This window comes from Arthrobacter sp. TmT3-37, from assembly GCF_054510835.1.
Map to the genome: position 1 here is coordinate 1 of NZ_JBTNDU010000020.1, position 55,521 is coordinate 55,521.

The 55,521-nt window shown below is 62.8% G+C and carries 60 protein-coding genes (1 of these 60 only partly in view); 29 read left to right on the forward strand and 31 right to left on the reverse strand.

Translation table 11 applies throughout. The features are described 5' to 3' along the window. On the reverse strand, positions 1-288 hold a 288-nt coding region (locus ACX80U_RS17395), incomplete at its 3' end, for a DUF808 family protein (RefSeq protein ID WP_459269350.1). Between the two features lie 203 nt (positions 289-491). On the opposite strand from ACX80U_RS17395, the gene ACX80U_RS17400 reads away from it, so the two are divergent. Further along, positions 492-1,145: a DUF3105 domain-containing protein gene (locus tag ACX80U_RS17400; RefSeq protein WP_104118372.1), complete on the forward strand. Its 654-nt coding sequence runs from the start codon at positions 492-494 to the stop codon at positions 1,143-1,145. A gap of 149 nt (positions 1,146-1,294) precedes the next feature. Here ACX80U_RS17400 and ACX80U_RS17405 read toward each other — a convergent pair whose 3' ends face one another. Genes ACX80U_RS17405 through ACX80U_RS17415 form a run of 3 tightly spaced genes read right to left on the reverse strand, consistent with a single transcriptional unit; the run spans position 1,295 to position 4,066 of the window. Next, positions 1,295-2,065 (reverse strand): hypothetical protein, encoded by a 771-nt coding sequence (locus tag ACX80U_RS17405; RefSeq protein WP_104118373.1) that lies wholly within the window; start codon positions 2,063-2,065, stop codon positions 1,295-1,297. A gap of 4 nt (positions 2,066-2,069) precedes the next feature. Further along, positions 2,070-3,635, reverse strand: a complete 1,566-nt coding sequence (locus tag ACX80U_RS17410) for a relaxase/mobilization nuclease domain-containing protein (protein WP_104118374.1) — start codon at positions 3,633-3,635, stop codon at positions 2,070-2,072. Beyond that, positions 3,632-4,066, reverse strand: a complete 435-nt coding sequence (locus tag ACX80U_RS17415; protein ID WP_258059107.1) for a MobC family plasmid mobilization relaxosome protein — start codon at positions 4,064-4,066, stop codon at positions 3,632-3,634. The genes ACX80U_RS17410 and ACX80U_RS17415 overlap by 4 nt, the downstream gene beginning before the upstream one ends. Before the next feature lie 416 nt (positions 4,067-4,482). On the opposite strand from ACX80U_RS17415, the gene ACX80U_RS17420 reads away from it, so the two are divergent. Together ACX80U_RS17420 and ACX80U_RS17425 are read left to right on the forward strand one after the other, a co-directional pair. Then, entirely contained in the window at positions 4,483-4,704 is a 222-nt protein-coding gene (locus tag ACX80U_RS17420; protein WP_133083240.1) for a helix-turn-helix domain-containing protein, read from the forward strand. 75 nt (positions 4,705-4,779) lie between these two features. Next, the gene (locus ACX80U_RS17425; protein WP_133083239.1) at positions 4,780-5,085 is read left to right on the forward strand and encodes a hypothetical protein; all 306 of its coding nucleotides are present in this window, start codon (positions 4,780-4,782) and stop codon (positions 5,083-5,085) included. A 69-nt stretch (positions 5,086-5,154) separates the two neighbouring features. Here the strand turns inward: ACX80U_RS17425 and ACX80U_RS17430 are convergent, their stop codons facing one another. The 5 genes from ACX80U_RS17430 to ACX80U_RS17450 all read right to left on the reverse strand — a co-directional run bounded on the left by ACX80U_RS17430 (position 5,155) and on the right by ACX80U_RS17450 (position 12,328). Continuing rightward, positions 5,155-7,266 (reverse strand): helicase-related protein, encoded by a 2,112-nt coding sequence (locus ACX80U_RS17430; RefSeq protein WP_459269351.1) that lies wholly within the window; start codon positions 7,264-7,266, stop codon positions 5,155-5,157. After that, complete coding sequence (locus ACX80U_RS17435) at positions 7,244-10,063, reverse strand: hypothetical protein (protein WP_459269352.1); 2,820 nt, start codon at positions 10,061-10,063, stop codon at positions 7,244-7,246. The genes ACX80U_RS17430 and ACX80U_RS17435 overlap by 23 nt, the downstream gene beginning before the upstream one ends. A gap of 191 nt (positions 10,064-10,254) precedes the next feature. Then, complete coding sequence (locus tag ACX80U_RS17440) at positions 10,255-10,659, reverse strand: TnpV protein (RefSeq protein ID WP_459269353.1); 405 nt, start codon at positions 10,657-10,659, stop codon at positions 10,255-10,257. A 59-nt stretch (positions 10,660-10,718) separates the two neighbouring features. Further along, complete coding sequence (locus ACX80U_RS17445; protein ID WP_459269354.1) at positions 10,719-11,552, reverse strand: hypothetical protein; 834 nt, start codon at positions 11,550-11,552, stop codon at positions 10,719-10,721. 134 nt (positions 11,553-11,686) lie between these two features. Next, on the reverse strand, positions 11,687-12,328 hold the full coding sequence (locus tag ACX80U_RS17450; protein ID WP_459269355.1) for a recombinase family protein: 642 nt from the start codon (positions 12,326-12,328) through the stop codon (positions 11,687-11,689). Positions 12,329-12,564: 236 nt separating this feature from the next. Between ACX80U_RS17450 and ACX80U_RS17455 the strand changes: the two genes are divergently transcribed. Together ACX80U_RS17455 and ACX80U_RS17460 are read left to right on the forward strand one after the other, a co-directional pair. Further along, positions 12,565-12,756, forward strand: coding sequence for a helix-turn-helix transcriptional regulator (locus ACX80U_RS17455; RefSeq protein ID WP_459269356.1), 192 nt, complete (start codon positions 12,565-12,567; stop codon positions 12,754-12,756). Continuing rightward, positions 12,746-13,171 (forward strand): hypothetical protein, encoded by a 426-nt coding sequence (locus ACX80U_RS17460; RefSeq protein WP_459269357.1) that lies wholly within the window; start codon positions 12,746-12,748, stop codon positions 13,169-13,171. The genes ACX80U_RS17455 and ACX80U_RS17460 overlap by 11 nt, the downstream gene beginning before the upstream one ends. Positions 13,172-13,236: 65 nt before the next feature. Here the strand turns inward: ACX80U_RS17460 and ACX80U_RS17465 are convergent, their stop codons facing one another. Continuing rightward, complete coding sequence (locus tag ACX80U_RS17465; protein ID WP_459269397.1) at positions 13,237-13,773, reverse strand: GIY-YIG nuclease family protein; 537 nt, start codon at positions 13,771-13,773, stop codon at positions 13,237-13,239. 766 nt (positions 13,774-14,539) lie between these two features. Between ACX80U_RS17465 and ACX80U_RS17470 the strand changes: the two genes are divergently transcribed. Next, the gene (locus tag ACX80U_RS17470) at positions 14,540-14,827 is read left to right on the forward strand and encodes a hypothetical protein (protein ID WP_459269358.1); all 288 of its coding nucleotides are present in this window, start codon (positions 14,540-14,542) and stop codon (positions 14,825-14,827) included. Positions 14,828-15,023: 196 nt separating this feature from the next. Here the strand turns inward: ACX80U_RS17470 and ACX80U_RS17475 are convergent, their stop codons facing one another. The 4 genes from ACX80U_RS17475 to ACX80U_RS17490 form a co-directional block, all read right to left on the reverse strand. Continuing rightward, a complete protein-coding gene (locus tag ACX80U_RS17475) occupies positions 15,024-15,440 on the reverse strand; it encodes an NUDIX hydrolase (RefSeq protein WP_459269359.1) in 417 nt (138 codons plus the stop codon). A gap of 86 nt (positions 15,441-15,526) precedes the next feature. Beyond that, positions 15,527-16,246: a VIT1/CCC1 transporter family protein gene (locus ACX80U_RS17480; RefSeq protein WP_459269360.1), complete on the reverse strand. Its 720-nt coding sequence runs from the start codon at positions 16,244-16,246 to the stop codon at positions 15,527-15,529. Between the two features lie 158 nt (positions 16,247-16,404). Beyond that, positions 16,405-16,839 carry a DUF302 domain-containing protein gene (locus tag ACX80U_RS17485; RefSeq protein WP_459269361.1) on the reverse strand — a complete coding sequence of 145 codons (435 nt, stop codon included), beginning with the start codon at positions 16,837-16,839 and terminating at the stop codon, positions 16,405-16,407. An 89-nt stretch (positions 16,840-16,928) separates the two neighbouring features. Then, positions 16,929-17,186 (reverse strand): metal-sensitive transcriptional regulator, encoded by a 258-nt coding sequence (locus ACX80U_RS17490; RefSeq protein ID WP_158505439.1) that lies wholly within the window; start codon positions 17,184-17,186, stop codon positions 16,929-16,931. 123 nt (positions 17,187-17,309) lie between these two features. Between ACX80U_RS17490 and ACX80U_RS17495 the strand changes: the two genes are divergently transcribed. The 12 genes from ACX80U_RS17495 to ACX80U_RS17550 all read left to right on the forward strand — a co-directional run bounded on the left by ACX80U_RS17495 (position 17,310) and on the right by ACX80U_RS17550 (position 29,938). Beyond that, complete coding sequence (locus ACX80U_RS17495; RefSeq protein ID WP_459269362.1) at positions 17,310-18,035, forward strand: rhodanese-like domain-containing protein; 726 nt, start codon at positions 17,310-17,312, stop codon at positions 18,033-18,035. Continuing rightward, positions 18,032-18,976: a sulfite exporter TauE/SafE family protein gene (locus ACX80U_RS17500; protein WP_459269363.1), complete on the forward strand. Its 945-nt coding sequence runs from the start codon at positions 18,032-18,034 to the stop codon at positions 18,974-18,976. Before ACX80U_RS17495 ends, ACX80U_RS17500 begins: the two co-directional genes overlap by 4 nt. Positions 18,977-19,038: 62 nt before the next feature. After that, positions 19,039-19,335 (forward strand): rhodanese-like domain-containing protein, encoded by a 297-nt coding sequence (locus ACX80U_RS17505; RefSeq protein WP_459269364.1) that lies wholly within the window; start codon positions 19,039-19,041, stop codon positions 19,333-19,335. A 57-nt stretch (positions 19,336-19,392) separates the two neighbouring features. Beyond that, complete coding sequence (gene trxA, locus ACX80U_RS17510) at positions 19,393-19,764, forward strand: thioredoxin (RefSeq protein WP_459269365.1); 372 nt, start codon at positions 19,393-19,395, stop codon at positions 19,762-19,764. Further along, positions 19,742-20,191: a rhodanese-like domain-containing protein gene (locus tag ACX80U_RS17515; RefSeq protein ID WP_459269366.1), complete on the forward strand. Its 450-nt coding sequence runs from the start codon at positions 19,742-19,744 to the stop codon at positions 20,189-20,191. The genes trxA and ACX80U_RS17515 overlap by 23 nt, the downstream gene beginning before the upstream one ends. A 171-nt stretch (positions 20,192-20,362) precedes the next feature. Further along, on the forward strand, positions 20,363-21,775 hold the full coding sequence (locus tag ACX80U_RS17520) for an MBL fold metallo-hydrolase (protein ID WP_459269367.1): 1,413 nt from the start codon (positions 20,363-20,365) through the stop codon (positions 21,773-21,775). A 111-nt stretch (positions 21,776-21,886) separates the two neighbouring features. Continuing rightward, positions 21,887-23,224, forward strand: coding sequence for an MFS transporter (locus tag ACX80U_RS17525; protein ID WP_459269368.1), 1,338 nt, complete (start codon positions 21,887-21,889; stop codon positions 23,222-23,224). A 576-nt stretch (positions 23,225-23,800) separates the two neighbouring features. Continuing rightward, positions 23,801-24,160: a heavy-metal-associated domain-containing protein gene (locus tag ACX80U_RS17530; RefSeq protein WP_459269369.1), complete on the forward strand. Its 360-nt coding sequence runs from the start codon at positions 23,801-23,803 to the stop codon at positions 24,158-24,160. 59 nt (positions 24,161-24,219) lie between these two features. Beyond that, positions 24,220-26,439 carry a heavy metal translocating P-type ATPase gene (locus ACX80U_RS17535; protein WP_459269370.1) on the forward strand — a complete coding sequence of 740 codons (2,220 nt, stop codon included), beginning with the start codon at positions 24,220-24,222 and terminating at the stop codon, positions 26,437-26,439. A 945-nt stretch (positions 26,440-27,384) separates the two neighbouring features. Then, entirely contained in the window at positions 27,385-28,101 is a 717-nt protein-coding gene (locus ACX80U_RS17540; RefSeq protein ID WP_459269371.1) for a DUF305 domain-containing protein, read from the forward strand. A 223-nt stretch (positions 28,102-28,324) separates the two neighbouring features. Continuing rightward, positions 28,325-29,200 carry a F510_1955 family glycosylhydrolase gene (locus ACX80U_RS17545; RefSeq protein ID WP_459269372.1) on the forward strand — a complete coding sequence of 292 codons (876 nt, stop codon included), beginning with the start codon at positions 28,325-28,327 and terminating at the stop codon, positions 29,198-29,200. A gap of 435 nt (positions 29,201-29,635) precedes the next feature. Next, on the forward strand, positions 29,636-29,938 hold the full coding sequence (locus ACX80U_RS17550; RefSeq protein WP_459269373.1) for a DUF4193 domain-containing protein: 303 nt from the start codon (positions 29,636-29,638) through the stop codon (positions 29,936-29,938). 190 nt (positions 29,939-30,128) lie between these two features. On the opposite strand, the gene ACX80U_RS17555 is transcribed toward ACX80U_RS17550, so the two are convergent. Both ACX80U_RS17555 and ACX80U_RS17560 read right to left on the reverse strand, forming a co-directional pair. Further along, positions 30,129-30,575 carry an anthrone oxygenase family protein gene (locus ACX80U_RS17555; RefSeq protein WP_459269374.1) on the reverse strand — a complete coding sequence of 149 codons (447 nt, stop codon included), beginning with the start codon at positions 30,573-30,575 and terminating at the stop codon, positions 30,129-30,131. Further along, positions 30,572-31,378 carry an SDR family oxidoreductase gene (locus ACX80U_RS17560; protein WP_459269375.1) on the reverse strand — a complete coding sequence of 269 codons (807 nt, stop codon included), beginning with the start codon at positions 31,376-31,378 and terminating at the stop codon, positions 30,572-30,574. The genes ACX80U_RS17555 and ACX80U_RS17560 overlap by 4 nt, the downstream gene beginning before the upstream one ends. A gap of 81 nt (positions 31,379-31,459) precedes the next feature. Here ACX80U_RS17560 and ACX80U_RS17565 point away from each other — a divergent pair, with 81 nt between their 5' ends. Continuing rightward, complete coding sequence (locus tag ACX80U_RS17565; protein WP_459269376.1) at positions 31,460-32,392, forward strand: AraC family transcriptional regulator; 933 nt, start codon at positions 31,460-31,462, stop codon at positions 32,390-32,392. A gap of 330 nt (positions 32,393-32,722) precedes the next feature. On the opposite strand, the gene ACX80U_RS17570 is transcribed toward ACX80U_RS17565, so the two are convergent. From ACX80U_RS17570 to ACX80U_RS17585, 4 genes are all read right to left on the reverse strand, one after another. After that, positions 32,723-33,367: an arsenate-mycothiol transferase ArsC gene (locus tag ACX80U_RS17570; protein ID WP_459269377.1), complete on the reverse strand. Its 645-nt coding sequence runs from the start codon at positions 33,365-33,367 to the stop codon at positions 32,723-32,725. Between the two features lie 113 nt (positions 33,368-33,480). After that, positions 33,481-35,001, reverse strand: a complete 1,521-nt coding sequence (locus ACX80U_RS17575) for an NAD(P)-binding protein (protein ID WP_459269378.1) — start codon at positions 34,999-35,001, stop codon at positions 33,481-33,483. Beyond that, positions 34,994-36,004: a thioredoxin-disulfide reductase gene (trxB, locus tag ACX80U_RS17580; RefSeq protein WP_459269379.1), complete on the reverse strand. Its 1,011-nt coding sequence runs from the start codon at positions 36,002-36,004 to the stop codon at positions 34,994-34,996. Before trxB ends, ACX80U_RS17575 begins: the two co-directional genes overlap by 8 nt. Positions 36,005-36,062: 58 nt before the next feature. Then, positions 36,063-36,572, reverse strand: coding sequence for an arsenate reductase ArsC (locus ACX80U_RS17585; protein ID WP_459269380.1), 510 nt, complete (start codon positions 36,570-36,572; stop codon positions 36,063-36,065). 180 nt (positions 36,573-36,752) lie between these two features. Here ACX80U_RS17585 and ACX80U_RS17590 point away from each other — a divergent pair, with 180 nt between their 5' ends. From ACX80U_RS17590 to ACX80U_RS17600, 3 genes are all read left to right on the forward strand, one after another. Continuing rightward, positions 36,753-37,142, forward strand: a complete 390-nt coding sequence (locus ACX80U_RS17590) for an ArsR/SmtB family transcription factor (protein ID WP_459269381.1) — start codon at positions 36,753-36,755, stop codon at positions 37,140-37,142. Positions 37,143-37,240: 98 nt separating this feature from the next. After that, on the forward strand, positions 37,241-37,663 hold the full coding sequence (locus ACX80U_RS17595) for an arsenate-mycothiol transferase ArsC (protein WP_459269382.1): 423 nt from the start codon (positions 37,241-37,243) through the stop codon (positions 37,661-37,663). Between the two features lie 87 nt (positions 37,664-37,750). Then, entirely contained in the window at positions 37,751-39,313 is a 1,563-nt protein-coding gene (locus tag ACX80U_RS17600) for an arsenic transporter (RefSeq protein WP_459269383.1), read from the forward strand. Positions 39,314-39,410: 97 nt separating this feature from the next. Here ACX80U_RS17600 and ACX80U_RS17605 read toward each other — a convergent pair whose 3' ends face one another. The 4 genes from ACX80U_RS17605 to ACX80U_RS17620 form a co-directional block, all read right to left on the reverse strand. Further along, entirely contained in the window at positions 39,411-39,788 is a 378-nt protein-coding gene (locus ACX80U_RS17605) for a fluoride efflux transporter FluC (RefSeq protein ID WP_459269384.1), read from the reverse strand. After that, positions 39,788-40,249, reverse strand: a complete 462-nt coding sequence (gene crcB / locus ACX80U_RS17610) for a fluoride efflux transporter CrcB (RefSeq protein ID WP_459269385.1) — start codon at positions 40,247-40,249, stop codon at positions 39,788-39,790. Before crcB ends, ACX80U_RS17605 begins: the two co-directional genes overlap by 1 nt. A gap of 390 nt (positions 40,250-40,639) precedes the next feature. Continuing rightward, on the reverse strand, positions 40,640-41,785 hold the full coding sequence (locus ACX80U_RS17615) for a DUF4062 domain-containing protein (RefSeq protein WP_459269386.1): 1,146 nt from the start codon (positions 41,783-41,785) through the stop codon (positions 40,640-40,642). Positions 41,786-41,925: 140 nt separating this feature from the next. Further along, a complete protein-coding gene (locus ACX80U_RS17620) occupies positions 41,926-42,498 on the reverse strand; it encodes a recombinase family protein (RefSeq protein WP_459269387.1) in 573 nt (190 codons plus the stop codon). A gap of 547 nt (positions 42,499-43,045) precedes the next feature. Here ACX80U_RS17620 and ACX80U_RS17625 point away from each other — a divergent pair. The 4 genes from ACX80U_RS17625 (at position 43,046) to ACX80U_RS17640 (ending at position 47,820) form a co-directional block, all read left to right on the forward strand. After that, positions 43,046-44,926: a P-loop NTPase fold protein gene (locus ACX80U_RS17625; RefSeq protein ID WP_133083235.1), complete on the forward strand. Its 1,881-nt coding sequence runs from the start codon at positions 43,046-43,048 to the stop codon at positions 44,924-44,926. Between the two features lie 352 nt (positions 44,927-45,278). After that, positions 45,279-45,752, forward strand: a complete 474-nt coding sequence (locus ACX80U_RS17630; protein ID WP_459269388.1) for a hypothetical protein — start codon at positions 45,279-45,281, stop codon at positions 45,750-45,752. A 167-nt stretch (positions 45,753-45,919) separates the two neighbouring features. Then, entirely contained in the window at positions 45,920-47,050 is a 1,131-nt protein-coding gene (locus ACX80U_RS17635; RefSeq protein WP_459269389.1) for a hypothetical protein, read from the forward strand. After that, entirely contained in the window at positions 47,047-47,820 is a 774-nt protein-coding gene (locus ACX80U_RS17640) for a TatD family hydrolase (protein ID WP_133083232.1), read from the forward strand. The genes ACX80U_RS17635 and ACX80U_RS17640 overlap by 4 nt, the downstream gene beginning before the upstream one ends. 296 nt (positions 47,821-48,116) lie before the next feature. On the opposite strand, the gene ACX80U_RS17645 is transcribed toward ACX80U_RS17640, so the two are convergent. After that, entirely contained in the window at positions 48,117-48,557 is a 441-nt protein-coding gene (locus ACX80U_RS17645; RefSeq protein ID WP_459269390.1) for a DUF5956 family protein, read from the reverse strand. Positions 48,558-48,651: 94 nt separating this feature from the next. Beyond that, entirely contained in the window at positions 48,652-48,912 is a 261-nt protein-coding gene (locus ACX80U_RS17650; protein ID WP_133083230.1) for a hypothetical protein, read from the reverse strand. A gap of 408 nt (positions 48,913-49,320) precedes the next feature. On the opposite strand from ACX80U_RS17650, the gene ACX80U_RS17655 reads away from it, so the two are divergent. Beyond that, complete coding sequence (locus ACX80U_RS17655; protein WP_133083229.1) at positions 49,321-50,094, forward strand: ANTAR domain-containing protein; 774 nt, start codon at positions 49,321-49,323, stop codon at positions 50,092-50,094. Between the two features lie 139 nt (positions 50,095-50,233). Here ACX80U_RS17655 and ACX80U_RS17660 read toward each other — a convergent pair whose 3' ends face one another. The 4 genes from ACX80U_RS17660 to ACX80U_RS17675 all read right to left on the reverse strand — a co-directional run bounded on the left by ACX80U_RS17660 (position 50,234) and on the right by ACX80U_RS17675 (position 54,294). Beyond that, a complete protein-coding gene (locus tag ACX80U_RS17660) occupies positions 50,234-50,488 on the reverse strand; it encodes a hypothetical protein (protein WP_133083228.1) in 255 nt (84 codons plus the stop codon). A gap of 272 nt (positions 50,489-50,760) precedes the next feature. Next, positions 50,761-51,564 carry an IS21-like element helper ATPase IstB gene (gene istB, locus ACX80U_RS17665; protein WP_133083227.1) on the reverse strand — a complete coding sequence of 268 codons (804 nt, stop codon included), beginning with the start codon at positions 51,562-51,564 and terminating at the stop codon, positions 50,761-50,763. After that, positions 51,561-53,273 carry an IS21 family transposase gene (gene istA, locus ACX80U_RS17670; protein ID WP_133083244.1) on the reverse strand — a complete coding sequence of 571 codons (1,713 nt, stop codon included), beginning with the start codon at positions 53,271-53,273 and terminating at the stop codon, positions 51,561-51,563. The genes istB and istA overlap by 4 nt, the downstream gene beginning before the upstream one ends. 103 nt (positions 53,274-53,376) lie before the next feature. Continuing rightward, positions 53,377-54,294 carry a competence protein CoiA family protein gene (locus ACX80U_RS17675; RefSeq protein WP_133083226.1) on the reverse strand — a complete coding sequence of 306 codons (918 nt, stop codon included), beginning with the start codon at positions 54,292-54,294 and terminating at the stop codon, positions 53,377-53,379. Between the two features lie 197 nt (positions 54,295-54,491). Here ACX80U_RS17675 and ACX80U_RS17680 point away from each other — a divergent pair, with 197 nt between their 5' ends. Beyond that, complete coding sequence (locus ACX80U_RS17680) at positions 54,492-54,779, forward strand: hypothetical protein (protein WP_133083225.1); 288 nt, start codon at positions 54,492-54,494, stop codon at positions 54,777-54,779. A gap of 70 nt (positions 54,780-54,849) precedes the next feature. Beyond that, on the forward strand, positions 54,850-55,191 hold the full coding sequence (locus ACX80U_RS17685) for an Lsr2 dimerization domain-containing protein (protein WP_133083224.1): 342 nt from the start codon (positions 54,850-54,852) through the stop codon (positions 55,189-55,191). Positions 55,192-55,272: 81 nt separating this feature from the next. On the opposite strand, the gene ACX80U_RS17690 is transcribed toward ACX80U_RS17685, so the two are convergent. Beyond that, on the reverse strand, positions 55,273-55,521 hold the final stretch of the coding sequence (locus ACX80U_RS17690) for a GIY-YIG nuclease family protein (protein WP_459269391.1). It continues 666 nt past the right edge of the window; the window shows 249 of its 915 coding nt (coding positions 667-915); its start codon lies off the right edge, out of view — the gene reads right to left on this strand; it ends in the stop codon at positions 55,273-55,275.

Genomic DNA, 55,521 nt, shown 5'->3' on the forward strand with positions numbered 1-55,521 from the left:
CACGCCGGCGGCCTTGGTCCCCGCTTTCGCGGCCCCGGCAGCGACGTCGTCCATCGAGGCAGCTGCAATGCGGGCCAGGGCGGCGACGTCGTCCAAAAGCGCGACGAGACCGCCGCTCACAGTGCGTCCCCGCACTGCCCGAGGGCGCACTGCTGGGAGTAGATGCCATACATGAGGCGGGTGATCGGCATATACGGAGTATATGGCGGCTGGCAGCCCTCCATGGGGGAAGCCTGTGGTTGCCGAGACGCAATCCTCCGCTGCGTCTCGGCAATCAAGTCTCGGCATAGAAGTGAGCGGCGAAACTCATCTTCCGTGATGGATGTATGGCGGGTGTGAAAGGGCCGCACGGGGGTAGTCGAGTGATACATCCCCTGCGATTTTGACCGCCGTTTCACGGGTTGGATAAGCCCACCGGTACATTGGTTCAAGGCATACGGTTCAAGCTGCGGCCAGCGCCCGCAACGATTGACATACCGAAGGGCATTTTGTTGAACAAGAAACGGTCTCAGGAGAATCAGGACCGCCAGGCGCGGCTGGCCGCTATCCAAGCCCAGCAGCGTGCCAGTCAACGCAAGCGTAACGCTCTGATCTTCGGCGGCATCGGCGCGGTCATCTTGGCGATCATCATCGCGGTGACCCTCGTGATCGTGAACCAGGTCCAGGTGAACCGTGACCGGGAGGCAGCGGCCTCACAGCCCATCGAAGGCATCGAAGAATACCCCGACGTCACGTTCGACCACGTCGAGGGCGCGGTCCAGTACGAGCAGTCGCCCCCCGTGGGTGGGGACCATGCTCCGGTCTGGACCAACTGCGGCGTCTACACCGAGCCTGTCCCCGACGAGAACTCAGTCCACTCCATGGAGCACGGCGCCGTGTGGCTCATGTACAACCCGGACATTGGACAGGAAGAAATCGATCAACTGACCAGCCTCGTAGGAACGCGGTCCCACGTGCTGCTCAGCCCCGACCCCGACCTCGACACCCCAATCGCCGCCAGCGCATGGGGCCTGCAATTGAAGGTCGACTCCGCAGACGACGCGCGGCTCGGCACCTTCCTCGACAAATACATCCAGGGCGAGCAGACCCGCGAGCCCGGTGCAACCTGCTCCGGCGGCATCACGCCAGCGGGGCAGGCTTCCTAAAGCTCATCTGTTGCGTTTGGAGACCTTCGCACTACCACCTACCGACCGCTGACGAGCCCTAGCCCTTAGCCTCACTGGCACACCGGCTCAGACAAGCGACGACATTCTCCACATGAGACGCGGTTGGACAGCCTTTGTCCAGGGACGCCCTATCCGGATCCCTTGCCGAAGCCTTTCTCTCGGGCTGGCTTGTGGAGCGTCTTTGGTCGTCCTTGAAAGGGTCGCTTGGTGGTAGTGACCGATGCGGACGGTGGGGTGCCGTTGCTGAGGTCTGTGGCGAGGAATGCTTCGACTCCTTCGCGTGCGGCGGGGTCGTTCCCGAACTGGGTCATCAGTGTGTCGGCCAGGGCTGCGCGGCGGTCACCGGAGTCCCACAGCTCCTCCGCGTTCGCGGCCGCGTTCTGGGTATCAACATCGTTCCGGAGGTCCCCGCGGGCGACCTCGCCTGATTGCTGCTCGGCGACCACGTAGTCGCGTTGAGCGTCCTCTTTCTCCGATGCCTGCTCCAGCTCGACGTCGTTTTCCTGGCCGGCCTTCTGCACCTCGAGGTACTCCTCGGGGGTCAGTTTGTACCTGGTCTGGATCTCGTCGTGCATGTGCTCGAGGGAGGCCAGAGCCATGGTGTCGAGCTTCTCCCACTGCTGCGCCATGGCGTAGTGCGAGGCGATGTCCTCGGGGCGTGCTGATTCCCAGAATTGCGGCTGGTGAACAGCCGCCAGCTGGGTGCGCATGACTGCTCTCTCAGCTTCGAATCGTTCCTCGAGTTGTCGGCGCTGCGCGTCCTCGGCGCGCTGCATTTGCTCGTTCCGTTCGGCGCGCTGGCGTGCCAGCATCTCTCCAAGTCGGCCGGCTACAGCCAGTGCGGACTGCAGCTGAGGCCGGAACAGTCCTTCGGCTCCATCGGGTGCGTCGTGATTCATTCTTCTATCTCCCCATCTCTTGGTCATTACCCCTGTCATGCCCTTGGTGCTGCTTCGCTCGAGGCGGCACCATGATCGTCGGCTGCGCTTCGGTCAGTGGACGGACGGCCTTCGGCGTCATTCCTTCAGGTGCCGGCAGCTGGGGCTCTGGTACCTCGGGCAGGGGTGCTGCGACGATGGCGAGCTGTTGGCGCACGCTGTCGGTCAGCACCCGGGCTTCACGGAGGTCGTTGTTGCTGCGCTGCATGTCCCGCAGGAGGCGAATGGTACGCACGACCTGCTGCATGATGAGGGCCTGCGCGACCGGCGACGGTGCGGTCGCTGCGGCCATGAGGAACGCAGCTGTACCCGCCATTCTCAGAGGCGCCTGTACGGGTGTGCTGATCGTGACACCGGAATGGTGAGCGGAACGAGCGAGGGCCCGCGACGCCTGTGCAAGGGGTCCGGGTTCGGCTTCCGTGGCCTTCGACCAGGCGCCGAGGACGCCGGATGTTTCCCGGGCCACGTGTGCCCACGTCTGGTGATCATCAGGGGCGACTGAGGACATGACCCTGCGAGCCTTGGCCATGTCGAGCGAGAGCTTCCGAGCGGCTTCCTCGTCGATGGCACGACCGAACACGGTCGTCGCACGAGGACCGCGAAGCATGTCCGGGGCCCGCCCGTGAACGATGCGCTGGTGGCGCTTGGCAGCCCACCATTCCTCTGCTGCTTCCTGGGACGCTTCCGGAGTATCGGACCACTCCGTGCGCAACGCTGGAAGGGTGAGATCCTTTGCCAGCTTCCCGCCACCGAACCACACCGGGTCCATACCCTTGGGTGGTCGTTCCGCGACGGAGTACCCGGTGACGACAGAGCGGCCACCGTCAGCGAAGCGGGCGCTGACGAGCAGTTCCTGGCGTCGTAGCCGGCGCACGAACTCTGCCTCGGATTCGGAGGCGACAGCACTTGCCCTGACGACGCGCTCCATGCGGTGACGGGCCGGTTCGATGGTGTTCCCGATACGGCGGTCGGTCAGCTGTTCGGCGGGCTTCAGACCGCGCTCGGAGTGCTGTCCCAGCTCGATGAGTCCGAACTGCTTCTCGAGGTTCCGGGCGGCGGTTTGTGCCTTCGGGAAGTCCGACCAGTCGCTCCACTTCGTGCCGTCCTCACGGACGCGGGAAGCGACGATGTGGATGTGGTCGTTACCTGCGGTGCTCGTGCCGTGGTGCACGGCGACCCACTGGCAGGGTGCCTTGCCGTCATTACCGGTGAAGCCCATGTCGTCCATGAACTTCTCCGCCATGTCCGCCCACTCGCGGTCACTGACGGGACGCTCGTCGGCGCGCAGCGACAGAGAGCAGTGCCAGACGTGGCTGTCCATCTCGACGTCGTTGATGCGCTTGTTCAAGTCGATTTCATCCGCGACCAGGACCGCGGATTGGTCGTTGAGCTGGGCGTCATCGAACCACGACATGATGACCGGACTACCCGTCACGAGGTGCGGATCAGTGTGCTCGTTACTCTTACCCGGGCCGACCAGGTACTTCATCAGGCCGACAGTGCGAGAGCCTTTGGTGATGTTCGGGATCATGGCTTCAACTCGTACATCTTCGCTTCGATCTGGCGCATGAGTCGGCGTGCTTCCTGCACGGCTGCCAGGGCGTTGTCTTTGACCTCGCCAGTGGCATTCGCGTGGCGTGCCAGCTGGTTCACATTGTTCGCCGCCGTTCCCACCAAACGGCGAATCTCCAGCAGCGTCACGACTTCCTGCTTCTTCAGCGTCAAGACAGCCGGGTCACCAGAACCGAGCGCAGCATCGATAAGGATCGCGGACGGCGACAGACCTGTCTGAGCCTCCAGCTGCAGCAGCTGAGCCCGCTCCATCTCTGACATCGACACCCGCACGTACACGGTCTTACCCTCGATGCGCTTGCGCCGGGAAGACCACACGTGCCGCTTGCCGGCACTAGGAGGACGCGCAGCGGGCTCCTGCTCCTGGCTCTCGCTCCCCTGTTCAGACACTGCCAGCACTCCCCCGCTCTTGATCTTCGGCCCAGCGCAGCGCCCCTCTAACGGAGGCCCCACACCCAAGTGTGTCACCGCTCAGCCGCAGGCGCCAGCGGAATCAGTGGTTATGGCACATAACCCCATAGCTTGCTCCGCTGGTCCTCCGGCTGCCCTCTCGCACGGCGGTTATGCCGGGTGGGGTGTTCAAGCAAGCGGAACGACGCTGCGCGTCCGGATCAATCCTCACGGCTGCGCCGTTCCGTTTCGGCTTGCGAATGTACTGTCCGCCCTTCTCTTGGCAAGGCTCCGAGGACGGCTTTCGCGGCATATCCTCGCTCCGCTCCGGTATTCCACGGTCCGCCCTCTCCACCTTGCCAATTCACTTCGCGTCCAAGTGATGACGGCGTTGCCGAAAGGAACGCGAGGCAAAGATGAAAGAGGGACTCATGGAGGGCACGCTAATGACACCAAAGGACGTGGCCGAGTTGTACGGGGTGACAAGCCAAGAGCTTGCTCAGTGGCGGCGGGCAAACATCGGACCGCCCTACTTCACGCTTGGACGAAACACAGTCCGATACGACTCCGGCGACATCGAAGACTGGTTCAACGACCCTGCCAACGGGTACCTCCACGACTACCCCGCCGGCCGATAAGAGCTATGCGCCGTGACGGCCGTCCGTGCACCAGATTGCCCCCCACAGTCTCAGTTGGACGTTAGGGTGGTTTGCATGGCAATCATCGACCTTGAAACGACCAAAGATCAGGCGCGCAAACTTCTCGACTCGCGCATCGAATCCGTGACCGACTTGGTGATAGCGCGTAAGCGTGTCGACGAGCTGCGAGAGCAGCTCGCCGATGCCGAGCGAGATGACAAGAAGGCATACGTTCGGGCAACCAAAGACGGTTGGAGTGAGGACGAACTGAAGAAGCTTGGGCTCGACAACGGGGCCGCAGCGAAGCGTCGTACGCGGCGGACAACGGGTACTGGATCAGCGTCGGACACGAGCGCGCCGGAGAGCCCAAGCGACAGCTAGAGGCTGTCCGAGCAGCAACAGAAAGCAAAAGAATGGCCGGCCCGCGGGCCGGCCTTTCTTGTGTTCGATTTAGCGTTCGATGCCGCCGTCGCGGCTGGTGGTTCTCGTCCTCAGCGTCCCGTCCGGATGCTGATCGGGTGGGAGCTGCACGGGCGATCTCGACTGCTTTGGTGTCGGGGTGGCGAGCCGCATATCGCGTCGTAGCTCCTCGAGCTCGGCCGTCAGTACGGTCTGCGCTCCGTCCTCGCCGCGCATCTCGCGGTTGATCCGCTCGACCTCCCACTTCGCTGTCTGCAGCGCGTCCGTGTGCTTGAACGGTTGCTTCAATGCGTTCGCCGCGTCGCGGTACTCCTGCCGTGCTTCCTCCAGCTGACGCTCACGCTTCACCACCTCATCAGGCAGGCGCGTGACCTGGTTCTCAATGCGCTGAATGACCCCCACAGTCGGGAAGAGAGCGTCATTGCGTTTGAGCTCCACCGCGACGCCTGGCGCGCCCTCAATCTGCAACTCGACGCGGGACGCACCCATCTCGACCATGTTCGCTTGGCCCTGGACGAACCTGATGTCGTGACCGCCAATGGATGCCATCACACCAAGGTCCTTCGACCCCTGGATAGGGGGTCGTCCTGCGGTGTTCCTGTCCGCCCAAGTGCGCAGCGCTTCCACTGCGTCAGTACGCTTGTCGACGGTCCGACCGTTGATGGTCATGCGGAAGGCGTCACCGCCGACGTCGGGCGTTGTGCGCGCAGCTGCTTCCTTCAGTGCGGGCAGTTCCGCGGCGAGTGCTTTGCCTCGGACAATGGCGCTGTCCTTGCGGCGACTGAGCGCAGCCTGGTTGCGGTGCCAGCCCCGCTCAAGGCGCTGCAGGCGGGTCAGTTCCTGGTCGGCTTTGGACTTTTCCAGAATGAGCGGGTTACCGCTGGAAATGGCTTTGACCTCCGCGAAGGACAAGGTGTTATCACCGACGTCCTCAATCTCCCGCACGTCAAGGCGGCCGCGCATGATCTGGTCGATGAACTTACTCTTGCGCTCCAGCGTCTGCCACATGAAAGTATCGAACGATCCCTTGGTCACCACCTGCGAGATGGCAACCTCGGGGTTCTGATTGCCTTGCCGGATGATGCGGCCGTGACGCTGGGAAACATCCGCCGGCCGCCATGGTGCGTCGAGGTCAACCAGGTGCACGGCGCGGGCCTGCATGTTCGTACCCGTACCCATCTTCTGTGTCGATCCGATGAGCACAGCCACGTCCCCTGTCCGGCAGGCCTCGAAGAGCCGCCCTTTCTCGGCGTCGTTCTTCGCCTCGTGCGCGAAGCGCACCTTGTGCTCGGGTACGCCTCGCTGCACCAGGTCCTCACGCAGCTGCCCGTACGCATTCCACTTGTCCGAAGGCGTGCCGAGGTCGCAGAACACGATCTGCAGGGCGCCCGGCGTCAGGTGCGGATCTTTCGTCTCCAGGTCGATGTAGACGCGGTCTTTGTTCTCCTCGTACACCTTGGCCACGAGGTCCGCCGCCGCACTGATCTTCGTGGCTCCGACGAGGGCGTCCAGCTCCGGGTCGACCAGGCGCATGTCGAGAGCGGCTTTCCGTCCATCGCTGGAAATCTTCAGCATGTTGTCCTCGGTCGGATCGACCAGACGTGCCTGGATCTTCTCGGCGCGGTCTGCGATGTCCGCGATGTACGCCTCGAGCTCGATGGACGGCTCGACCGTGACCATGCGCGGTGAGCGCCTGCCGTCCTCGCGTTCCTCAATCACAGGCACGGGCAGCTGCAAGTCCTCGGCGGTCTTCACATCCGCGAAGGTGTGGAACATCTTCAGCAGCTCGGGCACGTTCTGGAACTTCGAGAACCGTTCCTTCATCTTGAAGCTGTCACCGCCGGCGACAGTCATCTCCATCTCGGTCACGACCTGGCCGAAGGTCGCAGCCCACGTGTCGAAGTCGTTGATGCCGGCCTTCTCCAACAGATCAGGGCGCAGGTATCGCTGCATCACGTACATCTCGGTGACACTGTTGGCGATCGGCGTCGCGGTCGCACCGGTGATCACCCTGTCACCGTGCACGCTGCGCAGGTACTCGACCTTCGCATGGAGGTCTGATGCACGCTTGGACCCATCGATCGCCGCGTCTTGAATGTTCGAGGCGGTCGAGAGGTTCTTAAAGTCGTGCAGCTCGTCCACGACCAGATAGTCGATGCCTGTCTGCTCGAAGGTGATGCCCTGGGTCGGCGGGGGTCTCGCGGAGCCGTTTGATCTTCTCCTCATCAGCCTGCAGGCGCGACTCCAGCTTCTTCACGCTCATCGCCTTGCCGCCGCTTGCGAGTGCACGCTCCTTCGCGGCCAGAATTTCCTGGCGCATGCGCTCAACCTCGCGGCCGCGGTACTGCGATTCCGATTCGGTCGACAACGGGATCCGCTCGAACGCGGTACGGGTCATGATGACGGCATCCCAGTCATTCGCGGCCGCACGGGCCACGAACTGACGGCGCCTGTCGCCGGCAAGGTCCGCTGACGACGCGGCAAGAATCTGCGCCTGGGGATAGATCTGCAACCACTCGCGGGCGAACTGATCAAGCATGTGATTCGGCACCACGACAGCAGGTTTCCGTGCCATGCCGAGTCGCCGCAGCTCCATCGACCCCATGACCATCTCGGCGGTCTTACCCGCCCCGACCTCGTGGAAGAGCCCCACGGATGGCTCGGAAATCATGCGAGCCACGGCGGCTCGCTGGTGCGGCCGAGGGTGCCAGTCCTTGACGAGTCCGGGCAGCGTGAGTCGTTCACCTTCGACGGTGTAGTCGCGCAGCACAAGCGAGTTGAACCTACGGTTGTATTCGTCGGTGAGGGCGATGGCGCGGTCGGCGTCCTCCCACACCCACTCCCCGAAACGGTCCTGCATCAGCTGGGCCTTCTCCTGAGCTGATGCCGTCTCGACAGGGTTAAGGATGCGCCGCTGGCTCTCCGGGTCGGGGTCCGGGTCGGTGACCTGGACTCTGCGTTGCTCGAGCAGGCACTTAAAAATTTCGCCCGCCGGCATCCGCTCGGTACCCCAGTCGTTGCGCACGGTGAAGCTATGCCTGTTCGCCTGGACGTCCCAGTTCGCGCCGGTCACCCTGTCCACGCGTGCCTGCCGATCCCGCGTAATGGTTTGCAGAAACTCCTGGTGGACGTCGGCCGAGATCCAGATGGAGCCGATGCGGGCTTCGATTTCATCCGCGCCCAGCGGCAGAGGCATGACTGCTTTCAGGTCCTCGACGTTGCGCAGGAACCGCTCATCCTCGGCCGCGGCGACGGTGGCGACGTCGAGCTTCTCCCGAATGTTACCGCTGAGGTACTCGGCACGGGTTTCCATGACCCCGGGCTCACCGGGCACGTCGTAGACCAGCTCCCCCAGGGCGTCCCTAGCCGCTGCTGAGTTGACGCCGAGCAGATTGGCTACCTCGGTGAGGTCGACTTCACCTCGGGCGTCGAGAGTGACCGCAAGGGCCTCAGCCGGGGTGTCGACACCTTGAATGGGTTGGCGCGGCTGGACCTGGCGGCCGCTCTGCAACGCTGCCGGAGTCGCCTTCTGGCTGGTTTCATCGAACCGCTCCAGAGCAGGGACAATCGGCCCGAAGGGGTCGCTGCGCAGCAGCGCCACCGCTTTCGGCGTCACCCTAGCCATGATGTCCTCGCCGACGTCATTGACCTTGCCGGTACGACGTTCGGTGAACCGGTTGATCGGGCCGAAGGAATCCACGTAGGTGCGGTAGGAATCGCGCAGGTTAGCGCGTTCGGTGGCGAGCTCCGGGGTGTCCTCCACGTTGCTCGCCTCGAGCGTGAGCACGGAACGGGCGAGGTCGCGCAGGCGTAGCAGGGACCGCAGTTCCCGCGTCTGGGTCGCGGGGACCTTCAACGGGGCGATTGATCCATCGATGTCGACCTGACGGAAGGTCCCGTCCGGCTCGGACATGATGTGCCCGACCTGGAGCTGCTTACCTGCAGGGACGATGGCTACAGACTCGATGACCTGCCCGGCCTGACGCTCTGCCACTCCCCTGCCGGCGTCGACGGCCGTGAGGGCAAGGTCCTGCAACTGGTTGTGCAGCAGCTCCGGTACGGCGGACAGGTCCTCGTTGCGCACAGTGAGTGTCGCTGACCCGTACATACCGTTACCCACCACGGGCTCACCCAGCACCCGCTGTGGATTCTCAATGAAGTAGGCATTCATCCGGGCCACGTCCTGGCTCGCGTCAACCTCGGCGCTGCGCTCGGTGTCGTCGCCTGTGGACAGGACGCGCGACTCCAGCCACTGCGGACTCAGCGGTTCTTCGCCTGGGAGTCGCTTGCGGAAGATCAGCACGTCGGTGAGGGCGTCGGTGCCAGCGGCGCGGCGGTGCGCACCGGTCGGCAGGCGAACGGCTCCCAGCAGGTCGGCTGTCTCGTAGATTTCACGGCGGGCTGCCGGGTTCTGGGCGTCCATGGTGAACGCGGAGGAAATGACGCCGACGACGCCACCGGGTCGGGTGAGGTCGAGGGACTTGATGATGAAGTGGTTGTGCATCGAGTGGTTGCCCGCGTTGTGTCGCGGGTCATGCAGCCTGGTCTTAGCGAACGGAACGTTGCCGACGGCAGCGTCGAAGTAACCGGTAGGCAGGCGCGTGTCAGCGAAGGACTCAGCGCGGATATCGGCGTCTGGGTAGAGGGCCTGGGAGATACCCGCGGTGATCGGGTCCAACTCCACACCGGTCATGGTCGCAGTCTCAGGTGCGAGGCCGATGAAGGTGCCGGCACCTGATCCCGGTTCAAGCACACGGCCACCGGTGAAGCCCAGAGTGTTCAGGGTCTGCCAGAGTTCCGTGGCGAGGGCGGGATCGGTGTAGTGGGCGTTGATGACGGTCCGGTTCGCGGCCCGGTACTCGCTCTCGCTCAGCAGCTCGCGTAGTTCGGCGCGGTCAGCTTCGTACTCACTCCGGGTCTCATCGAACACCTCAGCCACACCCGTGGCACCCCAGCTCCCCCACCGTGCCAGCACGGCACGCTCCTGTGCGGTGGCTGCCCGATCCTGGTCCTGCAGCTCACGCAGGACGCGCAGCGCAGCAACGTTGGCCTGGAAGCGCGCACGGGCACCCGACGGGGCAAGGTCATCCTGCCGCGCAGGAACGAAGCGGCCCTCGGGTGCAGCTGGTACTACGGGCGCTGGCTGTTTTGGTCCAGCTCCTCGGACCTCAGCGTCTCCAAGTCCTCCTGATACCCGTGGTTGAACGACTGCAGAATCTCGTGCATCAGCCTGGTCGACTCCGGCAGGTCCTCGTCCGAGTCGTCGCCCTCCGTCTCCATCACCTCCGGCGTCAACATCTCCGCCCGCACGATCTCCTCGGCTTGCATCCTCGAGGCGTTCAGCCGGCCCACCTTTTCCAGGTACGTCTCGCCCTCCGGATCCGGTCCCGCGATCTGGTACTGCAGCTCCCCTACCTGGTTCATCGCTTCTTCCCCCAGCTTCCGGAACCACTCGTCCGGGTCCGGAATCAGGGCGTACTGCGACGGCGCGGTCATCTTCCACGTCTCCTGCGCGAACTTGCCGTACTTGTTCATCGAGAACCTCCTCTGGTGGTGCGAAAAGAAATGCGTCTAGGTCGAGACTTGCTTGACCATCAATCTGGTTGCGTTTGCTTGATCGCGCCATCGGACGTCCCCCTGGTGCCGGTAGAAATACTGCTCCCACCGTACCCACTGGCTGCTATCGATCCCGGAGGCTTTAGAGCGTGCTGATCAGACACCGATACCAAGGCCAAAAGCCCGTTCGCTATATACCAAGCGGCTTCTGCAAACTCGTGAATAGCTTCAGGTGTTGGCTGAGCGAGATCTCGAGCTACCAACTTCTGCAAGCGTCTTAGCTCATGCGTCGCTTGAGCAAGGAACTGGGGAATCCCGAGCTGCCTACTCAGTTGCACCGGCGTGTTGTCGATACTCGGGCGGCTGGTTGAGGGTATAGACGAGGGAACGTGATGGGGGTCCGCAACGACGTCGAGAGCGTCCTGAACTGCCTCCATCGCATAGTTCACGGCATCCACGGGGTCCACCTGAGCTAGTGCACTGACTGCCTTGATAAAGGAACCCTTGCGTCGGGAATACAGCTCCACCCCAAAGTACGGCGATTCATCCCGGAGCTTGGCAAAACGTTGCATACCGTCCTGCCATGCCTGCAAATTTCGGGTTTCTTCCGAAGTAGCAGCGGTTCCTGACCCGTCATCAGTATCTACCTGTGCATCATCACCACCCGGCGCCCGTGCGGGGGGCGGTGTCGCCGGCTCGCTCTCGTTAAGCTGCGCCGACCCTGAGAGCCCGAGTTCTCCCGACCCAGAAAGATTGAGTGTCCCCGAGTGCACCTCAAGTGGCCTCTCAACGGCTTCCTTGACGTTGTCTCGCAGCGCCTGCGCGTCCTCAAAAAAGTCTGCACTTGCTCCCGGTACCGCAAAGGTTTTCACTTTCGGGACTCTCGCCGCCACAGCGGTTATCACTTGCTTGACTGGGCGTTGATAAACCAGGAGCAGAACTACGACGGCAGTTGGCCAAGCGAGGGAGTCGATCACACCTCCGATGAACGTCATCCACTCTGCACTCACTTTCCGCCCCGCTTTCCATAGACGTCACTAGCCAAACCGTCTGTGCGCAGCGCGCGGATGATGGTTGACCGATGGACCTTGAATCTCTTCGCGATGGCTTCGACGGTCAGTTTTTCCTTCTCCCTGAGCCTGCGGGCTTCCACGACATCGTGTGGTTGAAGGCGCGGCGGTCGTCCTCCCTTACCTGTGGCGACCGCGAGGCCGGCCTTCGTCCGTTCCCGGATCAGCTCGCGTTCCATCTCTGCGACGCTGGCGATGATGTTGAACATCAGCCGGCCCGAGGCCGTGGTGGTGTCGATGCCCTCACCGAGGGATCGGAACATAACGCCCCGCTCGTGGAGAGAGTCGAGTAATTCCACGAGCCCGCGCACCGTGCGCCCTAGGCGATCGAGTTTGGTAACGACGAGCGTGTTGCCTGGCTGAAGTGCGCGAAGGCACTGCTCCAGCTCGGGACGTGTCATCGTCGCACCCGACTTTCCGTGGTCGGCGTAGACGTCGTAGCAACCGGCGTCGACCAGCTGACGGGTCTGAGCCTCGAGGTTCTGGTCCGTAGAGGACACGCGGGCGTATCCGATCAGGACGCCGTCAGGCACCAGCCGCGGCTCCTCGACGCCTTCAAGGCGTTCCGGTCGATCCATGTGTCCTCCCCTAGTCCGGAGGGTCGCAAAATCCGTCTCACCCCCGCGTTATGACAGTACACGTTTCGCACTTGGTTTGAGAGCCAGAAACGAGGGGGCTCCGAGTGGTGCATAATAACTGGGTCTTAAACGGTCGTTTATGCACGTTGAGTCCTGGCCCTCACGCAGAGGATTGACAACCGCCACCGTGTAAAGCACCCTTGTCAGGACAAGCATGCTTTACGTAAAGGGGTGGCGTGCAGAACAATATCCGCGATCTTCGCGCCGAGACGGGCATGTCGCAGCGGGAGCTGGCCGAGGCCCTGCAGGTCTCGAGGCAGACCGTCAACTCAATCGAGACAGGCCGCTACGACCCATCCCTGCCCCTGGCTATCGCCATCGCCCGTTATTTCCATCGCCCGGTAGAGGAGATTTTTCATGCAGACTGATACGCGCGCTTCCCGCAACGTGGTGGCCCTAGGGATCCTCGGAGTCATCCTCGGACTGGTGACCGTCACCGTGGTCCTACTCCGCGAGCACGCCCCAGGCGACATGATTCCGGGGTTCCTCGTCGGACTCGGAATCGGAGTCGCCGGAGCCCTGGTCATGGCATGGAGGGTACTCCGCCGACCGGAGCACGCCTCGACCTTTGAACGCGCGTGGACGCAAACCGGCGACGAACGCGAGGACACACTCCTGACCCGGGCGTTGGCCGTCGTCGGGCTGGCATCCCTTCCCTTGGTCGGAATCGCCACGCTCGCCATCGGCTTCGGCGCCGAGGCACCCATGGTCATGACCCTGCTCATGGGCACGCTGTTCATCACCGGGGGCACTTCGTTCGCGGTCCTCAACCACCGTAACTGAGCACATCGGGTTCTCCCCCTACAGGCACGAAGGGCGTGGTGGCCTCGCTCTTCGTAGCTTGGTGGTTACACCCGATTCAACGGCGGCCGAAACACAAGCCGAAGCCGAGCCTCCAACGCGGCAGCGTCCCGCTCAGTATGCGCTCGGACCCAGGAGACGTCACAGCCCAGCAGCCAGCTCCGAATCGCAGTCGCCTGCCCGGTCGTCACCTTCTGCCGGGTCGGATTGCCCGTGACATTGGGCGGGATCTGAAACAGCAGCTCACATACATTCCGACGCAACGAGGATCCCGCAAGGCTCACACCTCCACCAAGGTGCGTCGAAAGGCGCTTCTGCAAACTCGTCGCCGTACCGACATACTGCGGCACTCCACCACGCGACCACAGGTACACGCCCGGCTCGTTCGGCAGATCCGCGCGGGCCAGGCCACTTGCAGCACGTCTCGGCGCCGCAAGGAGCCGAGTCCAATCCTTGCCCGAAGGCTCAGCGGAGTCTGGAGTTGTCGACGAAGTCGCCTCGTCAATCGCATCGAGAATGGCGTCCATCTCGAAGTCATCCTGGGCACCATAGATGTTCAAATCGCTGTGGCTGTAGGAGTTCATCACGCCGCAAGAGTATCGCCCTCAAAATCGCAGAAACGAGCGGAAAAGCCGAGCTGACCCTTCCTGCCTCACGGACCCGAAGGACGGTCCAGCGACGGAACGTAGTTTTCGCGGACGTATTGATTAGTTGATCATCGACGCCTACGACGACACCCCCTGACCTGCCCTGAGGGCAGCCCTCAGGGCAGGCGTATGTGACTCGGGCAGTGAGAACGACCGATGTCGACAGATAGGGCCCGGTAGATCCATCCCTCAGGTGGGGGCTTTTGATCCATTCGGGCAGTCACGTCGTGGACCGGCAGGTACAGCACTGGGCCAGGGTGGGGCGCCCATTCCTCCACCCCTACCGGAACCGTCAGGTCAAAATCGACGAGTTCTTAGGTATTGAGCCTCCTGCCCACCTGTGCACGGCACAAGCTCCCCCACGCTCCGCTGCTTGTCCCGCACACACCTGGACAGCAGGAACCAAAGCGCCCGCCTGCACACACCCACCTCATGTCACCGACACGCCAGAGCTCACCTCGAGCGGACGGTGGCCATGCACAGCCTCCACGAGCTCACGGTCGGGAAGAAAAGCGGACGTCCCAGCTATGGTGCTGGTCGCAATGGACCACGTCACGGTGAACTGGTGCCCGTGCGATATTGCCCTCCACTCAAGGCTTTGCAAGCACCAAATGGTCTTACCTCTGCCCGCGATTTCTTCCTAGGCTGGAAGTGTTGACGTCGAGCAGAGGCGCACCCCACGCATACCAGTCGGAGAAGTAGTTTGGACACCGCAGACGGCTCGAAGGACAACGCCGACCAGTACGCCGCGGCATTCTCGCTCATGCACTTGGCGGGCATCACCGTGGGTGAGCTCTGGGTCTATTACTTCAGCATCGGGGGCAGCGTCGGAGAGTTCGAGGTCAACGCGTACCTGCACGGACTGATTCGGCTGCCGGCGCTCGACAGGGATCTGCTTTCCCAGTCCCTCAATGAGATGTACGACGACCTCTGTCGGAGCCCGCGTGCTCCCTTCAGCGCGAACATCCATGAGCGGAAGCACGATTCGTAGGACCGGCGAAGACCGAAAGCCTTCCTGAGCGGTCTGGGGTTGAGAGGCCCAGGAGCCCGCCGGGGAGGCACGAGGGCCTGACGGGGCTTCGGGGTGCGGTCAGGTGTTGGCATGACGATCGGCGCGATTCTGCTCATCCATCTGTGGGCGGGTGGAGCCCGAAGGGTGGAGCTCAAGCCGTCCACCTGCGGGTGAGCTACCCGGTTGATCGACGGGAGAAGTAGTCCGCGAGCACTGCGTTATCCTCATACGCCAGTTCCATTGCGAGGATGTCCGATTCGGTGAACCAGGTGATGCGTTGACCTTCGGTCAGGGCTATCGAGGTCGAGTCAACATCCAGTGGTGCGGTGAAGGTGTTCTCAATCCCGTATGACCGTCTGGTTCGTCCGAGGAATTCGATCGACTCAGCAGGCAGGGTGACGCCGAGTTCCTCGCGGACTTCCCGAGCGATGCAGGCAGCGGCTGTCTCACCGGGGTCGAGCATTCCGCCGGGAATGGCCCACATGTTCGGGAAAGCGATGGTCGGCTTGTTATCGCGGAGCTGCAGCAAGACAGCACCGACCTTGTTGACCAGGATGATCTGGCAGCCTTCACGGGCTCCGGCGCTACTCATGCCACCAGTGTAGGAATTGCGGACCTTGAATCGGCGGGCCGCGCCCGGGCGTCATGAGCTGACAGCGTCCGCAAAGGATCCCGAGATCAGGCGAAGCCTGTTGCTCCAAGGAGAGTGCCGACGAGGTAGGTGAATCCCATGGCCAGTGCCCCGCCCAAGACGAGGCGGATGACGGCCCTGCGTCGGGAGCTGCCGCCGGCGTGGGCGCTGAGGGCGCCGGTGATGGCCAGGGCGATCAGGACGGCGATGAAGGTGGCGGGGATCCTGATGCCGGCGGGGAAGAGCAGGATGGCCAGCAGTGGCAGGACAGCTCCGGCAGCGAAAGCTGCAGCGGAAGCGAGGGCGGCGTGCCAGGGGTTTGCGACCTCGAGCTCGTCGATGTTCAGTTCGGCGGAGAGGTGAGCGGCGAGGGCATCGTGCGCGGTGAGTTCATGAGCGACTTGGCGTGCCGTTTCCGGGGACAGGCCTTTCTCCTCGTAAAGGCCGACGAGTTCCGCGAGTTCGCCCGCGGGGTCGTCGGCGAGTTCCTGGCGTTCCTTGTCGATGAGCGCTTCCTGGCTGTCGCGTTGGCTGCTGACCGATAGGTATTCGCCCAGTGCCATTGACACGGATCCGCCGACGACGGCAGCTGTGCCGGCGACCAGGATCGGCGTGAGGGTGTTCGTCACTCCTGCTACACCGATGACCGTTGCGGCGGTCGAGACGATGCCGTCGTTGGCGCCGAGAACGGCGGCACGCAACCAGTTCAAGCGTGCGGCGATTCCAGTGTCGTGCGGCTCGATGCGCGTCTGCTGGGCCTCAGCCATGGCGAGCAGTCAACCACCTCAGCGGCGCCCGTACCACGCAGGAATGGCTTGCCTACATCAGCCAAACGTTCCATCCCTTCGTCCCTCCAGTACAACGGGCCCGGTTGGCAACTATCAGCGCGTGCCCTTCCGGACCCCGCCGATACCTGCCCGTGTTCTTAGCTGCCCGGTCGGGTTGTCGTTCCGAGTTCACTGAGGTTGGTGAGGGCGTAGCGCAATCGGGCGTCCGCGTCGTGGGCTACCTCGCGGACGGCGGAGCTGTCGCTGAGTTCCAGCATGGTCAGCGGGTCGATCGCCTCGATCGTCGTCACCTGCGCGTCGGCGCTGCGGCGGACGATGACGTTGCAGGGCAGCAGCGCTCCCAGGGACGGCTCGGCAGCCAGTGCCTGACTGGCCAGGGTCGGGTTGCACGCGCCGAGGATGACGTAGTCCCCCACCGCGTCCCCGGCCTCGGCACCGAGCTTCGTGGTGAAGGTGGATCGGACGTCGATCTCGGTGAGGATCCCGAATCCCTGCGCGGCGAGGGCTTCACGCGTGCCCTGCACGGCGTCCTCCCAGGACAGCGGGACGGTGATCGAGTGGGTGTAGGTCATCGGATCTCCTTTACGCGATATGCCCGCCCGCCCGCATGGATTCATCGCGGGCGGGTTCGGATCAGTGGCGGACGAATGTCAGGCGAGGTTCAGGCGAGGGTGAGGAACAGCTTTTCGAGTTCCTTTTTGTCCAGGCTGGCGTCCTTTTGGACGATGCACTGCTCGAGGCCGCTGGCGATGATCGCGAAGCCGGCCCGGTCCAGCGCCTTGGAGACCGCGGAGAGCTGCGTGACGACGTCCTTGCAGTCCTGGCCTTCCTCGAGCATGCGGACCACTGCGGCTAACTGGCCTTGTGCTCGCTTCATGCGGTTGATGACGGGGGTCAGTTCGGTCGGGTCCAGCTGCATGGTGTTCTCCAAGGGTCGTTTCTACTCCCTCAAGCTTATACCCCCACCCGTATTTTGACTACCCCCGGGGGTATACGGAATACTCCTGGGGGTATCCACTTCAGTACCGACCGGAAGGTTCCCATGAACACCCCCACCCCCACTGCCACCGCTCCCGCCACCACCGCCGCCCCTGCTGCCCCTGCCATTACGGCGCTGGCACCCGAGGAACTGCGCTCCTGGCTCGACGGCCAGAACGCTGAGAGCGGGCAGCAGGATCTCGTGGTGATCGATGTGCGGTCCGCGGCCGAGTTCGAGTCCATGCACATCCCCGGCTCCTACAACGTGCCGTTGCCGCTGCTGTCCGAGCACACCGATGAGGTCGCGTCCCGCCTGGGCTCACGGGTCGTCCTGGCGTGCCAGTCCGGTGTGCGTGCGGAGCAGGCCCGCCAGCGCCTGGCCGCCTCGGGCATCAGCACCGCCCACGTCCTGACCGGCGGAGTCCCCGGGTACGCCGCAGCCGGCGGCGACGTCGTGCGCGGCAAGGCCCGCTGGGACCTCGAGCGGCAGGTCCGCATGGTCGCCGGATCCCTGGTCATCGCCGGCCTCGCCGGTGGACGGTTCGTTTCCCCCAAGGTCCGCACCATCGCCGGCGTGATCGGTACCGGGCTCACGTTCTCCGCGGCGACCAACACCTGCGCCATGGGTAAGGCCCTGTCCGTCCTGCCGTGGAACAAGGCAGCCCAGGAACCCACCCGCGAATCCGCGATCCACACCCTCCCCACCACCACCTCGGCCACATCAGCCCAGAGCACCCAGGCTGCGAACACGGCTGACGGCAAGGCCGATCGCGAAGGTGATGCGGCGTGAGCGTGACCCTGATCCTCGTCCTGGCCCTGTCGATCCTGATCGGACTGTCCCTGGGTGTCCTGGGCGGTGGCGGGTCGATTCTGACCGTCCCGATCCTGGTGTACGTGGCCGGGTTCGAGGCCAAGGAAGCGATCGCGGCGTCCCTGTTCGTCGTCGGTGTCACCTCGGCGATCAGCGTCATCAGCCACGCCCGGAACGGACGCGTGATGTGGCGGACCGGCCTGATCTTCGGCGCCGCCGGCATGGCCGGCGCGTTCATCGGCGGGCTGCTCGGCGGGTACATCCCCGGACAGATCCTGCTCATCGCGTTCGCCCTCATGATGGTCGCCACCTCGATCGCGATGATCCGCGGCCGCAGGAAAACCACCAGCTCCACCCCATCCGAGGGTGTGAAGCGTGAGCTGCCGCTCAAGCGGGTCATCCTCGACGGTGTCGTCGTCGGCCTGGTCACCGGCCTCGTCGGGGCCGGCGGCGGGTTCCTCGTCGTTCCCGCCCTGGCACTGCTCGGTGGACTGCCGATGTCGGTGGCCGTCGGCACGTCACTGGTCGTGATCTCCATGAAGTCCTTCGCGGGCCTCGCCGGGTACCTCACCACCGTGGAGATCAACTGGCCGCTGACTCTCGCCGTGACCGTCGCAGCGATCGTCGGGTCCCTGATCGGCGCTCAGCTCGCCGGCCGGATCCCCGAGCAAGCGCTTCGGAAGGGTTTTGGCTGGTTCGTCCTGGTCATGGGTGCATTCGTCCTCATCCAGCAGGCACCCGCGGACAGCCGCCTCATCCTCGCAGCGGCCGTCGCCGGCGTCGCCCTCGCCGCGTTCATTGCGTGCCGGTTCATCATCCCGGCCTGCCCCCTGAACACCCGCAACCGACACCACACCGGTAACGATCAGGCCGATCAGGGCCGGCGGGGTCGGCGCCGCAGCACACCCACACCCGCCTGATCCATCCCAACACCACCTCACCTACAGCGTTCGACCCCATCCCACCCAGAAAGGACCTCTCCATGGCAGAGATCACGATCAATGACACCAACGCCCGCCGCCCGTCAGCGCAGATCCTCGACGTCCGTGAGGACTTCGAAGTCGCCGAAGGCATGATTCCCGGCGCCCTGCACATCCCGATGGGAGACCTGCAGGCACGCCTGTCCGAACTGGATCCCGCCGTCCCGATCATCGCTGTATGCCGCAGCGGGAACCGCTCAGCCCGCGTCGCGGACGCCCTCAACAGCACCGGTTTCAGCGCCGACACCATGGCCGGTGGCATGACTGCCTGGACCCGTGCGGGTCTGCCCACTACCTGAACCCGCCGTACGACCACGCCCCGCCCCAGAAGAACCCGGAAAGGACAGAACACGACCATGACAACCACGACCACGATCGACGTCACGGAACAGAGCTTCGCGCAGACCCTGGAGAATAACGACATCGTCTTCGTCGACTTCTGGGCAGCATGGTGCGGGCCCTGCCGCATGTTCGCCCCCACCTACGATGCCGCCGCCGAAAGGCACCCGGATGTCGTCTTCGCCAAGGTGGACACCGAAGCCGAGCAGGCCCTCGCCGCCGCCGCGAACATCACCTCCATCCCCACCCTGATGGCATTCAAGAACAAGACCCTGGTCTTCTCCCAGCCCGGAGCCCTGAACGCCGCGGGACTGGAAGAACTCGTCCAGGCCGTGAAGAACCTGGACCTGGACACACTCCGCGCGGATGCCACACCACACAACGCCTGACAGGGACTTCCCGCCGGGGCCGTTGCGCACCATCACGGCCGATGCCCTGGCCGAACTCTGGCCCGGCGTCGCACTGGTGGATGTCCGGAGCGGGCAGGAGTATTTCACGGCCTTCATCCCCTGCAGCCTGAACATCCCACTCGAGGAACTGCCCTACCACCTCACCGACCTACCCGACACCACGGTGTATCTGCTGTGCGGCTCCGGTAAGCGCAGCAGCGAGGCCGCCCGGATGCTCACCAGCCGCGGCTACGACACAGTCAACGTCGCCGGCGGAATCACCGAATGGTACCGAGGCGGCCACCCAGTCACCTACACGCCACCCCCACCAAACCAGGCAGGCCAGGCAGACCAGACACACCGGGCCAACCGGGCAGGTTTGGGCAAGCTGGGCAGGCCGTTGAAGACCCGGCGACGGACCCCATAAGCCGGGTGCGTGCCCGGACCCGGCCCGTCCCGGGTCCGGTCACTCACCCTCCTCCCAGCACCCTTCCCCGCAGGCATCTCCCGCCTTGCGGTATACCCCTAGGGGTATTACGCTAGATACCAGAGCGATACCCCAGGGGGTATCAGAAATCGCGAACTGAAGGAGCACCAGATGCTGATCGAACGGATTTACGACGAAGACCTCGCCCAGGCCAGCTACCTCATCGGCTGCCAGGCCAACGGCACCGCTGTCGTGGTCGATGGCCGCCGCGACATCGCGGTCTACCAGGACCTCGCGGCGAAGAACAACATGAAGATCGTGGCCGTCGCCGAGACCCACATCCACGCCGACTACCTCTCGGGCACCCGCGAACTCGCGGCAGCGACCGGGGCCGAGATCTACGTCTCCGGTGAAGGCGGACCGGACTGGCAGTACGAGTTCGAGGGCAAGCGCCTCTTCGACGGCGACAAGATCACCGTCGGCAACATCAGCATCCAGGCTGTCCACACCCCCGGACACACCCCTGAGCACCTGTCCTTCCTCGTCACCGACGGCGCGTTCAGCGATCAGCCCGGCTACCTGCTCTCGGGTGACTTCGTGTTCTCCGGCGACCTCGGCCGCCCCGACCTCCTCGACGAAGCCGCCGGCGGCGTCGACACCCGCTTCGAGGGCGCGAAGCAGCTTTTCAAAAGCCTGCAGGAGAAGTTCCTGACCCTGCCCGACCACGTCCAGGTCCACCCCGCCCACGGCGCCGGCAGCGCCTGCGGCAAAGCACTCGGCGCGATCCCGTCCACCACCGTCGGATACGAGCGCCTCTACTCCTGGTGGGGCCCCTACCTCGCCGCGAACGACGAGCAGGGCTTCATCAACGAACTCCTCGACGGCCAGCCCGACGCCCATGCCTACTTCGGCCGCATGAAGCACGAGAACCGGCAGGGACCGGCCGTCATGGGTGAGCGTGCACCGCTGACCGAACTGGACAAGGACCAGGTCGCCGCTGGTATCGCAGCGGACACGATGACGTTCATCGACACCCGCTCGGCGAACGAGGTCCATGCCGGGACGGTGACTCGCTCCCTGAACATCCCGGCAAGTGCTGCGATCGCGACCTACGGGGCGTGGGTCGTGAACCCCGAGACGGACAAGAACCCGCTCGTCCTCCTCGCCACCAGCCAGGACCACGCACAGGAGATCTGGGACCACCTCGTCCGCGTCGGCATCGACGACGTCGCCGGGTACGTCACCAGCATCGACGGTCTGCCCACCACCACGCCCGCCCTCGTGCAGCCCGAAGACCTCGCAGAGGTCGACGCCGCGATGATCCTCGACGTCCGCAACCGCACCGAACACACGGCCGGCCACGTCCCCGGAGCCCACCAGCTCAACGGCGGACGGGTCATGTGGCACCTTGACGAACTCCCCACCGAAGGAACGATCGTCACCTACTGCCAGAGCGGCCTGAGGAACTCCGTCGCTGCCAGCGCCCTGCGCCGGGCAGGCTACGACATCGTCGAACTCGACGGCAGCTACAGCGCCTGGAACGCCTACCAGCAGTCCCACCAGAGCGCACCCGCCGGAAAGTAACCCCCTAGACCGCCCAGGGCCGGCCTCCACCGGCTCCGGGCACTGAGCCCGGGCCCGCCCCCACGCGCGCCCGGGCTCTTTCACGCCCATCACCTGAACGGAACGCCACGCATGCCGGGCAGCACACACCCCCGCAACAACCCGCGCCATCACCCGCACTATCAACCAAATTCACGGGGTGCCGTGCTCGGACTGCGGCAGAACCTGGCGCAGTTCATGCTGCTCGTGGCGGTCAACGCGCTGGTCGGCGGGACGCTGGGCCAGGAACGCACCGTCCTGCCCCTTCTTGCCTCCCAGACATTCCACCTGGACCAGTACACGAGCGCCCTGACGTACATCATCGCTTTCGGGCTCTCCAAGGCCGCGATGAACTACTTCGCCGGCACCCTCTCGGACCGGTACGGCCGCAAACCCGTCCTGGTCGCGGGCTGGCTTGTCGCGATCCCCGTCCCGCTCATGCTCATCTTCGGGCCGACCTGGGGATGGATCGTGGCCGCGAATGTGTTCCTGGGCGTCAGCCAGGGCCTGACCTGGTCCACAGCGGTCATCATGAAAATGGACCTCGTCGGCCCGAAGCAACGCGGCCTCGCCATGGGACTGAACGAAGCAGCCGGCTACCTCGGAGTCTCCATCACAGCCCTGGCGACCGGCTACATCGCCGCCGAACACGGGCTGCGGCCCGGCCCATTCCTCCTCGGCGCCGCCTACATCGCCCTCGGACTGGGCCTGTCCGTCCTTTTCGTCCGTGAGACCCACCACCACGCGAAAACCGAAGCCTTCCAGCACGACGCCGAAGATAGCAATGCGCACCGTGATGAAGGCGGCAGTGTGCGCGGCAGTGCGCATGCCAGTCTCACCACAGGACAGGTCTTCGTACTCACCAGCTTCAAGGACCGCTCACTTTCCGCGGCGAGCCAGGCCGGACTGGTCAACAACCTCAACGACGGTCTCGCCTGGGGCCTCTTCCCCGTCCTGTTCATCAGCTCCGGGCTGAGCCTGAACCAGGTAGGGATCCTTGCCGCCGTCTATCCCGCGGTCTGGGGCGCAGGACAGCTCGTCACCGGGGCAGCCTCCGACAGGTGGGGTCGAAAATGGCTCATCGTCGCCGGCATGCTCGTCCAAGCCGCAGGACTAGCAACAGTAGCCGCAGCCCACACGTTCCAGCCCTGGCTCTTCGCCGCGATCCTCCTGGGACTCGGAACAGCCATGGTCTACCCCGCACTGCTGGCTGCAATCGGGGACGTCGCACACCCGATGTGGCGGGCCCGCTCCGTCGGGATCTACCGGTTATGGCGTGACGGCGGCTTCGCCATCGGAGCACTCCTGGCCGGACTCCTCGCGGACCGGTACGGGATCCCCGCAGCCATCACTACCGTCGCCGTACTCACAGCAGTCTCCGGCGTCGTGGTCGCGGTCCGAATGCGCGGCGATGACCACACCTCGAGGTGAGAAGGAGATCCGGAGTTTCCTTCTACCAGCGTGAGCCAGCAGCCCGAAGACGTGATGCTGGTCAGCGTGCTATCCGCACCGACCTGGACTGTGCTGATGTGTGCGCGACCACCGTCAACAGCGCCATGCGCGCCGTCAGCCTTGGCCTGCTGGGGGACCACCTGCAGCACTTCGTGACGCAGCCCACGAAGCTGTGACCAGCGACTTATCCGCTGCTGTCGACGCAAAGGTGAAGGAAGCAACCCAGGCCATCAGCCGGCTCCTGCGCTAACCCCACCACTACCTCAGCCCCACACTCAGACCCACAAGCAGCACGCATCTTGTGCTGCGAACCTCCTTCTCGCGCGCCCAGGACCAGATACCAGCGAACTCCCCACCTGTGACTTACTACACCTTGATATATACCCCCGGGGGGTATAAGTTTGGTGTTACCTCAGAAGGTAGTCTCCCGTTTCCGGGATATACGCCGTACAGGTCGACTGCACCGCGCGATGGAATCGGGCCTCATCAAGGCTTCCCTTTCTGCGCTGCGACTCCCTCAACAATTTCGCTGCTCACCGACTGCAGGAGACCACCATGACCGACACTGTCAGGACCCGGATGAACCTCACCGACATCAGTGGAATCCAGAACTCCGACGCAAACCCTCCTACGGGTGGCTCGTGTGGGTGTTGCGCGTCTCAGCAGGTGACTGCAGCGCAACCGGCGACCGAAGGCAGCGTGTCTGCTGACTATTCAGTGGCTGGCCTGACCTGTGGTTCCTGCGCCGGCCGCGTCAGCAGCGCCATCAGCGCCCTGGACGGCGTGGAGGATGTCCAGATTGCTCTCGTTCCTGGCGGCGTATCAACCGTCAGTGTTACCAGCAGCCAGCCCCTCGTCGAGTCGTCCGTTCAGGACGCCGTCGAGAAGGCCGGCTATCAGCTCGCGACCGCCTAGTAGCCACCGCGCCTAGGCACGGGCACGCCTTTACTCGAGGGGCCCAAGGAAGAGTCATCATGAGCAAGAACCAGAACATCAACAACCAGCATCACCACCCGGGCCAACCGGATTCAACGCACGGTCAGGCCATGCCCGACGAGCACGCCCACTCAGCAATTTCCACCCAGGAACAACCTGCGAGTGGTCAGCACGCGGATCACCACGGACATGCGGGTCATGAAGGTCATGAAGGTCATGGGATGGACGATGATCATCAGGTGCACTCCCATGGGGAGCATGCCGGGCACTCGACCGCGATGTTCAAGAACCGGTTCTGGATCAACCTGGTCCTCGCGATCCCCGTTGTGGGTTTCAGCCCCATGTTCACCATGCTGTTCGGGGCCATGCCGCCCGAGTTTCCCGGCTCTGCGTTGATCGCTCCGATCCTGGGTACGGTCATCTTCGTCTACGGTGGTGCACCGTTTCTGAAGGGCGGGCTGACGGAGCTGAAGTCCCGGCAGCCGGGCATGATGCTGCTGATCGCGATGGCGATCAGCGTCGCGTTCATCGCCTCCTGGATTACGACCCTCGGCATCGGCGGGTTTGATCTGGACTTCTGGTGGGAGCTCGCCCTTTTGGTCGTCATCATGCTCCTCGGGCATTGGATGGAGATGCGTGCCCTCGGCTCGGCCGCCGGGGCCCTGGATGCCCTGGCGGCCCTGCTCCCCGACGAGGCCGACAGAGTGACCGGCACTGGCACTGGCATCGAGACCGTGCCGGTCAGTGCCTTGGTCGTCGGTGACGTGGTGCTCGTACGCTCCGGCGCCCGTGTACCGGCCGATGGGCAAATCACCGACGGGACGGCCGAGTTCGACGAGTCGATGATCACCGGCGAATCCCGCACCGTGTCCCGCACCATCGGTGAGACCGTCGTCGCCGGCACAGTAGCCACTGATAACGCGGTCCGCGTGCAAGTGAACGCTGTCGGGTCGGAGACAACCCTCGCAGGGATCCAGCGTCTGGTCGCCGAAGCGCAAGCTTCCTCCTCGAGGGCGCAGGCACTCGCGGACCGGGCCGCAGCCCTGCTGTTCTACTTCGCCCTCGGCGCCGGCATCCTGACCTTCATCGCGTGGATGGTCCTCGGCAGCCCGGATGATGCAGTGATCCGCACTGTCACCGTCCTGGTGATTGCCTGCCCCCACGCCCTGGGCCTGGCAATCCCCTTGGTGATCGCTATTTCGACCGAGCGTGCCGCGAAGGCCGGGGTGCTGATCAAGAACCGGATCGCCCTGGAACGCATGCGCACCGTCGACGTCGTCCTGTTCGACAAGACCGGCACCCTCACCGAGGGCCGGCACGCCGTCACCGCGACCACCACCGTCACCGGTGTCACAGAACCAGAGCTCCTGGCTCTGGCCGGTGCCGCGGAAGCCGACAGTGAACACCCGGTCGCCCGGGCCATCGTCACCGCCGCACAATCCAACTCCGCAGCAACGCATCTTGGCTACACGGGGACCGGATTCAGTTCCATGACCGGCCGCGGTGTCCGGGCCACCGTCAGCGGCCATGACGTGGCGGTGGGCGGACCGAACATGCTCGCAGAGCTCGGCCTCACCACTCCGGTCGACATCGCCACGACGGTGGACGAATGGGTGGGCCGTGGTGCGTCTGTGCTCCACGTCATCCGCGACGGCTCGGTGATCGGTGCGGTTCGGCTCGAGGACGAGGTCCGCGAGGAATCCAGGGCAGCAGTCAAGGCGCTGCAGGCCCGTGGGGTGAAAGTCGCAATGATCACCGGGGACGCACGCCAGGTCGCCGACGTCGTCGGTAAGGAACTCGGCATCGACGAGGTGTTCGCCGACGTCCTGCCGCAGGACAAGGACACCAAGGTCACCGAGCTGCAGTCCCGCGGCCTGAAGGTCGCGATGGTCGGCGACGGCGTGAACGACGCACCGGCCCTGGCCCGCGCCGAGGTCGGCATCGCCATCGGCGCCGGAACCGACGTCGCCATGGAGTCGGCCGGCGTGGTTCTCGCCGGAAACGACCCACGATCGATACTGGCGTTGATCGACCTGTCCCGGGCGAGCTACCGCAAGATGATCCAGAACCTCATCTGGGCCACCGGGTACAACGTGCTCGCCGTACCCTTGGCCGCAGGAGTCCTGGCATTCGCAGGGATCCTCCTCTCCCCCGCCGCCGGCGCGGTCCTGATGAGCGTGTCAACCATCGTTGTCGCCCTCAACGCCCAACTGCTGCGGCGGATCGATCTCAGCCCACAACGGATCAGCACCGACTAAAGTCACCGCTGCCTGTGCGTGTTTCACCCGAGCATCGAACCTGCTCGACGATCTGTTCGTTGATCAGGGTCAATGCTCGGAGCGGCATCTGGTTACGCTGGAAGGAAAGACAAGAACACGGAACACCAGCACCGAATGAACGATCCGACGTGTTGTGACCTGGCGTGAAGTGACATCAAGCGCATGAACGGCAGTACCGGAAGCGAAAGGAAGGTGGGATTGGTGAGGACGGAAATCGACACCGGAATGCATCATCGCGCTATGCTCCGGTCGCCGTTGACCTCTCTGCTTCCTGCCATGCTCTCGTTTGTCGGGTTAACCGCTGTGATCGTCGGAATCCTCGCCATGCACGTCTGGATGGGCGGCCACGGAGCCACAACCCACCACAACACCGGCCCAACAACGCTGATTACCACGGATGTCCATCCCGCCTCCGCCACAGTGTCGTCAGCACTGTCATCCAGCCACACCCACAACCAGTCCACGACGCAACTACTGCCCGCCCTGACGCAGGCCAGCGACTCATCAGATCAGGGAATGATTGCAGGGTGCGGCGGGGACTGCGCGGACGACATGGCATTGAGCATGTGTGTGCTGGCCATGGTCCTCGTCGGCATCGCCTGGCTCCTCACCCCGACCGGACAGGCCCTCATATCCTCGGTGCTCCGCCGCGGTCCACCCGTGACGTACTGGGCGTCCCGACCAGCTCCTACTCCTTCATTGACTCAACTCTGCATCAGTCGCACATAGGATCCGCGGCCCATACCCGCCCCATACCGGCGGTCGGCCAACGTCCCAGCATGCCCGCACGCCCTCCAACGGCATCCGACGCATCCGCGTCGATTGACGGCGTAGCCGGCGCTGCCTCATCCCTTGGCCTTTTTTCGGCGGGGGTGAGCGACTGACAGCACACCACTTTTTCGAGCTTTGAAGGATCTGACCACGATGAAGCGTTACCTTTCTCTTGCCGCACTGAGCCTCGCGACGGCTCTCGCCCTCTCCGCCTGCGGCACAGACTCCGGCACCACCAGCACCGACACGACCAGCACCGAAGCTGCAGCTCCTGCCTCGAGCGCAGCTGCTGAAACGTCCCCGTCCCCGTCCGCTGACGCGTCAGCGACCACCGGTTCGGGCGCCGTGTCTGAGGAACACAACGACGCGGATGTCATGTTCGCGCAGATGATGATTCCCCATCACCAGCAGGCCGTGGAAATGAGCGACATGATGCTCGCCAAGGACGGCATCAGCCCCGAGATCACGGACCTCGCGACGAAGATCAAGGACGCTCAGGGCCCTGAGATCGAAACGATGACCGGCTGGCTGGAGTCCTGGGGTGAGCCCATGGAGCCGGAGGGCGGCATGGAAGGCCACGACATGGGCGACATGGGCTCCGACTCTGACGCAGGATCAATGGACAGCATGGGCAGCATGGAGGGCATGATGAGCGAGGACCAGATGTCCGACCTCGAATCCGCCGAAGGCACCGATGCGTCCCGCATGTTCCTGGAGTCGATGGCCGCCCACCACGAGGGCGCGATCGATATGGCCCGGACCGAGATCGACAACGGGGAGAGCCCCGAAGCGATCGCCTTGGCTGACACCATCGTCGCCACCCAGCAGGCCGAGATCGACGAGATGAAAGAGCTGCTCGCGGGTCTCTGACCTCACGCCAGCAACACCACGCAATCCACCCTTTGATCCGGTGTCCTCCAAGGACCTGATTCGAGGCATGTGATTGCCCTCTGACAGGTGCCGGTGTGGGGGCCCCGTTCCCTCCACACCGGCACCGTTTCGACCACTCACCGAGTCCTCGATTCACGGTCAGCTACTCAGCGACCGTTCCTGTATCGACTGTCTTTTCGACGCTTCCTGTAAGGACTGCCTGTTGTCTTCTTCCCTGTACCGCATTGCACACCTTGTCTCGATCACCGCCCTCGCAGTGCTGCTCAGCGCCTGCACCACCCCGGCCTCAACCTCACAGGACGCACCAGCGGCTGCACCAACGGAGTCCGCGTCAGCTGCGGACTACCCGTCCGGGCACATCCATGGAATGAGCGTCGATCCCGGTACCAACCGCATCCTGCTCGCCACACACGACGGCCTCTTCGACGTCACCCGATCCCCGGCCCAGCAGATCGGGCCGACGATAGATCTCATGGGCTTCACCACCACCAGCGACGGAACCCTGTACGCATCAGGACATCCCGGGCCAGGCACCGATCTCCCGGACCCCGTCGGTCTGATCACGAGCACCGACGACGGCCGCACCTGGGAACCTGTGTCCCGGCAGGGCGAAACAGACTTCCACGCCCTCGCTGCGACCAGCGACGGCCTCATCGGTCACGAAGGACACATTGTCACCAGCCCCGATGGACACCACTGGACCGTCGCAGAAGACAATGTCCCCGCCTTCAACCTGGCCGCCGCCAGCAACGGCACCGTTCTGGCCACGACCGAAGAAGGCTTGTACCGGTCAGAGGACAGCGGAAAAACCTGGGAAAACGTGCCGGACGCTCCCCTCCTGATCTTCACGACCTTCGCCGGCGACACCGCCATCGGCGTCACCCCCGACGGAACAGTCCACACCAGCGTCGATGCCGGCTTCACCTGGCCACAGCAAGGCTCCGTCCAGGGGGAACCGGCAGCCATCGCCGCAGCCCACACCGGTGATGACACACACCGCATCTGGGTCGCCACCGCCGAAGGTATCGAAGTTTCCAGCGACAACGGAACAACCTTCCAGACCCTCGCCGCACCCTAGGACTGGCCCAACACCCACAAGCAAGACGGGTTACCACCGAGTCAATGGTCGATGCTCCTCCTGACCACCTGTGCACGGCAAAAGCTCCCCCACGCTCCGCTGCTTTTCCCGCACACACCTGGACAGCAGGAAGCGAAGGACCGCCTGCACACACCCACCTTGAGTCACCGCACCGGATAGCTCACCTCGAGCGAACGGTGGACGTGCACAGCCTCCACGAGTGCGGGTCAGGACTCATGCGCTGTCGTTTGTCTCGACAACTTGCCTCACCATGTTTCGTCTGTGACGTGCTGGTGACAGGGGTTTGTGAGGCAGAGGATTGAGCAGAGTACAGCAGCTGGCGTCGGTCATGTTCTTGGACTTGATAACCAAGAGCCCCTGCTTGCGCATGTACTCTGTTGCGTCTCCCCCACGACAGAAGGACTGAGAACCACCATGGCAACCGACTACGACGAGCCACGCGTCAAGCCCGAGGACATGCCGGCGAACGAGTCGCTCGAGGCGATCCAGGCCCAGCGCAGCAGCACGACCCAGACCTCGGCCATCGACGCCGAGGAAGGCGACACGGCCGAAGGCTTCGATCTGCCGGGCGCCATCCTCGACGACGAGCTCACGGTGACCGTGGTCCCCGTGCAGGAGGACGAGTTCACCTGCATGTCCTGCTTCCTCGTCCATCACCGCACCCAGCTAGCGCGTGAGGTTAGCGGCGACAAGTACTGCGCCGAGTGCGAGGGCTAACGCCTAGCATCACTTAGCCAAGCAGCGCTGATCCCTTACACGGAACCCACGCCGGGACCTCCGTACTATTGGGCTACGCCGATCAGGCCCACTTCACCTGCGGCTTCACCCTCATCACCGGCACCACCCCGAGCAGGTATGCCGGAGTCTCGAAAATCGAGGGGTTTGAAGAGGCGTAGACCACTGCGCGCTATGCGTTGCTTTCGGTGTTATGGATCCAATGGGTGCTCGCGACAACTACCGCGGTTGTAGCGAGTGCGGCTCGTACCGTGTTTGCGGTTGTCCAGCGGCGGCGGTACTCAGCCCAGAAGTCTGCACCTTCTCGTGCGAGTTGGCGGTTGAGGGGAACATTGATGGTCATGGTCACGACGGTGCTTGCCAGGGATGTGCTGGCGATGACCATGTCTGTGACTGCGCCGCGCGGTACCGCGCTGATCGCTAGGCCAATGGCTGCTGCGGCGGCGGATCCGAAGAGCAGGATGAAGGTGCCGCGTTCGGCTTTCCGGTTGATGAGGAGCATTGCGGCAGTTGCATCGTGTCTGTCGAGCCGTCCGAGTGCGGGTATGACCATAGTCGAAAAGGCCGCATAGATGCCGCCGACCAATCCGGCTCCGACTATTGCGGTGGCCTGAATCATGACCAGACTCCTGAGTCGGCGGTCCGCCGTGCGTAGGAAGCCAAGGATGCGGGAGGGCGCCCGAGCAGTCGTTCGACACCGTCTGCCAATGATGCGTTGCGTCCATCAAGGATGTCGGTGAATAAGTAGGCCAGCGGTTCGGCTTCGGCGGTCGGCACTTCGTCGGCTGCAAGGTCGTCAACGAAACTTGCCACGTCAACTGCCTCGAAGGCGACCGGTCTACCGCAAGCGTTGCCAAGGATTGCAGCTGCCTGGGCGAAGGTCAGCAGTTCCGGCCCCGATAGCTCATACGTCGCATCTTCTGGGGGTGTCCGGGTCAGGGCTACGACTGCAGCGTCAGCTACGTCCTCCAAGTCCACGAAAGCTTCCGGAACGTCAGGGGCGGGTAGGCGCAAGTGACCCCTGCGGACTGGGCCGGTGAGGAAATGTTCTGAGAAATTCTGCTGGAACCACGAACAGCGTAGAACCGTGGTCGGCACGCCGCCCTTGCGCAGCGCTTCCTCGCTCATCCGAGCGCCTTCTTCTCCGCGGCCCGAGAGCAGGACCAGCTGCTCGAGGCCTTCTTTCGCCGCTAGCTCGCCCAGTGCTTCCATTTTTTCCGGCACCCCGGGGAAGGCGAGGTCGGGTGTGAAGCAGACGTAGGCCGCAGAGGCGCCGCGTAAGGAGACGTCCCAGGTCGAGCGGTCATCCCAATCGAAGCCGGTGCGGCGTGATGCGGACCGTACCGGTAGCTCGGCGGTGACAAGTCGGTCGATGATGCGGGAGCCGGATCGTCCGGCACCGCCGAGGATGAGAGTAGTCATACAGCCAGTACACCGGCAGACACTCGGATCGTGAATGGGCCAAACTCGCTCCCGCCTTCGTGATCGTCTAGCGTTGCCCGCGTGGACCCGCTGACGCATTTCCTTGACGGCCCTCGAGCGGCCAACGCCTTCGCTCTCGCCATGAGTATGAGTGCACCCTGGGGCATTACCGTCCGCGACGGTGCCGCTCTCACCGTCCTGGTCGTTACCCGTGGGGAGGCCCGTGTGGACGGCACGCCCCTCAACTCCGGCGATGTAGCCCTGATACGCGGCCCTGAGCCCTATGCAGTAACCGACGCAGCCACGAGCACACCCTCGATCGAGATCGGTCCCGGACAGCACTGCACCACCCTCGACGGTCGAGACCTCCGCGATGAATTCCGGCATGGCGTCCGTCGATGGGGCAATGCGGTAGACGGGGAAACCGCGATCCTTGTCGGCACGTATCAACGCCCTGACAACGCCGGCGGCCTCGTGACACGCGCCTTGCCCCGTCTCGCTGTCGTCCCGCGCGAACGTACCGACAACGCCCTTACCCACCTGCTTCAGCGTGAGCTCGCCAACGAGGACCCCGCAGCCCAGATCGTCGTCGACCGCCTCCTCGACGTCCTCGTCGTCAACACCATCCGCAGCTGGATTGCCGACCCTGACCGCCCGGTCGAAGCCACCTGGCTGACCTGCAATGATCCGTTGGTTGTCCGCGCCCTTGAATGCCTGCACTCCGAGCCCGCGGCCCCCTGGACCGTGGACACTCTCGCCCGCCAGGTGAACACCTCACGGGCCTCACTCGCAGCCCGCTTCCGAACGAGCGTCGGAGAACCACCAATGACCTACCTCACCCGATGGCGCCTCACACTCGCGGGCGACTTACTCCACACTCCTGAAACCACCGTCGCAACAGTTGCCCACAGCGTCGGATACAACAACGCCTACGCCTTCAGCACAGCCTTCAAACGCCAGAGCGGAGCAACCCCCACCGAATACCGTCAACGCCGCCCCGCACTCGCACCATGAACCCAGCAGGGCTAATCGCACTTCCACCTACTCACTTGAGAGCACCGAACTGGCGTGTCTCCTCTTCCCTGTCTTGTAATCAATAGTTGGATGCAAGACCATACGACGAGACACCACCATCCCCTTGCCACCACTGCTCCGGGCGGTGCCCGGTGTAGCGAGCACACCGCTGTCACGGCAGGTCTTCAGGGCTCCTCCGGGCTTCAGCACTAGCCGAGTCGCCGACCTGTCTGACGGCAGACAAGTGAGGCGGTGTCGTGCCGAGGGCGTGAAGTGCACCGGTAAGTGGCGTGGGTTTCGCAGCTACAACTAGCACCAAATAGCGGGAACTTAGCTAACGAGTTGCGAGACGAGACCTTCGACGCGTGCGCGCAGGGCGCCCCGCACGTCGCGGACCCCGTCCAGGCTCATCGTTGCGGGATCAGAGATCTGCCAGTCCTCGTACTTCATGCCCGGGTAGATGGGGCAGGTGTCCCTGCAACCCATGGTGATTACGACGTCGGCTGCCCGGACGACGTCGTCGGTGAGGGGTTTGGGGAACTCCTCATCGAGGCTGATCCCGATCTCGTTCATGGCGGTGACGACGTTCTCGTCGAGGTGCTCAGCCGGCATCGAGCCCGCGGAGCGGACGTTCACGGCACCCTGGGTGAGGTCCTTGAGGAGGGCTGCAGCCATCTGGGAGCGGCCTGCGTTCTGGACGCAGACGAAGAGGACTTCCGGGACTCCGCTGGGTCGTTTGCCCTGCGCGTGGGCGAGGGCGTTGAGCCGGTCGCGGGCGAATCGGCGCGTGATGATCGGGAGGTAGGTCTTGATCTTCGCTGTGCGGGCGAGGGCCGTGTAGGACTCGAAGACGTACCGCTCGACCATTTCGGGACCGAACACCCCATTGAAGGAGGCGGCGAGCTCGTCGCAGATGCGGTGCAGGACGTGCTCGTGGGTGCCGGTGGGATCATCCGCTGGCGAGAGCGTGCTCATAGTGTTCGTCCTTTCTGGTGCTCTGACCGGCAGGCGGGTCCGCCTGCCGGGTCCTCCTTCAGCCTGCTTGCCGGCCTTGATCCGAACCTGCCGGTCCCGGTCGGTGGTCGGTGTCAGTAGTCGGAGTCACCGGATCGGCCGTGGGCGGTGCCGGTGGGGAACCCGATCATGACCAGTTGTGGCTCGGGCGCGGAGCAGCACCCGCCAGAACCAGCGTCCGCCTCAGATGCTGTATCGCTTGCCGCTTCACCTGTTGTGCCGGTCCCGCAGGACGCACCAGCGGCCCCAGTGTTTTCGGCGAGGGTGGTTGTGGCGGGGGTGTCGCAGGAGCCGCCGAGGTCAGTGCTGCAGACCCCGGTTTCGGGCAGTTCGAGCTGCAGGCGGGACGCGGCTTCGAGGTCGCCGGCGATCGCGGCGGTCACGGAGCGGACCTGCTCGTATCCGGTGGCGAGCAGGAAGGTGGGTGCGCGTCCGTAGGACTTCATCCCGACGAGGTAGAAATCCTTCTCCGGGTGCGCCAGGACGTCCGCACCATGGGCCGGGACTGTTCCGCAGGAGTGGAATTCCGGGTCGATGAGGGGCCCGAGCGCGCGTGGGGCCTCGACCGCGGGGTCGAGTTCCAGGCGCAGCTCGCGGAGGATGTCCAGGTCCGGTCGGAACCCGGTGGCGGGCACTAGGACGTCGACGTCGATGGTACGAGGCCCGTCCGGTGTCGACGCGGTCACGACCAGACCGGACTCGGTGTGGTCAAGGTTCGTGATGGTGAAGTTCGTGACCAGTTCGATCACGCCGTCGCCCACGAGAGTCTTCAGCCGACTGCCCAGAGCACCGCGGGCGGGCAGGCCGTCGAGGTCCCCGCCGCCGTAGAGCTTCTGAGCGGAGCCGGTCCCGCGGACGGCCCAGAGGACGCGGGTACCGGGTTCGTTCTTTGCGACCTGGCCGAGGTTGATGAGGGTGTTCGCGGCCGAGTGGCCGGCGCCGACGACCATGACGGTCTTACCAGCGAAGCGGTCGCATTCGGCGCCGACGACGTCGGGCAGCGCGGTGGTGATAAACGCGGACGCCGCGTCTTCGCCGGGCGCGTGCAGGCCGGCCTGACCGAGGGGGTTGGGCTGGCTCCACGTCCCGGAGGCGTCGATGACGGCGCGCACAAGGTGATCGGTGGTGCCCTCGGGGCTGGCGACGCGGACGAGGAAAGGTGTCGTGTCGCGGTCCTTGGTGCGGGTCTTATCCATGCCGAGTCGGGTTACGGCTGTGACGGCGCTCTTGAAGCGGAGTGTCTCGTGGATGGCCGGGATGGCGGCGAGGGGTTCGAGGTAGGACTCGACCAACTCCCGCCCGTACGGGAGGGCGGTCTGACGGGGTTCGGTCCAGCCGGTGGGTTCCAGGAGTCGTCGGGCGGCGGGGTCGATGTTGTATTGCCAGGGCGAGAACAGGCGGATGTGCGCCCACTGGCGGACAGCGGCTCCGACAGTGTCGCCCTGTTCGAAGACGATTGGGGTCAGGCCCTGCTCGAGGAGGTTCGCGGCAGCGGACAGCCCGGTCGGCCCGGCCCCGATCACGGCGACCGGTAGGTCGGTGAGCTCGCTGGTGCCAATAGTGGCAGTGGCGGCATGGGTGGTGGTGTCAGACATGGGCGTTCTCCTCGATGAGAGCGGTGGCGATGCTGGGAGCGTCCTCAAGTGCTGCGAGGTAGCGTTCGGCGTCCAGGGCTGCGGCGCAGCCGGATCCTGCGGCGGTGATAGCTTGCCGGTAGCGGTGGTCGACGGCGTCGCCGCAGGCGAAGACACCGGAGAGGTTCGTCAGGGTGGTGGGTGCGTCGACGACGATGTAACCATCGGCGTCGAGGGTGACCTGGTCCTGGACGAGGTCGGTGCGGGGCAGGTGCCCGATGGCCACGAAAATGCCGGTCGCAGCCAGTTCCCGGGTGTCCCCGGTGACCGTGTTGGTAAGCGTTACCCCGGTGACCTTTTCATCCCCGTGGATGTTGGTGATCGCGCTGGCGTACTCGAAGCGGATCTTCTCGTTGTCCATGGCCCGCTGCGCCATGATCTTCGACGCGCGCAAGGCCGAGCCGCGGACGACGACGGTGACGGTGGCCGCGAAGCGGGTGAGGAACAGGGCTTCCTCCATTGCGGAGTCCCCGCCGCCGACGACGATGATGTCCTGGTTGCGGAAGAAGAACCCGTCGCACGTCGCGCACCACGACACGCCCCGGCCGGTGAGGCGCTTCTCATCCGTAAGCCCGAGTTCCTTGTAGGCGGAGCCGGTCGCGAGGATCACCGCCGGCGCCTGGTACGTGGTGCCGCTCAGGGTGGTGACGGTCTTCAGGGTGCCGGTGAGTTCCACGGTGGCCGCGTCGTCATATTCGATGACCGCGCCGAAGCGTTCGGCCTGGCCGCGGAGGTTCTCCATCAGATCGGGTCCCTGGATGCCGTCGGTGAACCCGGGGAAGTTCTCGACCTCCGTCGTGTTCATCAGCGCACCCCCCGCCGTCACGGCGCCGGCAATGACCCTCGGCGCCAGACCCGCCCGGGCAGCGTAGATCGCCGCCGTGTACCCGGCAGGACCGGAACCGACGATGATGATCTTCTCCTGCCGCACGTCCTGCTGAGAATCTGTCTGTGTGCCTGTCATGACGGTGCCTTTCAAATCCTGGGAACGCTGAGCGACGAGCGACGATGCTGTGTCCGGGTCAGGCGCCCGGGTTGCTGGTGCTGGTGCTGGTGTCGATGGTGGGCAGTAGTTCCTTGATCAGCTGCTGGATGCGGCCCTTGATCTCATCTCGGATCGGGCGGACGGACTCGACACCCTTGCCGGCGGGATCCTCCAGGACCCAGTCCTCGTATCGCTTGCCCGGGAAGTACGGGCACTCATCCCCGCACCCCATGGTGACGACGACGTCGGAGGCCTTCACGGCCTCGGTGGTGAGGATCTTCGGGGTCTCGGCGGTGATGTCGATGCCCTCCTCCCTCATCGCCTCGACCGCGGCAGGGTTCACCTGGTCCGCGGGCTGGGACCCGGCCGAGAGGACCTCGATACGCCCCATGGACAGGTGGTTCAGGTACGCGGCGGCCATCTGGGAACGACCGGCGTTGTGGACGCAGACGAACAGGACCGACGGCTTCTTCCCTGCCAGATCATCCGTCGGACCAGTGGTTCCAGAGTTGGTCTCAGGGGTGGTTTTTGCTGTCTCGGTGGTCATGGTGATCCTTCGGGTCTCGCTCTGTCCCGGTGCTCCGGACAGGCCTCGTAAATAGCGGATAGGAGTCGAACAACTTGCGAGTAGTGCCTGTGCAGGCACTCGGCAAGAGATTGACTGGCTTCGATACTGAGTATGCGGATCCATATCGACGATTGTCAATGTGCGGGTATGCTGGGTGGCATGACGACGATTTCCGAGCCCCGAACCATGGCTGCAACCACGGACCTCGCGACCACTGAGATGGTTGATGAGGGCCGGTGCTGCGTGCCGTCCGGGACACCGGCGATGAGCGCGCAGCGCGCTGAGGAGCTGTCCAAGCAGTTCAAGGCGATCGCCGATCCGAACCGGTTGCGCCTGATTTCCCTGATTTCCTCCAGTGCCGAGAACGAGGCGTGCGTGTGTGACCTCACCGAGCCGCTGGATCTCGGGCAGCCGACGGTGTCACATCATCTGAAGATCCTCGTCGACGCCGGGATCCTGCACCGTGAGAAGCGTGGCGTGTGGGCGTACTTCTCCATCGTGCCCGGCGCCCTGGACGCCCTGGCCGGAGTCCTCACCGAACCCAAGTAACACCTCCAGCTTTCTGAATTCTGCTAGGGCCAACTAAGTCCTGCCATGTTCCTGACTGACCCCTGCTCTACTCCCCACCGACTAGAAGTGAGTACCCTGTGAGTTTCAAGGCCGACAAGCCCTCTGTCCTGTTCGTGTGCGTAAAGAACGGCGGCAAGTCCCAGATGGCTGCCGGCCTGATGGACAAGGTCGCCGGGGACTCCGTATCCACCGCTTCCGCCGGATCCAAGCTCGGGTCAGCGGTCAACGACCTCTCCGCCCAGGTCCTGGCCGAGGTCGGGGTCGACATCAGCCAGAATGTCCCCCGCCAAATCACTCGCGAGGACCAGGAACAGGCGGACGTCGTCGTCATCCTTGGCTCCGAGGCGCAGGTTGACGAGGTCGAAGGCACCCTCTATGAGCGGTGGGAGACGGACGAGCCCAGCGACCGCGGGATCGACGGGATCGAGCGGATGCGCCTGGTCCGCGATGACATCCTCGACCGCGTCACGACACTTCACACCTCCCTCTCCACCCGCTGACCTCCAGCACCACCTCCTCACCGGTGAGCTCATCAGTGAGTTCGTCGGTGAGTTTCTTCCTGCCCTCCTGTTAGGAGCCCTGCTGCTATGACTGCCATGACCGTGGTCGCTGTTCTGATCTTCCTCGCCACCCTGACCCTGGTCATCTGGCAACCCAAAGGCCTCGGCATCGGCTGGTCCGCCCTCGGCGGCGCTGTCCTCGCACTTCTGACCACGGTGGTGAGCCTGGCGGACATACCGGTCGTGTGGGACATCGTGTGGAATGCGACGTTCGCCTTCGTCGCGATCGTCATCATCTCCCTCATTCTCGACGAATCGGGCTTCTTCACATGGGCGGCCCTCCATGTCGCGCGCTGGGGCAGAGGCAACGGACGGCTGCTGTTCACGCTCATCGTCCTGCTCGGAGCAGCCATCGCGGCAGTCTTCGCTAACGACGGAGCGGCCCTGATCCTGACCCCGATCGTCATCCAGATGCTCCTGGCCCTGAAGTTCCCCGCCAAGGCGTCCCTCGGGTTCGTCATCGCGTGCGGGTTCATCGCCGACGCCGGCAGCCTGCCCCTGGTCGTGTCGAACCTCGTGAACATCGTCACCGCGGACTTCTTCGACATCAGCTTCGCCCGCTACGCCGCTGTCATGGTCCCGGTCGGCATCGTGTCAGTCGCCGCGAGCCTCGGCGTCCTCCTCCTGTTCTTCCGCAAGGTCATCCCCCGCACCTACGACATGTCCGTCCTCGAGACACCCAAGTCAGCTATCGCAGATCCTCTGACGTTCAAGACCGGGTGGGTGATCCTCGGTGTCCTGCTCATGGGCTACTTCGCCGCCGAACCACTGCACATCCCGCTGTCCGCTGTCGCCGGCCTCGGCGCCGTGGTCCTCATGCTCGTCGCATCCCGCAAACCCGCCTTCCTGTTCCCCCGGAGCACAATCCCGGAAACAGCCTCAGTGCCGACTTCCGTAGTGCAGGGGTTAACGTCTGACACTGGTGCAGCTGGCAGGGCGGCCGACCTCGACTACGAAACCGTCAGCGCGGCTCACCGCTCCACCGGCGGCACCGCGAACGGCACTCACCACACCGCCGATATCAAGACCTCCACTGCGGACGGCGACGACGCAACCCTTTCCTCAGCTGGTGGCGGTACGGCGGTGCTTCCGGACGGACGGATCTCGGTACCCCGGATTCTGCGTGAAGCGCCCTGGCAGATCGTCCTGTTCTCCATCGGCATGTACCTCGTCGTCTACGGGCTGCGGAATCAGGGCCTGACCGACGAACTCGCCGGCGTGTTCTCCGCCATCGGCAACAACGGCGTGCTCATCACTGCCCTCGGCGTCGGCGTCATCGTCGCGGTCCTCGCGTCCCTGATGAACAACATGCCCACCGTCCTCATCGCCTCCCTCGCGATCGGCGCAGCAGGGGCCACCGGCCTGACGCAGGAGGCGATGATCTACGCCAACGTCATCGGATCCGACCTCGGCCCGAAGATCACCCCCATCGGCAGCCTCGCCACCCTCCTCTGGCTCCACGTCCTGGACCGCAAAGGCATCCACATCGGTTGGGGCCAGTACTTCCGCACCGGCATCGTCCTGACCATCCCCGTTCTGATCATCACCCTCCTCGCCCTCGCCGGCTGGCTCACCATCATCGGGGTCTAAGGAATCGGTCGACGCTGAGCCACCCTGTCCGGGTGACCGTGACGATGGGACATGAGTTCTGCAGCAGGGTGGTAGTACTTGCGGGCGGGTAGCCCAGTTACACAAGAGCTCCGAGCCATAAACCGGTCGACGCGAGGAGGATGCAGAGGCCGGTCGAACCGAATGCGTTTACTCCTGCAGCCACGATCTTGCGGACCATGAGGAGACGGACTGTCTCGACGCTGGCGGTGCTGAAGGTGGTGTAGCCGCCTAGGAGTCCTACGCCCAGGATGGTGAGCAGCGGCGTGTGGGGGACTTCATTGGAAACGAGTCCTGTGAGTAGTCCGAGGACGAAAGAGCCGCTGGCATTGATGATGTTCGTCGCCCAGGGGTAGTTACTCCCGAATCGTTGACTGATCGTGGCGTCGACCAAGAATCGGAGCGCGGCACCTATCCCGCCTGACAGCGCGGTGACGATGAAGACCGTCGTATTCATCAGTTTCCCCTCTTGCGGGTGTGGATGCCTGCGGCGATTAGAATGCCGCTAACGGAAGCACCCGCACCAATGATGATCGTGCCCAAGGCATAGAGGACGCCTGCGACCACGCGGCCCTCCTGCAGTAGCTCGGCTACTCCGACCGCGAGTGAGCTGAAGGTGGTAAAGCCGCCAATCAAGCCTGTTCCCAGGAGTAAACGGGTCGTTCGGCGGTAGCCGTCATCGGGGCCCTGACGGGTGAGTGTCTCAAGGAGCGCTCCGAGGATGAAAGCACCGATGATGTTGATGCCCAGTATCTGTAGCGGGATTCCGTTGACGTCCGGGTTGGCCACGCTAGCGAGCAGGCGCAAAGCTGCGCCGACTGTTCCCCCGAGAAAGACGAGGAGGGCGTCTCGGATCAAAGATCGCTTCCCGGGGGAGCTGTCTGAGTCCAGGTGCTCTGCGGCATGGTTGTCGGTCACGGGGTTCCTATCTCGAGGCATGTGGTATCGCAGGAGATAGGGACTGTTGTCGACGAAACAGGTCGAGGTTGGGTCCGGCAAGCCCCACTACCGGACGCTTTCGCGCACTCCGTATTCTGTCAGATCAGGTCGAGGTGTGCTGCCTTCAGGTGAAGATGAGTCAACACCAGCCGATGGCTAATGGCGTCCTGTTATACAGACGACCATCCATGGGACACTTCCGAGCTGGAAGCGTGGAAGCGGCTCGCCGTGTTCCTCGGACCGTGTCCGAGTCCTATGTCCTGTCACCGACGTTGGCAGGACAGCTCCGAGGACGAGGCTGATACTGGTATTACCACGCAACGCTCCCTCCTTAGATAAGCCCTTCGATTTGCAGCTCCTACTAAGGACCTAGAGGCCAGTGACGGTCCCGTCGATTGACAGTGGTGCCGGGTCTGGCTCATTTACATAGATCTGAGGCGGCGTCCAAGTAGCTTGGAGCCGACGAGCACCTTGGTGTGAGGGCCCAAGCGTGAACGAATCAATCCGCGAAGCGGATCCATCGGTCATCAACTGCTCGGCAAACAATAGACGCGCAATAGGACGCAGAACGCTGTCATCGAGAGCAGCCTCCCGTAATGGAGCGAAGGGATCGACGGGCCGCGCGAGCCATCGAGCCTGCTCGCCGAGCATTGAGGTTCCGAAGAGCCCGTCGGACAGTGCACAGCGGACCATCTCATCGGCCGAGACGCCATTCATCGCAGCTCGCATGTGCGACGATCGCCGCTCCTGAGCTATCAGTGTCAGACGCTCCTGATGCGCAGCGGTCGAAATCATTCGAGTCGACAACTCAGTCACCTGCACCAGTGAAGCCTCAGTGGGAGAAGCGAAGGCGACACCGCTGGCCCGGCTTTCACGCAGGCGCACCAGTTCAGAATGCACTGCATCACTTCGCACGTCAGCCGTGATCGAGATCGTCCTGCCGTCACTGGTGATCTCACGCGCCCGAAAAAGCGCCCGCCCAATACGGACCCAAGGAGCCAGCTCCTCAGCCGCCAGATCCTGCAGGCGTCGGCTTACGCGTTGTTGAAGATCTGCTGGATCACTCCAGGAACTGGTCGTGTAAAGGTTACGTGCACCCTGAACGAGATCACGCTGAGCACCGTCCATCTCGCCTGACGCCTCGCCATGCACGAACAGGCACAGCCTTAGTCCATTGCGTTCCGCTTCCCGATACTCAGCATGGGTCGCCGAATATCCGTCAGACATACGCACCCCGTATCGCGGTCCCCACATACCCACATAAACCTCAGAGCTGCGTACTCCGGCCAGATAGGCCTGATCTGCAGATACGTCCAGAGGACCTAAATCCTCGAACATCACTGGTGTCGCGCCCACAGCTTCAATCGCCGCACGAACCGCTAAGCGTTCCTGGGGCATGTCGGTGATGAGACTAGAGACAAAGACACGTCGTCCGATGGCCCACGAGCGTACATCCTGCTCGGAGGCAGCCAAGGATGCCGAGCGTTGATCAACTAGCACCGAGGCATCATTCATGACTCAAGTCCATCACAGCGGCATGACAGTCACTCGTAAGGTGCCTGCTTGGGACGTTACCCGGGTCACTGCGCTCCTTCCCCTCCAAACCTTCACACTGTGCGAAGAAAGCTTTAGGTTCGTCTCGGACACGCTCTCTGTCAAGGAAAGTCGTTAGCGCCGATACTTAGGTAGCGGTAGACCGTTGCACGGCTGGCCCCGATGATCTTCCCGATATCAGCCGGCGCGAGCCCCTGAGTCTTGAGCTCCCTCGCTCGCTTCACCTTCGCGTGATTGACCGTGACCTCCCGCCGGCCGGCTTTCCGCCCATGCTCCGCGGCGGCCGCCATACCGGCCCTAGTTCGCTCAGCGAGCTGATCGCGCTCGAGCTGCGCAAACGCGGACATCACAGTCAGCATCGCCCTACCCATCGGCCCAGTCGTACTGATCCCCTCAGTAACGCTACGGAAGTGCACTCCCCTGTTCTCCAGATCATCAATGAGGGCCAGCAGGTTCCTGGTGTTCCGTCCCAGCCGGTCCAGTTTCCACACCACCACCTCATCCCCGCTCCGGAGATGATCGAGGAGCTTATCGAGCTCCGGCCGACTCGCCGTCGTTCCGCTCACACCATGGTCTGTGAAAATTCGGCTGCACCCAGCTGCAGACAAGGCTGCATGCTGCAGATCCGCGTTCTGCTCAAGAGTGCTGACCCTCGCGTAGCCGATACTTCCCATTCAGCGCTCCTACTGCTCATCAAAGGCCTTCTTCTGCTTTGTTGAGAATACTCGACGTGAGACACATTGCTGAGACGTAAGACGGACACGAAGTTAGCCGTCGTTGCGGGAAACCGCCGATTGAGCACCAAACCCTGCTGACGGTCCGGTCAAAGGATCCTTTGGTGAGACGGCAACCCCGTTGAGTTTCACGCACCGACACATCAACAGCACTGTCAGTCTGACTCTGTGGTCAGCCAGGCGAAGAAGGGCCCGCGCGAAAAGCTGCACATCCCTGAAAGCTCTGAGAGCCCTGTTAACATTCGATCATGAGGATCAAAGCCATTTGGGGGAGTCCGAGAGCCTGCGGCCGGAAGAGAATCGCTGTTTGCCACGACGGAATGCCACTACAGCAGCACCCAGGCGACGGCGGCAATAATCATAAAGGTACCGTCGTTAGCTTCTGCCTTTTCAGTGATGGGCGAGTATAGTCAGAAGCAGCGCATGCTCGAGAAGCTAGCCGCCCCCCTAAGCGTCTCCTCAGTCTAAATTTCGAAGGTTCTAACTGATGGCTAATTCATTTCCACTCTTGTCAGATGAACCAGCTATTGAGGATCTACTCGCCTTTCGCGCTGTCGCTGAGACTGTCGCCGATGCCTTATTCGATGACGCACTCGATCCTGTCGCCGTGGGCCTCTCGGGCGCCTGGGGCAGTGGCAAAACCAGCGTGCTGGAACTAGTCAAGTCCGAAATTGAAGAACGATCCACGACCTCGGACGGCAAGGTGTTGGTGATCTCAACGCAGCCGTGGTCTTATGACCCTGCAGTTGGTCCCAAAGAGAGTCTCATAGCCGAGGTACTTGCAGGACTAAATGAAGAGTTTGACACTGAGGACCCGATCGGTAAGGCCGGCCTCGAAGCGTTCAAAAAACTCGTCAAAAAGGTCAATTGGTCAAAGGCTGTCAAGATGGCCACCCGTACTGCCATAACGATGCAGCTTCCTAAGGTCGATGATGTGTTCGATCTCGTCAGCGATGACCCGGAGGTCCTCGGAGCCGAAAAGGGGATGGCAGCGTTCCGGAAAGATTTTGAGGACCTTCTCGCTGACCCGGCTCTTGAACATTTGTCTCGAGTGGTCGTGCTCGTTGACGACCTTGATCGGTGCTTACCCGACACTGTCGTCGATACGCTTGAAGCCATCCGACTCTTCCTATCTGCTAAGGGAATGTCGTTCGTCATTGCAGCAGACGAGGACCGTGTTGCCGAAGCTATCCAGCAGAAGTTCGGCGCCAGCCCTGGGGACCCAGAAGACGAAGATCCAGCAAAGCTGTATCTGCACAAGATCGTCCAGACAACAATTCCCCTGCCGGCCCTAAGTCGTTTCGACACTGAAGCTTACCTATTTCTTCTACTGGCGAAGAGTGACAGCGAAATCGATGATACCGCCTACGAGGAACTCGTTAGCCAATGCGACGATCTTCGAATTGGCGGCGGAAGTCTTGATGACATTGACGTGCAGGAAGGCGGTGTACTTGGTGAACACCTGATAACAGCCGCCCGCCTGACGCCGATTCTTTACGAGAAGTTTCGTGGGAACCCACGTCGCATCAAGCGATTCCTAAACGACCTGAATGTTCGACGAGCTATTTCAAGCCGCCGTGGGTTCATGCTGAAAGCCGACGAGGTGGCCAAACTGATGGTGCTGGAGCGCATCCTTACCGATGACTTCAGTACTGTCCTAAATTGGTTGGCCTCTAATCAATTACGAGACAAGCTTGAGGCCCTTGAACTTGCCGCCAATGGTGGAGGGCAATCGGATGCAGATACTACAGATACGGTGAAGGAACCGCCTGCCAAAGAAAAGCGCCCTTCAGTTAGAAAGTTGGAAGAGAAGACTTCAGCGGCATCGCAGGATGATACTTTCACAGACACACTACGGCGCTGGGCGAAACTCCCCCCAGTACTGGACGCAACAGCAATATCCGGATACTTGTACCTTGCGGCATCGTTCGCGAAAATCGAAGTTATCGATACCGGCCTGCCAGAAAGACTCCGTGATGTCGCTGCAGCGCTGTCCTCAAGTCTCAAAATTGACCGTGCAGGTGTAACGGACTCTGCCCTTCTGGCTTTGCCTGATCCTGACGCCAATGCACTAGTCAGCCACCTTGGGCGCCGCACTCGAGACCAGCCGTCCCTCCAGAAATTCACTGTGGAGAGCCTTCTTCGCATGGCGGAGCAGCGGCCCGCTACCCTGCCAAACGTCGTTGCGGCACTCAAGGGTCTACCCGCTGGCGAAGTTGAGACCGCCACCATCATCAAACTTCGAAGCCAAGATCCAGCATCCTTCCGGCCGGTGCTGGAGACATGGAAAGCAGCCACTGATGAGAATCAGTTACTGAGGGCAATTGGGATTGTTGAGGAGGCGTGGAGCGGAAGTCATGGGAACTAGCGGGTCATTCGGGGGAAGTGGTGGCAAAGACGCTGCTGACCTGCGCGACAACATTGCGGATTGGCTTGATGGATCCGACACAACAGGGTCACCTGATGGCAGCGAGCCGGGCAGCCCTGAATCCGGCAGTCCCGGCGAATTTTTGTCCTCCGACTTTCCCGCGCAGGGCCCCCAGATAGACCTAGGTCCAGCACTGCGTGTCCTTCTTCGCTCACGTGGAGGCGGGGGCGCTGACGGACCTGGCGCTGGTAGTAGCGGTGGTCGCGGAGGAGGCGGAGGCCGGTCGTCGGGTGGTGCAACACGCTCCGTCGGACGAGTGTCGAAAGCAGCCGGGCGTGCTGGCCGCCTTGCAATGGCGTACTCCGCCGGCAACCGAGAAGCTCTCCGAGAGGCTGGCCTCAACTATGACGACCTGCAAGCACTCGGTGATCCCGTCGCAATCGGCATCAGAATCATCGAAGCCGCTTTCGGAGCTCCCGCAGACAGCACTATCGCTGACGCCGAGGAACGCTACATCGTGGCTGACGTTGTTGCATGGATTCTTGAGCAGCCGGCGGATCAACCGCCGACGCCTGAAGAAGTTGTGCGGAAGTCGATTGAGACAACCATTGCGGAGACTGCGTTGACGGAAGTTTCCTCCACAATCTATGCCAAAGGCGTTAGCTACGAAAAACGCATCAGTGTTGAACGACAGATTCGTGATGTCGCTGCTGAGTATGCTGCGCAGGCATCTCTGAACCCTATAGGAGCTACCGAGCAAGAGATGGCGCGGGCCATTGAAACTGGCATTCGGGACATCGGGACAATCTTCGGGGTGCAGTCATGACACGGATACTCCTAACCATCTCTGACGCTGCTGCCAACGCAGCTCAACGAGATGGCAGCTATGACGAAACGTTCTTATGGACACGTGACGGGCGATCGACCTTCGTTGGATCCGTTGACCCTCATCTGGGCGGGCTCGGCACTGTCAACCCGCTAAACGTAGATCTAGTGCGGATCGCGCTGGCTGTTTTCGGTGCCGACAGATCAGTGCTCCGTGAAGGCCGTGGATCGAGCTGGAACGCGCGCGACTTCGAAATCACTATCGAAGTGAACGATCCCGCCGCCTGGACCTCGCACGCGCAGCAACTCAGTAAGTTGGTCGGATTCCTATCTGGCGATCGATGGGTTTTTCAGTTTATGCAAGCCACAGCGCCCGAGGAGGATGTCCTCCCTCTCGACGAGCAACATTTCGACCGTACGTTACTCCTCAGTGGGGGCGCCGACTCGGCTGCTGGCGCCCTGCTATCAGCGATAGAGCTTGGTGGAGGTAAATCCCACGCTTTAGTCTCTCAGTTCAGCTCCACCGCACTCGCGCCTCTTCAGCAGAATATCGTGTCCTCAGTTGGAGGATTTGCGCCGGGAGTACGGCAAGTTCATCACCAATTCAGACTTCACCGTGGCTCTAAACGCCTTGATGGGACTGCATTTAGAGATGAGCCCTCCAGTCGATCGCGTTCGCTGTTATTCCTCGCCCTTGGACTTGCCGTGGCTGAACGGGCGAATTCGAAATTATGGATTCCCGAGAACGGGTTCGCGTCACTTAACCCTCCTCTCGGAGCTGATCGTCGCGGCAGCCTATCTACGCACACCACCCACCCCAGGTTCCTTCGTGGATTGAGTGAATTGATGCGAAGCGTGGGAGGTTGCGGGGAAATTGAAAATCCCTTTGAGGGCCTCACCAAAGGGGAGATGTTTCAACGGGTCGCAGATGCGGTCGGTGCCGACGCAGCGTCGGCCTATTTGTCTGCAACCAACTCTTGCTCACACACGGATGCGCGCTACAGCGGTGCGCCAGCAGGCTCCTCTTGCGGAGTGTGCTTTGGCTGCCTTGTCAGAAAGTCATCATTCACTGCCTCAGGAGTGGCGGACAAGACTACCTACCTCGTCGATGACACTAGCGGTCAGTTCAGCGCATTCATCAAGCAGAAGTCCATCGTGGAACCGATGCGCGACTTCGCACGTCGCGGCATCCGTCCACGCGACGTGATGATCATGTCGTTGCCCCAGGATTATGCCGCAAAGGACGCTCTTATGCTCTGCCAGCGGGGAGTGGAAGAACTCAGGAGTCTCCTCGGATGACCAGATCGCTTCCCCCGCTTGATCTTCACGCGCATATTAGCCCCAAGACCGCTGCTACCGACCTTGAGCGACTAGGTGCCGTCGTCTTTGCCGCCACTAGGACACTCGACGAATATGAGAGCGTCAAGGACCGGAACGATCGAGTCACCATCTGGGGGGTGGGTTGTCACCCTGGCATCCCCGAAGCACAAAGCGCCTACGATGCGTCCAAGTTCACAGAACTCATATCCTCTACTGCGTATATCAGTGAGGTTGGACTTGATGGTCGATCCAGAGTGCCGATGGCGGACCAAGATAGAGTTTTCCGGTCGATCCTGACACATCTTCAGCAAACCCCAAAAATTCTGTCCGTCCATAGCTCAGGTGCTACGGGACGAACGCTTGAAGCCTTGGAAACCACGAGAGTCAAGGGTGCAGTACTCCACTGGTGGCGAGGCACTAAAGCACAGACGAAACGAGCCCTCGATATTGGTTGCCGATTCTCCGTCAACGCCGCCAACATGCAGCACGCAACGGATCTACTAATGATCCCAATGAGTCGGATCCTAATCGAGACAGATCATCCATCTGGAAACCGTGGCTCTTCCTCTCCCAGACAGCCTGGCTCTATCGTTGATGTCGAAGCAGCGCTGGCCACGCTGCATGGAACAACCGCGGAAACGATTCGCCGAGAGACTTGGGTGAACTTTGCCCATCTGGTAGATGAGGTAGCCGTTGAAGCATTGCTTCCAAATCCTGTTCAACGCATGCTATCTGTCGCACGGAACTGATCTAGATCCTCACAAAGTATGATCCTTCGGAGCCGTTTGGCAGAGAAATTCGAACAGCGTCGTAGCTACAACCGACTTGCTTGGCAATCACACAGGTCATTGTTTGTGCTCCGGAGCCGAAGGGCCTCCTTTCCTTGGGCAAGATTCGAGCCGCCTTCTTGCCGAGTGTTAACCCGCGAGGCGTGGCACATACGCCGTGCTGGCTAAATAGGCGCAGCAAGGTTGACTCAGCGATGGCATGATCGCGAGCGAGGGCCCAATGTGACTTCGGTGCAGCGGACCCAGACCGGTAGGCCTCAGGAATAGAGGGCCCGGAGCACGCCGTCGACCACGAGCCGTAGCTCGAGCGGCTCGACGGCATCCGGCGCAGCCTCCTGCACGCCTTGATTGATGGCCGACCAAAAGGCCGCATCCGTGTCGCACTGCGCCGGCCGACGGATGAACCAGGCGTAGCAGCGCGGTAGCGGCGGAACACCGGCGGCCGCCAGGTACGTGTCGATGTCATCGTCGATGGATGCCAGGTCGTCATCGCTGAGCAAACTCGGTTGCCGCACGACGATGCCGTCGGTCATGACGAGCACCTCGGTATGTCGATGACGCACTGCCGCCGGCGCACGACAGGTATTCGCTGGTCCCGCCACCCAGGCGATGAGCGCACCCCACCCGTTCGCGGTGGCCTCAGTCCACCCTTCGAGCCGTGCACTCTCCCGCACCTGATTCCACGCCTGTTCCGTCACTGATCTAGTCTGGCCCAGGGATTGTCACTCTCCAGGGATCGGCTCACCTGACTTCGACGGGTTGAAGTGGCTCCACCTAAGAAGCGATGACTCACTATGCCACCGGCTTGGTGTGATCCGATTTCAGCAGCGGCGCGCTGATCAACGACCAATTCTCGGAGCTGATGCTGCCGACAAAGAACTGGCCCATCAGTACGGCACAGTTCGGGCAGGTGAAGGCGCTGTAGGACTCGCCCACCGCCTTGCTCGGGCGGAGTTTTATCATGGCTTTGGGGACGTCGGCTCCGCTCTCCCGGATCCACTGGTCCACAGCCCGGTGGACATCAGGATGGTTCTCGTAGCGTTTCGGGCCCACAGTTACTTTCACATCGAGGTGAGGTGCTGATGTCCACTGTTGCCCGGGAGTTGTTCCTACGGCGTTCCACATGGCTATGTCAACGCAGGTGGGACCCACGGGGGCGGTCTAAGCGAGACCCACTTTGCAGAGTGATCGGGGGCTTGAGTGGAGATCACTTCCGAAGCCTGGTTTGAGTCCACCCACCGCTCTCGCACCGACTTACCGGTGGATCATTCGCAGTTTCATTTGAGCCACCCCCACCGTTGGGTATGGGAGGGTGAGGGGGTTTGGGGGTGAGGTTCACTGCAGCAGCCCCATCCGTCGAGAAGGGTTCACTGCGGACCTCGCCGTTGACATGATGGCCACGCTTCTGTTTTCAAGTCGCGCGAAGCATGCTGGGGTACTGGCAAGGGAGGCGGAGGCGACGTGGAACAGCACGACAGTGGAGGCGCGGCAGACGCGGTTGATCGGATCAAGGCCTATGCTCGGGGCATCTTTAAGGCGACGGCGGTGGCGTACTCGCTGATGGATCTCGAGTACGTGATCCTCGACGTTAATCCGGCGTTCGTCGAGCTCGTGGGGATTTCCGCTACTGATCTCGTTGGGCGCCAGGCATTCGAGGTGTTCGCCGAGAACCCGTCACAGGCGGAGCAGGAACCGGCCCGGGTCATGCGCGAATCGCTCGAACGCGTGAAGAAAACCGGGCAGAGGGACAGCCTGCTCCTCCACCGTTTCGACATCCCTGACCCTGGGCACCCCGGCGCGTTTCTGGAGCGGTATTGGAGCCCGGTCAATAGCCCTGTCCTGGACGACGAGGGTCACGTGGTCGCTCTTTTGCAGGAGGTGCACGACGTCACCGAGCACCGCGAGGATCTCGTCCGTCTTCTGGCCTACCTCGGTGCTGATCCGGACGCGTCCGACGCGGACCGGAAACGGCGCTTCACCGAGTACTCGGCGGCGACCATGGTGACGTCCAGTCTCTATCGCTCCGCGCGCAAGGAAGTGGAGCAACTGCAGGAAGCCATGAGCTCCCGGGCTGGCATCGAGCAGGCCAAGGGCATTCTCATGACTCAGCACCACTGCACCAGCGCAGAGGCGTTCCTCCGGCTGCAGAAAATGTCCAACGACACCCACGTCAAGCTGAAGGACGTCGCAACCGCCATCATCTACCAGGTGACAGCACCGCACCGCGGCGAATAGCCGCCACGCATTTCCCGCGGCGTGTCCTTGGACAGACCCGGCTCCCCTGCAGGCAAGGGCACTAACCCATGCAGGTACCCATCAACATTCCACCCGCTGTCGGTCCGGGACTGTCCGAAAAACGGTTTCGCTAGGTTCGCTAGATTCGCGGGGTGTCGTAGGAGCAGGCCGCCCTGGGGGGTTGGGGCAGGTCGTCGATCAGTTCGTTCAGGGCCATAGCGATGAGGTCCCGGTCCATGGCTGGTAGTTGATACATGCCGTGCAGGTACGCGTCGAGCTCAAACTCACGTACGTTGCCAGTCATGCCGAAGTACTTCCACCAGATGGCTTCCGTGGTGATGTCCGCGTCGCGGGCTGCGAGGAGGATGCTGAGTCGTTGGGTTTCTTCATTCATGGGGCTGCCCGCCTAGGCGCCTATAACCGGGGAATGAACTATGTCCATGTCCCTGAGGAGAACACCTCTGGGGAACCGGAAAAGCCCCAGCGGACACCGCTGATCCTTCAGGGTAGCCCGCGCTTTTGGCTGGTGTCCGTCCGGGATACGTCACATCAGGGTGAAGCCAACCTTCTTGCTTTTTCCGCTCGTGGCGCGCATCCCAGACCTGATTCGGACCCTGTCCATGATCTTGGGCTCACCCGCCACTGAGGGTCCATGAGCGGGTGTTCCTATTCATGTTGATGCCGGGTCTGAGCGAGGCGGTAGGAATCGGTGCCGGTTTCGATAATCGTGCTGTTGAAGGTCAACCGGTCCACGATCGCCGCGCAAAGCCTGGGATCGGTGAAGGTCTTCGTCCAGCCGGAGAAGGACTCATTGGAGGCGATCGCGATCGAGTTGTTCTCCTCTCGTTCGGTGAGGACCTGGAAGAGAAGCTCGGCGCCGCGCCGGTCGAGTTCCATGTAGCCGAGTTCATCGATCATGAGCAGGTCCACCCGGCCGTAGCGGGCGATGGTGCGGGCGAGCATCTTCTCGTCGGCGGCTTCGACGAGTTCGTTCACGAGGCGCGTGGCGAGGGTGTATTTGACCCTGAAGCCTTTCTCGGCCGCGGCGGTGCCGAGGCCGATGAGGAGGTGGCTTTTGCCGGTGCCTGAGTCACCGATGAGGCAGAGTGGTTGCCCGCGGCGGACCCACTCTCCGGTGGCCAGGGTGTTGATGGTGGCGGGGTTGATGTTTGGGTTGGCGGTGAAGTCGAAATCCCCCAGCCATTTGTCTCGTGGGAATCCTGCGGCTTTGACTCGTCGAACCGATGAGCGCCGATCGCGGTCGTCACACTCGGCCAGCAGCAGTTCGGCAAGGAATCCTTGATAGCTCAGTTGCTCCTTCTGTGCTGCCGTGGTGGCTTCATCGACGACGGCGCGGATCGTTGGAAGGCGGAGTCTGCGGCAGGCCTGATCGATCGCTGCGCTGGCGGCTTCTTCGGTGAGGCCCCGCCGCCGTCGCAGGGTCGTGGTGATGCTGGTCGTGGTGGTCATGATGCTGTTCCCTTCTGAGCTGCGTCACTGATGGTGTTAGTGATTGCGGGTTCTGCTCTTTCGGGCAGGCGCAGCAGTTGGTCGTACGCGGCAACTGACGGCAATGGCCGTGTGTCGACCGGCAGGCCGGCGATGACCGCGGCCGGGTCCGCGAGACGGCGTTGAGTAAGGCTGACAACCCGTCGCTCGGGACCACGAGCTTGTTCACCACGATGACGGTCCAAACCGGACCCACCCAGGGACTCGTCTGCAAATCCACCGAGGGTTTGATGCCGGCGGGCCTCGACCGCGACGACGTCGGCGGTGACCGCTCCGACTGTCAGTGCTGCGGTGATCCCCGCAATGACGTCCTGGTCTGCCATTGACCGGTGCAGGAGGAGAACATCGATCAGGGCGAGGGTGCCGCCGGCGTCCCCGTCGGTTTTGCGGGCCGCGGCCCAGAACGCTTCATGGGCGGAGGTGAAGGTCCCGGATGCTCGTGCGTGGGCCAGAGCGGTTGACCCTGGTAAGGCGCCTGGTTTGTGCTGGAGGACCTCGAGGTAATGATCCAGGTTCACGCTCTGCCCGTGCTGCGTCACCACCCGAGGGTGCCTGGCAATCTCGGCGCGACCGTCGAAGATGACGACTTCGGACGCGCGAAGGAACACCCGTACCGGGCGTCCGATGAGCCCGGCCGGAACGGAGTAGGACGCCATCCGAACTCGGACAAGGCTTGAGCGGTTCACCCTCGGTGTCAGTGTCAAACCCGGTTCGAACCGTTCCGCGGTGATCGGTGCGAGCAGGGATCGTTCGAGGGCGAAGTCCTGGGCGACAGTATGAAGACGGTTACCGATACGGCGGTCCTCGTCATCGATGTCCCACTGCCTGATCTGCGCATTGAGCTCGGCAAGGAAATCGACGACGGGCATCGGGGACAGGTGGGTGCGACGGAACCGACCAACCTCCCCCTCCACGCCGCCTTTCTCGTGGGCACCCTCAATCCCGGGCTGGCAGTAGAAAGCGTCGAAGCCGTAGTGGGACCGGAACAACAGCCACCGCTGGTTCTCGGTCCGCTGCCTACCGGTACCGTAGATGACTTTCACGACCGCGTCGGTGAGATTGTCATATCTGATGTGTCGGGTCGGGATGCCGCCAATGTCCTCGAACGCATCGATGTGGCCTTCGAGAAACGCTTCCTGCGCCTGGGTCGAAAAAACCCTGTGGATGGCTTTGCCGGACCTGGACAGGCGGAAGGTGAACATATGGCACTTCGTCTTCACCCCGGCCAGCACCACCCAGACCTCCCCGAAGTCGACCTCCGCCTCCGCCCCCGGCGCGTGTTCCTGCGGGACGAACACCTCCAACAGCCGGCCGGCTTCCGCGTCGATCTCCGGACGGCGTTTGCGAACATAGTCACGGACCGTGGAATAGGACAGCTCCCTCGCCCCGTGCTCATCAGCGAGGCGAGCGAAGACACGTCTGGCGGTATGGCGCTGCTTGCGGGGATTCTCGAGGTCCCGCCGGAGCATCACGTCGATCGCGGGCTTGAACATCTCCAACCGGGGCGCTGTCCGCACCCGCGGCTTGCGCGGTGGTGGTTCCGCCTGCCCAAGGGCCTGCCTGACGGTTGGCCGGCCGACACCATGACGCCTTGCCAGCTCCCTGATCGACAGGCCCTCCACGCGTGCATCACGCCGGATCCGCGCAAAAACTTCCACCCGAGACTCCATTCGAACCTCCACCTTGAGCAACGAAAAAGCGTTCTCACAACGGTGAGGCTGGGTCCGGCTTAGACTGCCCGCGACACCCAGAAACAGCCGAACTGGGTCCCGCTTAGATTGCCCAGGTGGGTACGAACAAAGCTGCCATAGTCATCCACACGAGCATCGGCCGGTCACACTTCCAGCAAGGCGTCGTGGTCGCCCACACAAAAGGCCCTGTCGTGGTGTGCACAGTGTGTGCCCCGAAACGTGTCTCAGGGGAAGTGCTGAGGCGGTTGGTGTCAGCGCGGCGCTGTTCTATCCGCTGCAGATTCTCTGTAAGTGCTTTCAGTTCCGCTGCAGCTCGGCGTGCCGCAGCGTCAGCAGCTTTGCGTTGTTGGTCCGGGCTTCCTTTGCTCCAATGGGACCCAGTCATTAGGAGCTGATTCACGAAGTGACCCAGGGTGCCCTCGGCGGGGTGAAAGTTTTGCCTGATCTGAAGGTCCATTAGCGCGGAAGGATTGCTTGGCACCTCGGAGCTCTTACCGAATCCTGTGACCACTACCGGCACTTCGAAGGGGCTGTACTCGAGATGCCTAGGGATCAACCAGACACAGAACACTCGGCTGTCCCAGTACCGCTGGGTGCGATGCAGGTAGTCATCCATGGTCTGGGACGACAGCTGCACTTCGAAAGCGACCCTGTACCGCTGGTCGTCGGATTCGGCGAGGACATCAATGATCCATTCGCGGGACGGGTGTGGATATTCGACGACCGCATGCCAACCGGACACGTTGTCTATGTGCTCGGCTAACGCGACCTTCATCGCCAAGTGCTGAGCGCTCTCGCCTCCGTGTTCCACACCGCACTCAGCCAAGCGGAAGTGGGCAAAGAATTGAGTGTTGCTCCGAGCCTTAGCGATAGCACGGGCACCACACCCAGGCATCGCCAGGCGCCGGCGATCTTCAGACTGCTGGAGATCCCGCCACGACTCAGGGGTGTATTGATCGGCACGCAGCCGGTTCCCGTCAAGTAGCGCTACCAACTGCATGTGTTCCCCCAACCACAAAAGGCTCCGGTTCAGCTTCCGTACAAGCCTTTATGGTGCACCAAATGGATAGGATAACCACTGATTTGACCGCGTCGGTTCGTGTCGATCACCCGATTCCCGGCGTTTTTGATTACTGATCCAACCTAAACCGGGGACTGCCAGCCTCAGAAAGTAGCTCCCTGCTCTACGGTGGGTGCATGACGCTTTCCGGGTACGACAAGTCCGAACCATACTGGCTGATCAGAATGAGACAGGCCGCCCTGCAGCGCCCAAGAACTCGTTTCGTCAAGATTCGCTGGACAGAACTGCAGCAGTTACTGCGCGAACGAGATGCTCTGTGGCAAGCAGCCACCCCATCTACCCGCAAAACACTCCTGGATCTACAGAAAAAGGATGATTACGGGTACCTCGGGGCGCATGAACTGAAGGCATGGCAGGAATGGCGCGACCAAGAAACTCCCAGCAGCACCCCGCAAGATGACTGATCGCGCACAGGAAGCATAGAGTCAGTGGTTGGGGTTCATCGATTCATGTCAAACATTCAGGAGTAAGACGATGGCGCAGCGTGTGCAAGTCCAGCTGGTAGACGACTTTAATGGTGAGGAAGCACAAGAGACTGTTCGCTTTGGCCTCGACGGCTCGGAGTATGAAATTGATTTGACCACCGAGAACGCCTCTGAGCTGCGTTCCGCGCTGTCGCAGTACGTGGATGTGGCTCGTAAGGCCTCTGGTGGCCGTAGGGGTCAGGGTGGGCAGCGAGGCAACTCGATGAGTCGTACGAAGCGCGACGAGGTACAGAAGATTCGTCAATGGGCACAAGACAACGGCCACAACCCGAGTTCTCGAGGCCGAGTATCTCAGGCGATCGTGGACGCATACAACGAAGCTCAGAAGTAGGTACGCGTCAGCCTCATGCAAACGGAACTGGAGCTAGACGCCGCCGGCACCGCGGAGATGAAACATTCCTGAGCTATCGAGCTAGTCGGGCCAGACAACATGTTCTCCAATTGCCGACAGAAACCCTTCGTACTCTTTGCCGCTTAGCTCCCCGCGTGCTGCTGCCCGACCGATCGAGTCCCTTCGTGTCCATAGGAACGGGCCGCCTGGGGGTTGAGGAATCGAGTAGATCGTCATGTCCAGGCCCGCGAGCTGCTCCACCACATCGTGCCGCGGTGCTGGCCCTGGTTGAGCGACCAGGTCCGCGATCTCCTTGAGGGCGGACTCCCA

Coding starts and splice junctions, on each gene's coding strand:
- ACX80U_RS17550 (WP_459269373.1), top strand. CDS start 29,636: ATGGCAACCGACTACGACGAGCCACGCGTCAAGCCCGAGGACATGCCG.
- ACX80U_RS17535 (WP_459269370.1), top strand. CDS start 24,220: ATGAGCAAGAACCAGAACATCAACAACCAGCATCACCACCCGGGCCAA.
- ACX80U_RS17575 (WP_459269378.1), bottom strand. CDS start 35,001: ATGTCTGACACCACCACCCATGCCGCCACTGCCACTATTGGCACCAGC.
- ACX80U_RS17540 (WP_459269371.1), top strand. CDS start 27,385: ATGAAGCGTTACCTTTCTCTTGCCGCACTGAGCCTCGCGACGGCTCTC.
- ACX80U_RS17515 (WP_459269366.1), top strand. CDS start 19,742: ATGCCACACCACACAACGCCTGACAGGGACTTCCCGCCGGGGCCGTTG.
- ACX80U_RS17440 (WP_459269353.1), bottom strand. CDS start 10,659: ATGAACAAGTACGGCAAGTTCGCGCAGGAGACGTGGAAGATGACCGCG.
- ACX80U_RS17485 (WP_459269361.1), bottom strand. CDS start 16,839: ATGACCTACACCCACTCGATCACCGTCCCGCTGTCCTGGGAGGACGCC.
- ACX80U_RS17530 (WP_459269369.1), top strand. CDS start 23,801: ATGACCGACACTGTCAGGACCCGGATGAACCTCACCGACATCAGTGGA.
- ACX80U_RS17505 (WP_459269364.1), top strand. CDS start 19,039: ATGGCAGAGATCACGATCAATGACACCAACGCCCGCCGCCCGTCAGCG.
- ACX80U_RS17525 (WP_459269368.1), top strand. CDS start 21,887: ATGCCGGGCAGCACACACCCCCGCAACAACCCGCGCCATCACCCGCAC.
- ACX80U_RS17425 (WP_133083239.1), top strand. CDS start 4,780: ATGGCAATCATCGACCTTGAAACGACCAAAGATCAGGCGCGCAAACTT.
- ACX80U_RS17420 (WP_133083240.1), top strand. CDS start 4,483: ATGAAAGAGGGACTCATGGAGGGCACGCTAATGACACCAAAGGACGTG.
- ACX80U_RS17480 (WP_459269360.1), bottom strand. CDS start 16,246: ATGGCTGAGGCCCAGCAGACGCGCATCGAGCCGCACGACACTGGAATC.
- trxA (WP_459269365.1), top strand. CDS start 19,393: ATGACAACCACGACCACGATCGACGTCACGGAACAGAGCTTCGCGCAG.
- ACX80U_RS17680 (WP_133083225.1), top strand. CDS start 54,492: ATGACGCTTTCCGGGTACGACAAGTCCGAACCATACTGGCTGATCAGA.
- ACX80U_RS17660 (WP_133083228.1), bottom strand. CDS start 50,488: ATGAATGAAGAAACCCAACGACTCAGCATCCTCCTCGCAGCCCGCGAC.
- ACX80U_RS17475 (WP_459269359.1), bottom strand. CDS start 15,440: ATGAGTAGCGCCGGAGCCCGTGAAGGCTGCCAGATCATCCTGGTCAAC.
- istB (WP_133083227.1), bottom strand. CDS start 51,564: ATGACCACCACGACCAGCATCACCACGACCCTGCGACGGCGGCGGGGC.
- ACX80U_RS17585 (WP_459269380.1), bottom strand. CDS start 36,572: ATGACCACCGAGACAGCAAAAACCACCCCTGAGACCAACTCTGGAACC.
- ACX80U_RS17460 (WP_459269357.1), top strand. CDS start 12,746: ATGCAGACTGATACGCGCGCTTCCCGCAACGTGGTGGCCCTAGGGATC.
- ACX80U_RS17555 (WP_459269374.1), bottom strand. CDS start 30,575: ATGATTCAGGCCACCGCAATAGTCGGAGCCGGATTGGTCGGCGGCATC.
- ACX80U_RS17630 (WP_459269388.1), top strand. CDS start 45,279: ATGGCGTACTCCGCCGGCAACCGAGAAGCTCTCCGAGAGGCTGGCCTC.
- ACX80U_RS17410 (WP_104118374.1), bottom strand. CDS start 3,635: ATGATCCCGAACATCACCAAAGGCTCTCGCACTGTCGGCCTGATGAAG.
- ACX80U_RS17450 (WP_459269355.1), bottom strand. CDS start 12,328: ATGGATCGACCGGAACGCCTTGAAGGCGTCGAGGAGCCGCGGCTGGTG.
- ACX80U_RS17625 (WP_133083235.1), top strand. CDS start 43,046: ATGGCTAATTCATTTCCACTCTTGTCAGATGAACCAGCTATTGAGGAT.
- ACX80U_RS17600 (WP_459269383.1), top strand. CDS start 37,751: ATGACTGCCATGACCGTGGTCGCTGTTCTGATCTTCCTCGCCACCCTG.
- trxB (WP_459269379.1), bottom strand. CDS start 36,004: ATGACAGGCACACAGACAGATTCTCAGCAGGACGTGCGGCAGGAGAAG.
- ACX80U_RS17560 (WP_459269375.1), bottom strand. CDS start 31,378: ATGACTACTCTCATCCTCGGCGGTGCCGGACGATCCGGCTCCCGCATC.
- ACX80U_RS17495 (WP_459269362.1), top strand. CDS start 17,310: ATGAACACCCCCACCCCCACTGCCACCGCTCCCGCCACCACCGCCGCC.
- ACX80U_RS17675 (WP_133083226.1), bottom strand. CDS start 54,294: ATGCAGTTGGTAGCGCTACTTGACGGGAACCGGCTGCGTGCCGATCAA.
- ACX80U_RS17520 (WP_459269367.1), top strand. CDS start 20,363: ATGCTGATCGAACGGATTTACGACGAAGACCTCGCCCAGGCCAGCTAC.
- ACX80U_RS17640 (WP_133083232.1), top strand. CDS start 47,047: ATGACCAGATCGCTTCCCCCGCTTGATCTTCACGCGCATATTAGCCCC.
- ACX80U_RS17685 (WP_133083224.1), top strand. CDS start 54,850: ATGGCGCAGCGTGTGCAAGTCCAGCTGGTAGACGACTTTAATGGTGAG.
- ACX80U_RS17590 (WP_459269381.1), top strand. CDS start 36,753: ATGACGACGATTTCCGAGCCCCGAACCATGGCTGCAACCACGGACCTC.
- ACX80U_RS17620 (WP_459269387.1), bottom strand. CDS start 42,498: ATGGGAAGTATCGGCTACGCGAGGGTCAGCACTCTTGAGCAGAACGCG.
- ACX80U_RS17490 (WP_158505439.1), bottom strand. CDS start 17,186: ATGCAGCTGGACCCGACCGAACTGACCCCCGTCATCAACCGCATGAAG.
- ACX80U_RS17405 (WP_104118373.1), bottom strand. CDS start 2,065: ATGAATCACGACGCACCCGATGGAGCCGAAGGACTGTTCCGGCCTCAG.
- istA (WP_133083244.1), bottom strand. CDS start 53,273: ATGGAGTCTCGGGTGGAAGTTTTTGCGCGGATCCGGCGTGATGCACGC.
- ACX80U_RS17465 (WP_459269397.1), bottom strand. CDS start 13,773: ATGAACTCCTACAGCCACAGCGATTTGAACATCTATGGTGCCCAGGAT.
- ACX80U_RS17605 (WP_459269384.1), bottom strand. CDS start 39,788: ATGAATACGACGGTCTTCATCGTCACCGCGCTGTCAGGCGGGATAGGT.
- ACX80U_RS17615 (WP_459269386.1), bottom strand. CDS start 41,785: ATGAATGATGCCTCGGTGCTAGTTGATCAACGCTCGGCATCCTTGGCT.
- ACX80U_RS17570 (WP_459269377.1), bottom strand. CDS start 33,367: ATGAGCACGCTCTCGCCAGCGGATGATCCCACCGGCACCCACGAGCAC.